A 57215-nucleotide genomic window follows, 5' to 3' on the forward strand; every position below is an offset into this window, starting at 1 on the left:
AGAACCGCGATCTGACCGGTGACCCATGGGGTGCTCGTACTCTGGAGTGGTCAACCTCGTCTCCACCGCCATTCTATAACTTTGCCGTAGTGCCACAGATCCATGACCGTGATGAGTTCTGGGACATGAAAGAAAAAGGCGAAGCGTATAAGAAACCGGCTAAATACGAACCGATTCATATGCCTAAGAACACCGGCGCCGGCGTTATCATCGCCTTCTTCAGCCTGGTATTCGGTTTCGCAATGATTTGGGAAATCTGGTGGATGGCTCTGGCTGGCTTCATCGGTATGATCGTTGTCTGGATCGGCAAGAGCTTCGATCACGATGTTGACTACTATGTGCAGGTTGATGAAATCGAGCGCATTGAGAACCAACACTACGAACAAATCCGTAAAGCAGGCGTGAACCATGTCAACTGAAACTCTGACCAATCATAACGCAGCCCATGCAGAGCATGGGCACCACGACGCAGGAGAGACCAAAGTCTTCGGATTCTGGATCTACCTGATGAGCGACTGTATTTTGTTTGCGAGCTTGTTCGCGACTTATGCAGTCCTGGTGAACGGGACCGCTGGCGGTCCCTCAGGCAAAGACATCTTCGACCTGAAGTTTGTCCTGGTCGAAACTTTCCTGCTGTTGTTCAGCTCCATCACCTACGGCATGGCGATGATCGCCATGAACAAAGGTAAAGTTGGCGGTGTAAACACCTGGTTGTTCCTGACCTTCCTGTTTGGTCTGGGCTTCGTGGCGATGGAAATCTATGAATTCCATCACCTGATCGCCGAAGGCTTCGGTCCGGATCGCAGCGCGTTCCTGTCCAGCTTCTTCGCGCTGGTCGGCACCCACGGTCTGCACGTGACTTCTGGCCTGATTTGGATCATCGTGCTGATGATTCAGGTGAGCAAGTTCGGCCTGACCGCGACCAACAAAACCCGCCTGATGTGCCTGAGCCTGTTCTGGCACTTCCTGGACGTGGTCTGGATCTGCGTATTTACCGTTGTCTACCTGCTGGGGGTTATGTAATGAGCCATTCATCCCATGAAACCTCTCACGGCGGCGCAAGCCACGGCAGCGTGAAGTCATACCTGATCGGCTTTATCCTGTCGATCATCCTGACGGTAATTCCATTTGCGATGGTAATGAACGGCTCCGCCTCTCATTCCACCATCCTGGCGGTTGTTGTCGGTATGGCGGTTATCCAGGTGATTGTTCACCTGGTTTACTTCCTGCACATGAACACCTCATCGGAAGAGCGCTGGAACCTGGTGGCATTGCTGTTCACCGCTATGATCATCGGTATCGTTGTTGTAGGTTCACTCTGGATTATGTACAACCTCAACATCAATATGATGGTCGATTAAGAGCTGAGCTGCACGTGATGATTAAGCAATACCTGCAAGTCACTAAACCAGGAATTATTTTCGGCAATTTAATTTCTGTCGTCGGGGGATTCCTGCTCGCTTCCAAAGGGAGCATCGACTATCCCCTGTTTCTCGCCACCCTGGTGGGTGTCTCGTTGGTGGTCGCGTCGGGCTGTGTGTTTAACAACTACATCGACCGCGACATCGACAAGAAAATGGAGAGAACGAAGAATCGGGTGCTGGTAAAAGGCCTGATCGCGCCGAGTGTCACCCTGGTTTATGCGACCGCTTTGGGTATTGTGGGCTTTGCGTTGCTGTATATCGCAGCCAACCCGCTGGCCATGTGGCTGGCGGTGATGGGCTTCGTGGTTTATGTCGGCGTTTACAGCCTGTACATGAAACGCCACTCGGTCTACGGCACGCTGATCGGCAGCCTGTCGGGCGCCGCGCCGCCGGTTATCGGCTACTGCGCGGTGACCAACGAGTTCGACGCCGGCGCGTTGATCCTGCTGGCTATCTTTAGCCTGTGGCAGATGCCGCATTCTTATGCGATCGCTATCTTCCGCTTTAAAGATTACCAGGCGGCCAACATTCCGGTCCTGCCGGTGGTAAAAGGCATTTCCGTCGCCAAGAACCACATCACGGTCTACATCCTGGCATTTATGATCGCCACGCTGATGCTGACCCTGGTAGGTTATGCCGGCTACAAGTACCTGATCGTCGCTGCGGCGGTGAGCGTATGGTGGCTGGGCATGGCGCTGCGCGGTTACAAGACCGAAAACGACAGCGTCTGGGCGCGTAAACTGTTCGTGTTCTCCATCGTCGCCATCACCTCGCTGAGCGTGATGATGTCGATCGACTTCAGCGCCACGGCGGCGCCTGAAGCGCTGGTGACCTACGTTTGGTAAGCCAAATCATCTGTGAATGGGCCGCTTTTGCGGCCCATTTTATTTGTCACGCCGAAAAGCGGCCAAACTGTAATATCTGTTAAACAACATTCGATTTACCCCCCCTGCCCTGCACACTAAAATGACGCAGCTTTACAGAAATCATGCCATCAGGCGCTGTCGCAACGTCTGATGGCATGGTTTTTACCGAGGTTTGATGTGAACGATAATTCAATGACCCCGCAGGAGCGCCGCGCCACCTGGGGATTGGGCACCGTATTCTCCCTGCGCATGCTCGGCATGTTTATGGTACTGCCGGTGCTGACCACCTACGGCATGGCGCTCAACGGCGCCAGCGAAGCGCTGATCGGCATCGCCATCGGCATTTACGGCCTGGCACAGGCGGTATTTCAGATCCCGTTCGGCCTGGTGTCCGATCGCATAGGCCGCAAGCCGCTGATCGTCGGCGGCCTACTGATCTTTGCCCTCGGCAGCGTGATCGCCGCCGTCACTGACTCTATCTGGGGCGTGATCCTCGGCCGCGCGTTGCAAGGCTCCGGCGCCATCGCCGCCGCGGTAATGGCGCTGCTCTCCGATCTGACCCGCGAGCAGAACCGCACCAAAGCGATGGCGTTCATCGGCGTCAGCTTCGGTATCACCTTCGCCATCGCCATGGTTCTGGGCCCCATCATCACCCATGCCTTGGGCCTGCATGCGTTGTTCTGGATGATCGCCGTGCTGGCGCTGGCCGGCATCGTCATCACTCTGGCAGTAGTACCTTCCGCCGATACCCATCTGCTGAACCGCGAGTCCAGCATCGTGCGCGGCAGCTTCCGCAAAGTGCTGAGCAACTCGCGCCTGCTGAAGCTCAACTTCGGCATCATGTGCCTGCATATCCTGCTGATGTCGAGCTTCGTGGCGCTGCCGCTAGCGATGGAGAAAGCCGGGCTGGCGGCCAGCGAACACTGGATCGTCTACCTGGTGACCATGCTGGTGTCGTTCGCCGCCGTGGTGCCGTTCATCATCTATGCCGAAAAATATCGCCGCATGAAGCAGGTGTTTATGGGCTGCGTGGCGGTGCTGTTTTGCGCCGAAGTGCTGCTGTGGCTCTCCGGCGCTCATCTATGGGGCATCATCGCCGGCGTGCAGCTGTTCTTCATGGCCTTCAACGTGATGGAAGCCATTCTGCCTTCACTGATCAGCAAAGAATCACCGGCCGGCTACAAGGGCACCGCGATGGGGGTCTACTCCACCAGCCAGTTTATCGGCGTGGCGATCGGCGGCAGCCTCGGAGGCTGGCTGTACGGTTTGCAGGGGGCGGGCTTGGTGTTTATCGCCGGCGCCGTGCTGGCCGCAGTCTGGTTCCTGGTCAGCAGCACCATGAAAGAGCCGCCGTATGTCAGCAGCCTGCGCATTACGCTGTCGGAACTGGCGGTGAAGGATTCGGCGCTGGAAAGCCGCCTGAAGGCGCAGCCCGGTGTGGCCGAGGCGATCGTCGTGCCGGAAGAGCGCAGCGCCTACGTCAAGGTGGATACTAAGCAGACCAATCGCGGTCAGCTGGAAGCGCTGGTCAATTCGCTGTAAAGAATCAGGGCCGGCAATGCCGGCCCCGTAGAGATTAATCGCGGAAGTTCTTGAACTGGAACGGCTGCCCCAGATCGCCGCCGCGCACCAGCGCCATCACGCTCTGCAAATCGTCGCGTGACTTGCCGGTCACCCGTACTTCTTCACCCTGGATCTGCGCCTGCACCTTCAGCTTGCTGTCTTTGATCAGCTTGACGATTTTCTTCGCCACAGAGGTTTCAATCCCCTGCTTCAGCTTGGCTTCCACGCTGTAGGTTTTGCCGCTGTGGGTAAACTCTTCCGGGATCTCCAGCGCAGCGCCGTCGATGCTGCGCTTGCTCAGCTTTTCGCGCAGAATGTCGAGCAGCTGTTGCACCTGGAAATCAGACTCGGTGGCAACCTTGATGCTTTGGTCTTTCTCGTTTAGCTCAAAGCTGGCCGGCACGTTGCGAAAATCCCAGCGGGTACCGAGATCGCGGGTAGCGTTCTCAACGGCGTTACGCACTTCCTGCATATCAATTTCGGAAACGATGTCGAAAGATGGCATACTTCTTCCTCCTGAATGAGTGCCTAATAGCTTAGGCGATTTTGATGCCGAGCATGATAACCGCTTTGCCGCCTCAGACAAAATCTGCTGAACGCACGCAGGGATAGCGCTTCGGGCTGCCATAAAGCCTATAGTTAATTCACGGTAATTGAGCGGTATTCCCGTGTTTCCAAGGAGACTGAATGAAAATAACCATTCTTGGTTGCGGCGCGCTCGGACAACTGTGGCTCTCCCGGCTGTATCAGCAGGGCCACGATGTACAGGGATGGCTAAGAGTGCCACAGCCTTTTTGCGCAGTGAACGTGATAGAGCCGGAAGGCGTCTCGTTCAATCGCAATTTGCCCACCAACGATCCGGAGCATCTTGCGCAAAGCGAGCTGCTGCTGGTGACGCTAAAAGCCTGGCAGGTGTCCAGCGCGGTCAGCACGCTGCTGCCGAAGCTGAACCCCCAGTGCGCTATTTTGCTGCTGCACAACGGTATGGGCACCCAGGAAGAGCTGCCGCCGAACGGCCAGCCCATCCTGCAGGGCACCACCACCCACGCTGCGCGCCACGAAGGCAGCACCATTATCCACGTCGCCACCGGCATCACCCACATCGGCCCAACCTCGCCGGCCGCCCAACACCTCAGCCACCTGGCGGAAGTGCTGCATCAGGCACTGCCTGACGTCGCCTGGCACAACAATATCGCCTCGGCCAACTGGCGCAAGCTGGCGGTCAACTGCGTGATCAACCCGCTGACGGCGCTGTACGGCTGCCGCAACGGCGACCTGCAGCGTTACCCGGAACAGATCGAAACGCTGTGCCGTGAAGTCGCCAGCGTGATGGCGATGGAGGGCTACCACACCTCCTGTGAAGGCCTGATGCAATACGTGATGGACGTGATCCACAGCACCGCCGACAACATTTCGTCGATGCTGCAGGACATCCGCAGCCAGCGGCACACCGAGATCGACTACATCACCGGTTACCTGCTGCGCCGCGCGCGCAGCCACGGCCTCACGCTGCCGGAGAATGCGCGGCTGTTTGAATTGATTAAACGAAAGGAAAATGAATATGAGCGTATCGGCGCTGGTCTGCCTGGCACCTGGTAGCGAAGAAACCGAAGCCGTCACCACCATCGACCTGCTGGTGCGGGCGGGCGTAAAAGTCACTACCGCCAGCGTTGCCGGCGACGGCGAGCTGACTATCGTCTGTTCGCGCGGCGTCAAGCTGCTGGCCGACGCGCCGCTGGTGGCGATCGTCGATGAGCCGTTCGACGCCATCGTGCTGCCCGGCGGCCTGAAAGGCGCGGAATGCTTCCGCGACAGCCCGCTGCTGGTGGAGAAGGTGCGGCAAATGCATCTGCAGGGCAACATCGTCGCCGCCATCTGCGCGGCGCCGGCGCTGGTGCTGCAACACCACGATCTGTTCCCGATCGGCAACATGACCGGCTTCCCGGGCCTGAAAGACCAGATACCGGCGGATAAATGGATGGAGCGCCGCGTGGTGTACGATGCCCGCGTCAACCTGCTCACCAGCCAGGGGCCGGGCACCGCGATGGAGTTCGCGCTGAAGCTGATAGACCTGCTGCTTGGTAAAGCCAAGGCGGCGGAGATCGCCGCGCAGCTGGTGCTGATCCCGGGGATGTACGACTTCCGCGACTGAGCGGCTTGCCGATAAAAAAAGGGCTGAACATCGGTTCAGCCCTTCTCGTTGATGCCGCTCCGTGCGTTACGGGCGATAAACCTTCACGTTGTTGAAGCCCTGCTCCAACAGGTACAGCGCCTGCAGGCGGCTCATCACGCCGCGCTCGCAGTACAGCAGGTAGGTTTTGCTCTGGTCCAGATTGCCAAACTGGGTGCTCAGCTTGTAGAACGGCAGCGCTTTCACTTCAACCTGTTCCAGCTGCAGCGGTTTCTCTTCCTGCTCGTCGTTGGAGCGGATATCCAGGATCACCTCGTCGGCGCCAAAGGCCGCGACGGTTTCCACCTCGGTCACCTGTTCCTGCGTCTGTTCGGCGATAGAGCGGATATCAACGTTCTTCGCCTCGCTCACCACCCGGTCAAGAATGCTGAAATCGAAGTGGCTCTCTTCCTCTTCGATCTTGGCCTTGACGGCTTTTACCGTCGGGCTCTTCGAAATCACACCGCAATATTCCGGCATGGTTTTGGCGAAGTCTTCAGTGCCGATTTCGCGCGCCAGCTTGATGATGTGCTCTTTATCGTGCGAGATCAGCGGACGCAGGATCAAGGTATCGGACGCATTGTCGATCAAGCGCAGGTTGGTCAGCGTCTGGCTGGAGACCTGCCCCAGCGCCTCACCGGTCACCAGCGCCTGCACGCCGTAGCGTTCGGCTACTTGCGAAGCGGCGCGCACCATCATGCGCTTGAGGACCACGCCCATCTGGCCGTCGTCGACCTTCTCCAGGATCTCGCCCACCACCGGCTCGAAGTCGATAGCGACGAAGCGCACCTTGTGCGAACTGGCGAAGCGATTCCAGAGATAATGTGCCACCTGCTTCACGCCGATCTCGTGCGCAGCGCCGCCCAGGTTGAAGAAGCAGAAGTGCACGCGGCAACCGCGACGCATCAACATATAGCTGGATACGCCCGAGTCGAAACCGCCGGAAATCAACGACAGCACGTCTTCCTGGGTGCCGACCGGGTAACCACCGATGCCTTCGAGGCGGCGTTTGACCAGCATCAGCTTGTCGTCTTCAATCTCCAGATTTACCGTGACCTGCGGGCGGCTAAGGTTAACGCGCGCGCTCTCGATATGCTGGTTCAGGCCGCCGCCGACGTAGCGCTCCACGTCCTGCGAATTGAACGCCTGCTTGCCGCGGCGCTTGACGCGCACGCAGAAGGTTTTGCCTTCCAACTGGGCGCGGTAGGCTTCCAGCGTCTGCTCGAAGATGTGGTGGATGTCGGTATAAGCGCGGTCTTCCACTTCCAAAATATGGTGGATGCCGGGAATGCGCGTCAAGGCGTCGGCGATGATCGGCCGCTGGTTTTCATCTTTGGCGCGAACTTCGATATGATCCCAGTGACGGACGACCGCCAGCGTTTCATCATACTGCTTCAGGACGTTGCGAATATTGGTCGAGAGAATCTTGATAAAGCGCAAGCGCACAGATTGGCTCTTGATGGTGATTTCCGGGAACAATTTAATGATAAACTTCATGGCGGTCTTTGTTGTCAGATAAGAATTACGGCGCGGAGTATATCACCATATCGCCGTGCTCTGCGCACAAAACCACACATGAGCGCCATGATTTGCTAATCAAGATCCGCTAGGATAGGCTCTGGCGCCACGGTTCACATGATGACGTAAAAAGAAAATTATGCCGAAAAAACCAGCACAATCAGCCAGTACAGAGCAAACTGCCAGCTTTGAAAGCGCCCTCGGCGAGCTGGAAAGCATCGTGACGCGTCTGGAGTCAGGCGAATTGCCGCTGGAAGACGCGCTGAACGAGTTCGAACGTGGCGTACAGCTGGCGCGTCAAGGCCAGCAGAAACTGCAACAGGCGGAACAGCGTGTGCAGATACTCCTTAACGACAGCGCCGACGATGCGGCGCTGACGCCTTTTACACCGGATACCGAGTAACCGACATGTCTGAGATCGCCCCATCGGCCGCTTTTGCCGATCAAATGCAGATTTTCCGCCAGCGTGCCGATCGCGCGCTGTTGGACTTCATCGCCCCGCTGCCGTTCAACGACGGCAACATGGTGGCGGCGATGCGTCACGGCGCCTTGCTGGGCGGCAAGCGCCTGCGGCCATTCCTGGTCTACACCACCGGCCAGATGTTCGGCGCGTCGCTGAGCAACCTGGATGCGCCGGCGGCAGCGGTAGAATGCATTCATGCCTACTCGCTGATCCACGACGATCTGCCGGCGATGGACGACGACGATCTGCGCCGCGGCCAGCCGACCTGCCACATTAAATTCGGCGAAGCCAACGCGATCCTGGCCGGCGATGCGCTGCAAACGCTGGCGTTTTCGATCCTGGCCGATGCCGAAATGCCTGACGTGGCGTTGCGCGATCGGCTGGCGATGGTCTCCGAACTGGCGACCGCCAGCGGCGTAGCCGGCATGTGCGGCGGCCAATCACTGGATCTGGAAGCCGAAGGCAAGCGCGTCGATCTGCAGGCGCTAGAGCAGATCCACCGCCACAAAACCGGCGCGCTGATCCGCGCGGCGGTGCGCTTGGGCGCGCTGAGCGCCGGCGAAGCCGGGCGAGCGGCGCTGCCGCAGCTGGATCGTTACGCCGCCGCGGTCGGCCTGGCGTTCCAGGTTCAGGATGACATTTTGGACGTTGTCGGCGAGACTGAGAAAATCGGCAAGCGCCAGGGAGCGGACCAACAACACGGAAAGAGTACCTACCCGGCGTTACTCGGGCTTGACAGCGCGAAAGCAAAAGCGTGGGATCTCTATCAGGAAGCATTAGCTGCATTGGACACTTTGGCAGCGCAATCTTATAACACAGCGCCATTGCGAGCGTTAGCCAGCTTCATTATTGAACGCGACAATTAACGTGTGACGTTAACTCCTCTGATATGAGTATCGAATGAGTCTTGATATAGCCAAATACCCAACCCTGGCGCTAGCGGAAAACCCCGAGGAACTCCGCTCGCTGCCCAAAGAGAGCTTGCCGAAGCTGTGCGATGAGCTGCGGCAATACCTGCTGAACAGCGTCAGTCGTTCCAGCGGCCACTTTGCCTCCGGGCTGGGTACCGTCGAACTGACGGTGGCGTTGCATTTCGTCTACAACACGCCGTTCGATCATCTGGTGTGGGACGTCGGCCACCAGGCCTACCCGCACAAAATTCTGACCGGCCGTCGCGACCGCATCGCCACCATTCGGCAAAAGAACGGCTTGCACCCCTTCCCGTGGCGCGCCGAAAGCGAATACGACGTGCTGTCGGTCGGCCACTCATCGACCTCGATCAGCGCCGGCCTCGGCATGGCGGTGGCGGCAGAGCGTGAAGGCAAAGGCCGCCGCACGGTGTGCGTGATCGGCGACGGCGCCATCACCGCCGGCATGGCGTTCGAAGCGATGAACCACGCCGGCGACATCAATCCGGACATGCTGGTGGTGCTGAACGACAATGAGATGTCGATCTCGGAAAACGTCGGCGCGCTGAACAATCACCTGGCGCAGCTGCTGTCCGGCAAGCTTTACTCCACCCTGCGCGAAGGCGGCAAGAAAGTGCTGGCCGGCGTGCCGCCGATCAAGGAGCTGGTGAAACGCACCGAAGAGCACCTGAAAGGCATGGTGGTGCCGGGTACGCTGTTCGAAGAGCTGGGCTTCAACTACATCGGCCCGGTAGACGGGCACGACGTACAGGGCCTGGTCGCCACGTTGAAAAACATGCGCGATCTGAAAGGCCCACAGCTGTTGCACATCATGACCAAGAAAGGCCGTGGTTACGCGCCGGCGGAGAAGGATCCGATCAGCTTCCACGCGGTGCCGAAGTTCGATCCCGCCAGCGGCACGCTGCCGAAAAGCGCCGGAGGTCTGCCGACCTATTCGAAAATCTTCGGCGACTGGCTGTGTGAAACCGCCGCCAAAGACAGCTCGCTGATGGCGATCACGCCGGCGATGCGCGAAGGCTCCGGCATGGTGCAGTTCTCTCGCGACTACCCGCAGCAATATTTCGACGTGGCGATCGCCGAGCAGCACGCGGTCACTTTCGCCGCCGGGCTGGCGATCGGCGGCTACAAGCCGGTGGTGGCGATCTATTCCACCTTCCTGCAACGCGCCTACGATCAGCTGATCCATGATGTGGCGATCCAAAACCTGCCGGTGATGTTCGCCATCGATCGCGGCGGCATCGTCGGCGCCGACGGCCAGACCCATCAGGGGGCGTTCGATCTGTCGTTCATGCGCTGCATCCCGACCATGGTGATCATGACGCCAAGCGACGAGAACGAATGCCGGCAGATGCTGTATACCGGCTATCACTATAACGATGGCCCGAGCGCCGTGCGCTATCCGCGCGGCACCGGCACCGGCGCTGCGCTGGAGCCGCTCAGCCTGCTGCCGATCGGCAAAGGCGTGGTGCGCCGTCAGGGGGAAAAGATCGCCATTCTCAACTTCGGCACCCTGCTGCCGGAGGCCGCGCAAGCGGCGGAAGCGCTCAACGCCACGCTGGTCGACATGCGCTTCGTCAAACCGCTGGACGAGCAGTTGGTGCTCGAACTGGCCGCCAGCCATGAAACGCTGGTCACGCTGGAAGAGAACGCGATCATGGGCGGCGCCGGTAGCGGCGTTAACGAACTGCTGATGGCCAAACGCCGCCCGGTGCCGGTGCTGAACCTCGGCCTGCCGGACAGCTTCGTCTCGCAGGGCAGCCAGGAAGAGCTGCGCGCCGATCTGGGGCTGGACGCCGCCGGCATTCAGCGCCAAATCGAAACCTGGCTGGCGCAGTAATCAGCCCCCGCGCCTGAAAAAACGCCTCCGCTCTCGGGGGCGTTTTCGTTTCCGCCCTTCGGGATCCGCGCTACAGTTACTGTCTGAGCTGTGAATGGGAGGCAAGCATGAAGTACCTGAAACTGGGCAACACCGATCTGAACGTCTCGCGCATCTGCCTGGGTTGCATGACCTACGGCGAACCGAACCGCGGCAATCACGCCTGGACGCTGCCTGAAGAGAGTAGCCGTCCGCTGCTGAAACAGGCGCTGGAAGCCGGCATCAACTTTTTCGACACCGCCAACAGCTATTCCGACGGCAGCAGCGAGGAGATCCTCGGCCGGGCACTGCGCGACTATGCGCGCCGCGAGGAGGTGGTGATCGCCACCAAGGTGTATTTCCCGCTGAGCAACCTGGAGCGCGGTTTGTCGCGCGCCAAGATCATGCAATCCATCGACGACAGCCTGCGGCGTCTGGGCACCGACTATGTCGATTTGCTGCAAATCCATCGCTGGGATTACGAAACGCCGCTGGAAGAGACGCTGGAAGCGCTGCACGACGTGGTGAAAGCCGGTAAGGCGCGATACATCGGCGCCTCCTCGATGTACGCCTGGCAGTTCGCCAAGGCGCTGTATACCGCCGATCTGCACGGCTGGACGCGCTTCGTCAGCATGCAGGATCAATACAACCTGATCCAGCGCGAAGAAGAGCGCGAGATGCACCCGCTGTGCGCCGCCGAAGGCATCGCCGTGCTGCCGTGGAGCCCGCTGGCGCGCGGCCGCCTGACCCGCCCCTGGGGCGAAACCACCGCGCGGCTGGTTTCCGACCAGTTCGGCAAGAGCCTGTACGAGGAAACCGAAGGCATTGACGCCATTATCGCCGAGCGCGTCGCCAGCCTCGCCGACGAACGCGGCGTGTCACGCGCGCAGATCGCGCTGGCCTGGCTGCTGAACAAGCCGGCGGTCAGCGCACCGATCGTCGGCGCTTCGCGCAGCGAACAGCTGGACGACGCCATCGCCGCAGTCGATTTGAGTTTGTCGCCGCAAGAGGTGGCGGAACTGGAGACGGCTTACGTGCCGCACCGGGTGACAGGGTTTGAATAAAGAGAAGCGGGCGCGAAACAGCGCGCCCGTCTGTCAGAACAGCCCGATCGGCCAGTGGTGCCCAATCAGGTAGATGATGCCGGCGGACAGCACGCCGGCGATGATATCGTCGACCATAATACCCATGCCGCCATGCACGTTGCGGTCGAACCAGCGGATCGGCCACGGCTTCCACATATCCAGAATGCGGAAGATGACGAAACCGGCGGCGACCCAGCGCCAATCGTTGACCGGCAACGCCATCAGCGTGATCCACATGCCGACGAACTCGTCCCAGACGATGCTGCCGTGATCGTGCACCTTCATGTCTTTTGCCGTGCGATGGCAAATATAGACACCGATGCAAATGCTGAACATCACCGCCAGCGAGTAAAGCTGCCACGGCAGTTGGATCAGCAGCAGCCAGAACGGGATCGCCGCCAGCGATCCCATGGTGCCCGGCATCACCGGCGACAAACCGCTGCCAAAACCGGTGGCCAGCAGGTGCCACGGATTGCTCATCCGCAGCCGGCGCTTGGCTTCATCCATCGGTGCCCGGCTCCGCGTTGAAATGATCGAAGCCGGCCCAGTCCAGCTCTACCGCCTCATCGTCGCGATAATAGCGAATACCTTCAGACAGCGGGCCAATTTGGCCGATACAGGTGTAGTCGGCTCCGAGGTGGCTCAGCGCCACTTCCAGCGCACCGCGGTTGATCTCCGGCACGGTGAAGCACAGCTCATAATCTTCGCCGCCCGCCAGCGCCCAGCGCAGCGCCTGCTCGGCATCGGCGTGGCTGCTCAGCGCCTGCGACATCGGCAGCTCGTCCAGTACGATGCGTGCGCCACAGTCGCTGGCCTTCAGGATATGCTTCAGATCGGAAATCAGGCCATCGGAGATGTCGATCGCCGAGCTGGCCAGATCGCGCAGCGCCTGCCCCTGCAACACCCGCGGCTGCGGCCGCAGATGACGCGCGACCAGATAATCGCGCGCCGCCGCATCCGTCACCGCCAGGCGATCCTGCAGGATCGCCAGACCGGCGGCGCTGTCGCCCAGCGTGCCGGTCACATAGATCCAGTCGCCGATGCGCGCGCCGCTGCGGGTCAGCGCCCGGCCGGCCGGGATCAGCCCCTGAATGGTCAACGTCATGCTCAGCGGGCCGCGCGTGGTATCACCGCCAATCAGCTGCATGCCGTAATAGTTGAGCTGATCGAACAGGCTGTCGCTGAAGGCCTTCAGCCACGGCTCGTTCACCTCCGGCAGGGTCAGGGCCAGCGAGAGCCACGCAGGATCGGCGCCCATCGCCGCCAGATCGCTCAGATTGACCGCCAGCGCCTTGTAACCGAGATCGGCCGGATCGATGTCCGGCAGGAAGTGAATGCCCGCCACCAGTGTATCGGTACTGACGGCCACCAGCTGTTTTTCCGGCACTGCCAGCAGTGCGCAGTCATCTCCAATGCCCAACTGTACATCCCGGCGCACGCGCTTAAACCGGTCAAAATAGCGGGCAATGAGGTCAAATTCGCCGCATGCCATATCGATATTCCACTAGAAGAAATTAAGGCCGGGAATGCCGGCCTTAATGTTTTACTTTTTCTTGCGAAGGGTTGGCGCCACTTTATCCAGCACCCCGTTCACAAACTTGTGGCTGTCTTCCGCGCCGAAGGTTTTCGCCAGCTCGATCGCTTCGTTAATCGCCACCTTATAAGGGACATCCTCGCGCATTTTCAGTTCAAACAGCGCGACGCGCAGCACCGCGCGCTCCACCTGGCCCAGCTCTTCGAGCTGACGCGACAGGTAAGGCGCCATCAGTTCGTCCAGCATACCTGCATTCACTGCCGCGCCGGACAGCAACTCGCGAAAATAGGCGACGTCAACATCTTTGACATCCTGCTCCGTCAGGAACTGGTGTTCAACATCGGCAAGGTCGTTTTTAGACAACTGCCAAGAGTAAAGCGCTTGAACAGCGCACTCACGAGCGCGGCGACGAGCAGCAGGTTTCACGGAATTCCCCTTAACTAAATTCAGGCTTTAATAGCTTTGATAACATTAATCATTTCAAGTGCGGTCAGCGCGGCTTCAGCGCCCTTGTTGCCCGCTTTGGTGCCGGCGCGTTCGATCGCCTGTTCGATGCTTTCGGTGGTCAGCACGCCAAAGGCAACCGGGATTTCGGCATTCATCGCAACGTTGCCGATGCCGGAGCTGGCTTCGCCCGCTACATATTCGAAGTGCGCGGTGCCCCCACGGATAACGGTGCCCAGCGCGATAACCGCGTCGTATTTGCCGGTTTTGGCCAATACGCTCGCCGTCAGCGGCAGCTCGTAAGCGCCCGGGACCCAGACAACGGTGATGTTGTCGTCAGCAACCTGACCAATGCGTTTCAGCGCGTCGATGGCACCTTCCAGCAGGCTGTCGTTGATGAAATTGTTAAAACGTGCAATTGCGATCGCCACACGGGCATTTGGAGTAGCAACAACACCTTCGATAACTTTCATGGGCTTTCCTTAAAAATGGGTTCAATACCCCGCAGGGGGGCGGATTCTATCATATTCTTTCATCGCCTGCGCGGCGCTTTTGTAAAACCGGCGCGCGGGCGCGAGATTCAGTGTTTCGCCCGCAGGCGCAAACGCAGATCGGGGCCAACCTGACGCACGTCACTAAAGACGAATTCCGGCGCGTCGGCCAGCCGTTCCAGGCCCGGCAGATGACACAGGCCACGGCCATTATCGCCCAACAGTTTCGGCGCGATGTACAAAATGAGCTCATCCACCAGGCCAGCCTGCAGCAGCGCGCCGGCCAGCGTTGCGCCCGCCTCTACCCAGATTGAATTCACCTGGCGCTTGGCCAACAGCATCATCATCACCACCAGATCGATGCCGCCGCCGTGCGCCGGGCAGATAAACTGTTCAACCTCTTGCGGCCAGGCCTGTTCATCCGCCTGCAGGCGTGCCAGCCAGGTAGCGCCCGGCTGCTGCACCACGCGGTGCTGCGGGGTAATGCGATTTTGGCTGTCGAGCAGGATGCGCAGCGGCTGGCGCAGATTTTCGCGCGGATAGAGGCGCTGCGTCTCGGCGTCCAGCTCATCCCAACGCACCGTCAGCGACGGATCGTCCGCCAGCACGGTGGCGCTGGTGCTGAGAATGGCGGCGCTCTGCGCGCGCAGGCGCTGCACGTCCTGACGCGCTTCGGGTGAGGTGATCCACTGGCTTTCGCCGGAGGCCATCGCCGTGCGGCCGTCCAGCGACGCGCCCAGCTTCAGCTGCACATAGGGGAAACCGGTGCGCATGCGTTTGAGGAAGCCCAGGTTGACCGCTTCGGCCTCGGCCAGCATCAGGCCATGACGGACTTCGACGCCGGCCTGCTGCAGCTTGTACAGCCCGCGCCCCGCCACCTGCGGATTGGGATCTTGCATCGCCGCGACCACCCGCGTCACGCCGGCGGCCACCAGCGCATCGGCGCAGGGCGGCGTGCGGCCGTGGTGACTGCACGGCTCGAGCGTCACGTAGGCGGTGGCGCCGCGCGCCTTGTCGCCCGCCATGCGCAGCGCGTGCACTTCCGCATGCGGCTCGCCGGCGCGCAGATGATAGCCTTCACCGACAATTTCGCCGTCGCGCACGATAACGCAGCCGACGTTCGGATTGGGCGCGGTGGTGAAACGCCCCAGCCGCGCCAGTTCGAAGGCGCGCGCCATGTAAAATTCGTCGTGATGCATGAAAGATCCTTTAGTCTTGCAGGCGGGCAATCTCTTCACCGAACTCGCGCACGTCTTCGAAGCTGCGGTACACCGACGCGAAGCGAATGTAGGCCACCTTATCCAGCTTTTTCAGCGCGTCCATCACCAGATTGCCGACTAACTTGGTCGGCACTTCGCGTTCGCCGGTGGCGCGCAGTTGGGATTTGATATGATTAAGGGCGTTTTCCACATCGTCCGAGCTGACCGGGCGCTTTTCCAGCGCTTTCAGCATGCCGCGACGCAGTTTGTCTTCGTTGAACGGCTCGCGCACCTCATCGCTTTTAATCACTCGCGGCATCACCAGCTCGGCCACCTCGAAGGTGGTGAAGCGTTCATTGCATACCAGACACTGGCGGCGGCGGCGCACTTGCGAACCGTCCCCCACCAGGCGGGAATCGATGACTTTGGTATCAACGGCGGCGCAGAAAGGGCAATGCATAACACGTCCTGATAAACGTTTTTTATAGATAAATGCAGTTTAACCCGAAGTGCAGCCACAACAAAGGGCGGCGGCCATTTGTTGCGACAGGCGGCGGGAAGGTGGCAGCGATATGACTTTCACCACTATGCGGACTAAGCTTGATAGCAGGAGACTCAGCATAGGAAATCGCCGTCATGACAACCTGTTACCCTAAAATCGCCCTGCTCGCCGCCGCCATTTTGCTGGCGGGCTGCGCGCACAACACCGCCGTGCCTCAGCTGCGCCATCAGGTCGCCGCGCTGAACCAGAAAGTGAGCGTACTGACCGACCAAACCACCGCACTGGAGCGGCAGAATTTGCTCAATCAGCACTCCGACAATGGCGTCTACCTGCTGCCGGCGGCTCGAAGCGCTGCCCGTTTGCAGAGCAGCATCGGCGAACTGAGCGTTTCGCTGAGCCACATCAAGAGCGAAGCCAACGGCACGCAGGCGCAGCTGCATGTGCGCATCCTCTCACAGGCTACGCTGCCGCCGTTCAACGCGGTGGTGGAATGGGGTCAACTGGATGAGGCCACCGGCCGGCCGCTGACCGCCGAAGCACTGTCGCAACCGATCGCCAGCGCCGACTCACTGCTGCCGAAACCCGGTCAGGACTTCGAGCTACGCTTCAGCGGCCTGACGCCGGAACAGCTCGGCTATATCCGTCTGCACAGTCTGGTGGCCACCGCCCAACCGGCGGTGGTGCAGCAACGCTGAAACCCAAAGCAAAAAAAAAGGAGCGCCATTGGCGCTCCTTCTCATTTCGCTGAATACTGCGGCGGTTAAGGCAGAATCGAAGGCTGATCCGCGCCCTCTTTTTCCACTTTTTGCTGCAGCATGTGCTCGCGTTTCATCCCCAGCTTCAACGCCAGCGCGGACGCGACGTAGATGGAGGAAACGGTACCGATCGACACGCCGATCAGCATCGCCAGCGAGAAGCCTTGCAGCATCGCGCCACCGAAGATGTACAGCATCAGCACCACCATCAGGGTAGTACCGGAAGTCATCAGCGTACGGCTCAGCGTCTGGGTCAACGACACGTTCATGATCTCGTAAGGCGTACCGCGGCGGATCTTGCGGAAGTTCTCACGAATACGGTCGGAGACCACGATGCTGTCGTTCAGCGAGTAACCGATAACCGACATCAGGGAAGCGACGATGGTCAGGTCAATCTCGATGTGGAACAGCGACAGCACGCCCAGCGTGATGATCACGTCGTGCGCTAGCGCGATAACCGCCCCCAGCGCCAGGCGCCATTCGAAGCGGAAACCGACGTAGATCAGGATACAGATCAACGCCACCAGCAGCGCCATGCCGCCGGTTTGCGCCAGCTCGCTGCCCACGCTCGGGCCGACGAACTCGATGCGCTTCACGGTGGCGTTTTTATCCACCGAGTCGTTGATCACGCCGATCACCTTGTTGCCCAGTTCCTGGCCTGCGGTGCCGGTCGCCGGTGGCATGCGCACCATCACGTCGCGGCTGCTGCCGAAGTTCTGGATGATCGGATCCTGGAACCCGGCCTTCTCCAGCGTGTCGCGCATCAGGTCAAGGTTAGCCGGCTTCTCCAGGTTGATTTCAATCACCGTACCGCCGGTGAAATCCAGACCCCAGTTAAACCCGCGCACCGACATGGTGACGATCGACGCGACCAACAGCAGCAACGAGATGCCGAAGGCCAAATAGTCCCAGCGCATAAAGTCGTAGACTTTACGGCCGTAGTTGAGTTGCTCAACAGTATAATCCTGTGCCACAACGCACTCCTCAGATAGACAGCTTGTTAATGCGTTTGCCGCCGTAAAGCAGGTTGACGATGGCACGGGTACCGACAATCGCGGTGAACATGGACGTCGCCACACCGATCGCGGTGGTGATCGCAAAGCCTTTGATCGAACCGGTGCCCACTGCGTACAGGATGACCGCGGTGATCAGCGTGGTGATGTTGGCGTCGACGATACTGGAGAACGCGCCTTTATAGCCCTCATGGATTGCCTGCTGAACGGACCGGCCATTCTTCAGCTCTTCCTTGATACGTTCGTTAATCAGTACGTTGGCGTCGACCGCCACCGCCAGCGTCAACACGATCCCGGCAATGCCCGGCATGGTCAGCGTCGCCCCCGGCAACAGGGACATCACGCCGACGATCAGCACCAGGTTGGCGACCAGCGCCGTGGTGGCGATCACGCCGAACTTACGGTACCAGACCACCATGAAGACGATGGACGCCACCAGGCCCCACAGACAGGCTTCCAGACCTTGGGTAATGTTCTGCTGACCCAGGGTTGGACCGATGGTGCGCTCTTCAACGATCTGAATCGGCGCGATCAGCGCACCCGCACGCAACAGCAGCGAAAGCTGACGCGCTTCGTTCGGGTTGCCGATACCGGTGATGCGGAAGCTGTTGCCCAGACGCGACTGAATGTTCGCCACGTTGATCACTTCTTCCTGTTTCACCAGCACCGCACGGCCGTTGGCGTCTTTCTTACCGCTGTCCTTATACTCCACGAACAGGGTCGCCATCGGCTTGCCGATGTTGTCCTTGGTGAAGTTGGACATGGACGTGCCGCCGGCGCTATCCAGCGAGATGTTAACCTGCGGCTGGTTGTATTCGTCGGTGCTCGAGGTGGAGTCGGTGATGTGGTCACCGGTCAGGATCACGCGCTTGTACAGCACGATCGGCTGGCCGTCGCGGGTATATTTCACCTCGGAATCGCCCGGCACGCGGCCATTGGCCGCCGCGGTGGCGTCCGCATTGGTGTTCACCAGACGGAATTCGAGGGTCGCGGTGGCGCCCAGAATTTCTTTGGCACGCGCGGTGTCCTGAATGCCCGGCAGCTCGACCACGATGCGGTCAGCGCCCTGGCGCTGCACCAGCGGTTCGGCGACGCCGAGCTGGTTGACGCGGTTACGCAGGATAGTGATGTTCTGCTGGACGGCGTATTCACGCGCTTCGCTCAGACGGGCGTCCGTCAGGTTCGCTTTCATGGTGTTGGCGCCGTTGGCGGACAGCACCAGATCGCGCTGACGCGGGCCGATGTAGCTGATGGCCTGGTCGCGAGCCGCATCGTCACGGAAGCGAACTTCCACGCCGTTGTTGTCCAGCTTGCGGATAGACGCGTAAGGAATGCCCTTCTCGCGCAGCTCGCTGCGCAGGGTATCCATGGTCTGTTCCTGCAGCTTGCTCAACGCGGTGTCCATGTCCACTTCCATCAGGAAGTGCACGCCGCCGCGCAGGTCCAGGCCGAGTTTCATCGGTTCTGCGCCCAGCATGGCCAGCCAGGTCGGCGTGGCCGGCGCCAGGTTCAGCGCCACGACGAATTTGTCACCCAGCTCGGTCACCAGCGCTTCGCGGGCGCGCAGCTGAACGTCAGGATCTTTAAAGCGAGCCAGGATAGCGCCATTTTCCAGCGCAATCGACTTGCTCGCGATGTTGTCTTTTTCTAATACGGTACGGACCTGGTCCAGCGTAGTTTCACTGGCGGCGACACCGCGCGCGCCAGTGATTTGTACGGCCGGATCCTCACCGTAGATGTTGGGAAGCGCATAAAGCAGACCGACGAGGATCACGACGATCAACATCAGATACTTCCACAAAGGATAACGGTTTAGCACGGCAATTCCCTTCGGGAAAAAAGATTACAGGGCCTTCATGGTACCTTTCGGCAGAACGGCCGCCACGAAGTCACGCTTGATCATCACTTCCGTGGTGTCGTTCAGCGCGATGGCGATGATGCCGGTGTCGGCCACTTTGGTCACACGACCGATCAGGCCGCCGGTGGTCAGCACTTCGTCGCCTTTACCGATGGAGTCCATCAGCTTCTTGTGATCTTTCGCGCGTTTCTGCTGTGGGCGCAGGATCATGAAGTAGAAGATCAGGCCGAACACCACCAGCATAATGATCAGAGAGTACGGGCTTCCCTGAGCCGGAGCCCCTGCGGATGCGACGGCGTCAGAAATGAAAAAGCTCATTGAAATTCCCTCATTAAGTTATCAATTATTAGATCAAGCGTTTAAAGGCGGAATCGGCTTGCCGATCCGACCATAGAAATCCGCAACAAACTGCTCTAATTTACCCTCTTCGATAGCCTGGCGTAAACCCGCCATCAGGCGCTGGTAGTGACGCAGGTTATGAATTGTGTTCAGTCGAGCACCCAATATTTCGTTGCAACGGTCGAGATGGTGCAAGTAGGCGCGGCTGTAATGGCGACACGTGTAGCAATCACAGTCCTTATCCAGCGGAGAAGTATCATCCTTGTGCTTGGCATTACGGATTTTTACCACACCGTCAGTCACGAACAAATGGCCGTTGCGGGCGTTGCGGGTCGGCATGACGCAGTCGAACATGTCGATGCCGCGGCGCACGCCTTCCACCAAATCTTCCGGCTTGCCGACGCCCATCAAATAGCGTGGCTTATCTTCCGGAATTTGCGGGCAAACGTGTTCAAGAATGCGATGCATATCCTCTTTCGGCTCGCCTACAGCCAAGCCGCCCACAGCGTACCCGTCAAAGCCGATATCCACCAGCCCTTTGACGGAAACATCACGTAAATCTTCGTAAACGCCGCCCTGAATGATGCCGAACAGCGCATTTTTATTTTCCAGCTCGTCGAAACGCTGGCGGCTGCGCTGCGCCCAACGCAGCGACATTTCCATCGAACGCTTGGCGTAGTCCCAGTCGGCCGGGTACGGCGTGCATTCGTCGAAGATCATCACGATGTCGGAACCCAGGTCATACTGGATTTCCATCGATTTTTCCGGGCTCAGGAACACCTTGTCGCCGTTGATCGGGTTGCGGAAGTACACGCCTTCCTCTTTGATCTTGCGCATCGCCCCCAGGCTGAACACCTGAAAACCGCCGGAGTCGGTGAGGATCGGGCCCGGCCACTGCATGAAATCGTGCAGATCGCCGTGCAGCTTCATGATCTCCTGGCCAGGGCGCAGCCACAGGTGGAAGGTGTTGCCCAGCAGGATCTGCGCGCCGGTTTCTTTCACTTCTTCCGGCGTCATGCCCTTGACCGTGCCGTAGGTGCCGACCGGCATAAAGGCCGGGGTTTCCACCACGCCACGGTCGAAAATCAGGCGGCCGCGGCGTGCGCGGCCATCGGTAGTTTGTAGTTCGTACTTCACAAAGCCTCCAGCATCAGAGAAACAGTCTGATGTCGTTGAAACGGGGCCGCACCGTGGGCGCAGCCCGGGAAATTAACCGCCGACGGACTCGTTTTCCGCCTGCGGGTTACGGCTGATGAACATCGCATCGCCGTAGCTGAAAAAGCGATACTGCTCGGCCACCGCCTGCTGATAGGCGTTCATGGTATTTTTATAGCCGGCGAAGGCCGATACCAGCATGATCAGGGTCGATTCCGGCAGGTGGAAATTGGTCACCAGCGAGTCGATCACCTGGTAGTGATAACCTGGATAGATAAAGATGCTGGTATCGCCGAAGAACGGCGCAATCAGCGCCTCTTTGCTGGCCGCCGCGGCGCTTTCCAGCGAGCGCACCGAGGTGGTGCCTACCGCCACGACGCGTTTGCCGCGCGCCTTGCAGGCCAGCACGGCATCGACCACGTCCTGCGGCACTTCGGCGTATTCGGCGTGCATCACGTGATCTTCGATGGTTTCCACGCGCACCGGCTGGAAGGTGCCGGCGCCGACGTGCAGCGTCACGAACGCCATTTCCACGCCTTTGGCGCGCAGCGCCGCCAGCAAGGGTTCGTCGAAGTGCAGGCCGGCGGTCGGCGCGGCGACCGCCCCCGGTTTCTCGCTGTAGACCGTCTGATACAGCTCGCGGTCGGCGTCTTCATCCGGGCGAGCGATATAAGGCGGCAGCGGCATGTGGCCGGCCGCGTTGAGAAGGGTGAATACATCGCGTTCGTCGTTGAAGCGCAGCTCGAACAGCGTCTCGTGGCGCGCCACCATGGTAGCGGCGATGCTCTCATCATCCCCCAACAGCAGCTCGGCGCCCGGCTTGGGCGCTTTCGACGCGCGCACGTGCGCCAGCACGCGATGGTCGTCCAGCACGCGCTCCACCAGCACTTCTATCTTGCCACCGCTGACCTTGCGGCCGAACATGCGCGCCGGGATCACGCGGGTATTGTTGAACACCAGCAGGTCGCCGGCTTCCAGCTTATCCAGCAGATCGGTGAATACGCCGTGCGTCAGCGCCCCGCTCGGCCCGTCCAGCTGCAGCAGGCGGCATGCGCTGCGTTCGGCCTGGGGATAGTGGGCAATCAGGGATTCGGGAAGTTCAAACGAAAAATCAGCGACGCGCATGGGTATTCACTTCTTCAATTTATGGCTGGTTGGTAAAAAACAGGCGGCCTAGTCTAAAGCCGGGGGCGGTCAGCGGCAAGAAATAAGGAGGATTTGCCTGACTTCGGGTATAGTTGAGGGATGAATTTTCTCGCTCATCTTCACCTGGCCATGCTGGCGGACAGCTCGCTGCTGGGCAACCTGCTGGCCGATTTCGTGCGTGGCAACCCTGCCGCCGACTACCAGCCCGACGTGGTGGCCGGCATCATGATGCACCGCCGCGTCGACGTGCTGACCGACAGCCTGCCGCAGGTGAAAGCCTGCCGCGACTATTTCAGCGCCCCCTACCGCCGCGTGGCGCCAATTACCCTCGACGTGGTGTGGGACCATTTTCTGGCGCGCCACTGGCAGCAGTTGGAGCCCTCACGCGACCTGCACCAGTTTACCCAGGAAGCCCGCAGCCAGATCGAACCTTACCTGCCGCTCACGCCGCCGCGTTTTCAGAACCTGAACGGCTATCTGTGGCCGGAACGCTGGCTGGAACGCTACGCCGAATTGCCGTTCATCGCCCGGGTATTGCAGGGCATGGCCAGCCGCCGTCCGCGCCTCGATGCCCTGGCAGGCTCGTTCGCCGACGTCGAGCGACACTATCATCAGCTTGAAACACAATTCTGGCAGTTTTATCCGCAAATGATGCAGCAGGCGAAGGAAAAAACGCTCTGAGGTCAAGCTCAAGCGTTTGAAATTGCCGCGCCTTGCAAGAATTTACGCTTTGCCGCTTGCCCTTTTGTGGGAAAAGGTTATTTTTAAAGCCTGTCAAATTTAATTAATGAATTTAATAGGTAAAAGCTATCTCATCGATTGGTCTTTTGCCCTTTATTCGCCAAGTCGTGGCCCCTATACTGGCCCTTGTTTTTACATCCACCCTTTAACACCTATTACAGGAGTAATTATGGTCCTGGTAACTCGTCAAGCCCCTGACTTCACTGCAGCTGCCGTACTGGGTAGCGGCGAAATCGTTGAAAACTTCAACCTGAAGAAGCACCTGAACGGTAAACCAGCCGTGCTGTTCTTCTGGCCAATGGACTTCACCTTCGTATGCCCTTCCGAGCTGATCGCTTTCGATCACCGCTATGAAGAGTTCCAGAAGCGTGGCGTTGAAGTGGTTGGCGTTTCCTTCGACTCAGAATTCGTCCACAACGCATGGCGTAAAACCCCTGTCGACAAAGGCGGCATCGGTGAAGTGAAATACGCAATGGTTGCTGACGTTAAGCGTGAAATCCAGAAAGCTTACGGCATCGAACACCCGGAAGCTGGCGTTGCGCTGCGCGGCTCCTTCCTGATCGACAAAGACGGCATCGTGCGTGCTCAGGTTGTTAACGACCTGCCAATCGGCCGTAACATCGACGAAATGATCCGTACCGTTGACGCGCTGCAATTCCACGAAGAGCACGGTGAAGTGTGCCCGGCTCAGTGGGAAAAAGGCAAAGCAGGTATGGGCGCTTCCCCAGACGGCGTGGCAAAATACCTGTCTGAAAACGCTGCCAAGCTGTAATTTCAGCCTGATAGTGAATCAACCGGCCCACGCGGCCGGTTTTTTTATGCCCCTTTTTGGGGCAGACCGCCCGCCTTCAGTGCTTTATTTCCCTGTTTCCGCTCACATTTCCCGCCCAGTTCGCCGCGTGAATGCCCATCTGCGGCTACTATCAATAACGCTGGCTCGCGCTTTGCAAGCGAACAGCGGCAAGCAAACACAACACAATAAAAAACTGACAGGGTAGGAATAACTATGTTTTTACAGAAATGGAGCAAACCCCTGACCATGGCGGCGCTGCTGGTCAGCGGCAGCCTGTATGCGGCATCCAACCCAGCGGTGGAAGCCAAAAACGGCATGGTGGTCACCTCGCAGCATCTGGCTTCGCAGGTCGGGGTGGATATCCTGAAGATGGGCGGCAACGCCATCGACGCCGCCGTGGCGGTCGGCTATGCGCAAGCGGTGGTGAACCCCTGCTGCGGCAACATCGGCGGCGGCGGCTTTATGACCGTCCACCTGGCGGACGGTACCGATACCTTCATCAACTTCCGCGAAACTGCACCGGCGGCGGCCAGCGCCAACATGTATCTGGATGCCGACGGCAAGGTGAAGAAAGACGCCAGCCTGTACGGCTATTTGGCGGCGGGCGTGCCGGGCACCGTGCTGGGGATGGAAACCGCGCGTGAGAAGTACGGCAAACTGAGCCGAGAACAGGTGCTGGCGCCGGCGATCAGGCTGGCGCGCGAAGGCTTTGTGCTGACCCGCGCCGACACCGATATTCTCGACACCACCGTCGCACGCTTCAAACAGGATCCCGAGTCGGCCAAAATCTTCCTGCGCCCGGACGGCAGCCCGCTGCAGCCGGGGGACAAACTGGTGCAAACCGATCTGGCCAATACGCTGGAAGCCATCGCCAAAGGGGGAACCGACGCCTTCTACAAAGGCAAGATCCCACAGGCGGTGGAGGCGGCGGCCAAACAGGGCGGCGGCATTTTGACCGCCGCCGACTTCGCCGACTACAAGGTCACCGAAACGCCGCCGATCACCTGCAGCTATCGCGGCTACAAGTTCGTGTCGGCGCCGCCTCCCAGCTCAGGTGGCGTCACGCTGTGCGAAATCCTCAACGTGGTGGAAGGCTATGACCTGAAAAGCATGGGCTTCAACTCGGCGGCGGCCATTCACACCATGACCGAAGCGATGCGCCATGCCTACATGGATCGCAACACCTACCTCGGCGACCCGGAATTCATCAAGAACCCGATCGACCGGCTGGTGAGCAAGAGCTACGCCGAGCAGATCCGCAAGAAAATCGTCGCGGACAAGGCCACGCCGTCGGAAAACGTACAGCCCGGCATGGAACCGCATGAGAAGCCGGAAACCACCCATTATTCGATCGTCGACCACGACGGCAACGCGGTCTCCACCACCTATACCGTCAACGGCCGCTTCGGCGCCGTGGTGATCGCACCGGGCACCGGCTTCTTCCTCAACGACGAGATGGACGACTTCACGGTGAAAGTGGGCGAGAAAAACCTGTACGGGCTGGTGCAAGGCACCGCCAACAGCATTGCCCCCGGTAAGCGCCCACTATCGTCGATGAGCCCGACGCTGGTGACCAAGGACAACAAGATCTTTATGGTGCTGGGCTCGCCGGGCGGCTCACGCATCATCACCATTACCCTGCAGACCGCGTTGAACGTGATCGACCACGGTATGGCGCCGCAGGAAGCGGTGGACGCACCGCGCATCCATCACCAATGGTTGCCGGATGAGGTGTACTACGAACAGCGCGGCGTTTCCGCCGATACGCTGAAGCTGCTGAGCGGCATGGGCTATAAGATGGTCGAGCAAACGCCATGGGGCGCCGCCGAACTGATTCTGGTCGGTTTGCCGGGCGCGGCGGGCGTCAGCCCGGCCAACTCCGGCAACGATTCGGCGGTTTCCGGCAAAGTGCGCGAAGGTTACCTGTACGGCGCCAACGACGTGCGTCGCCCGGCAGGCTCCGCGGTCGGTTACTGATGCAAACGCCCACTCACCTTAATCGCGGGGGCCCTTCGGCCCCCCCAGTTCCCTTAGCCTTCACAGCGCCACACGGTGGCCGATTCTTCCGCCAGCTGCAGGCGCAGCCCGCCGGCCGTTTCGCTCAACTCTCCCCGCCCTTCCACACGCCGCCACGGGCCGCGGGCCAACAGCGGGTTGTGCGGCAGCTGCGCCTGGCCGCTGCCGTCGCGCTGCAGCGCCACCAACACCTGCTCCTGCTGATACAGACGCACGAACACCAGCGTTTCTCCGCTGGCGTACAGCACCTGACAGCCGCCGCGACGCAGCGCCAGGCTCTGTTTACGCAGCGCCGCCATGCGCTGGAACAGCGCCAGCAGCGGCCGATCCCAGTCACCGACGTCCCACGGGAACGGCTTGCGGCAGAACGGATCGTTGCCGCCGTCCAGGCCAATCTCATCGCCGTAATAGAGACAAGGCACGCCGATCCAGCTCAGCAACCACACCGCCGCCATCTGCATGCGCGCCGCGTTCCCCTGCAACAGCGTGAGGAAACGCGCGGTATCGTGGCTGTCCAGCTGATTGAACTGGATCAGCTGGCGGCCGTGCGGCAGCCCCGCGCGGTAGCCGTCCATCCACTGCGCGCACCCGGCGGCGTCCAGCCGCACCGGGTGATAGGCCACGTCCAGCCCCGCCAAGAACGCCCGCACTGGCAGCGCAAAGCCCATGTAGTTCATCGCCGCATCCTCCACGCCGGCGTGCAGCCAGCGGCGCGCGTCGCCGAAGTGTTCGCCCAATACGTAGGCCTGCGGATTCTCCTGCTTCACCGCCTGATAGATGCCAGCCAGGTGGTGCAGGTTGCCGGTGGCACCGCCGTTCTCCCCCAGCATGTGCACCACGTCCAGCCGCCAACCGTCGATGCTGTACGGCGGGCGCAGCCAGTGGCGCACCACGCTTCCTTCCCCGCGATAGATCGCTTCCGCCACCTGCGGCTCGGCGAAGTTGAGCTTCGGCAGGCTGGCGTTGCCCTTCCAGTCGAGCGCGCGGCCGTCCGGGTAAAAGTTGAACCAGCCGCGATACGGCGAATCGGGATGGTGACAGGCGCCGTTTCCGCCCTGGCGATGGCGGTCGAACCACGGATGCGAGTCACCGGTGTGGTTGAAGACCCCGTCCAGCACCAGTTTCATGCCCACCTTGTGAGTGCTCACTCGCAAACGCTGCAGCGCCGCGTTGCCGCCGAAGTGCGGATCGACCTGGTAATAGTCCTCGGTATCGTACTTATGTACGCTCGGCGCGGTAAAAATCGGGTTCAGATACAGCGCCGTCACGCCCAGCTGCTGCAAATACGGCAGTTTGGCGCAGATGCCGTCCAGATCGCCGCCGTAAAAGGTCGAGGCGGCGTGACGATCCTCCAGCGGATGCTGCCAGTCGCGCCGAATCACCTCGGCACCGGCCGCGTGATGGCGGTAGCTGCCGCTTTGGATGCCGTGCTCGCCGCCGCTGCTGGCGAAGCGATCGGGGAAAATCTGGTAGAACAGCTGATCCGCCACCCACTCGGGGCCATGGTCGGGCTCGTCGACGGCGAACTGCGCCAGCTGGCCCGGCGGCGTTGGCGACCAGCCCTGCGGGCCGAACCACTGCTGGCGATCGGCCCACAGCAGCTTGAAGCAGTAACGCCGCGTCGGCTCGCCCTCATTCAGCGTCAGGCTGGCCTGGTAGCGCCGCATCCCCTCGTAGCGCTGCGCTTTCATCACCAGCAGCCACTCTTCGTTGTCCGGTTCGGCGCGCAAAAACACCCGTTCCGGCAGTTCATCCCCCTGTAACCACAGCGTGATATCCAAACGTTGCCCTTGCTTCACCACAAAAGGCGGGACCGGTTGATGCCAGGCGTTAAGCATACTGTTTCTCCTGCTGTACCAAACGAAATCGACGGCGTTCTTCAAGAAGCGAACAATGCCACGTTAAGTGCAACTCCCCCTCCTCTCTGGCCGCAAAACCCAGGGATGAGCCGGGGGGCGGAGACCGAAAAATAACGCTAACTCGATGTAAAAAAAGGTAAACAGGCACAAATCCTTCACGTTACCCCTTAGGCTAACGCGTTTTGAGCTTACAGGATATTTTTTGCGCATTTTTTAAGGAGCGGTAATGCAACAACAGATAACGCGCTGGCTGGAACAGTTTGGTTTGGAATTCGGCGGAGTGATGTCGCTGTTGATGGTATTGGGGTTGATTGTCCTGATCTCGGTGGTGATCCACCTGGTGCTGCACCGGGTGGTGTTGGCCGCCCTTCAGCGCCGCGGCCAGCAATCGCAGCGCGTCTGGCAGCAGGCCATCACCCAATACAAACTGTTCCAGCGCGTGGCGCTGCTGCTGCAAGGGGTGATCATCAGCATCCAGGCGACGCTGTGGCTGCAGAGCGGCAGCCAGACCCAGGCGGTGATCGTTACCGCCGCGCAGGTGTGGATCCTCGCCTTCACCCTGCTGTCGCTGTTCTCGTTGCTGGATACGCTGCTGGCGCTGCTGCGCCAAAGCCCGATCGCCAATCAGCTGCCGCTGCGCGGCATTTTCCAGGGCCTGAAACTGGTGGCGGCGATCCTGATCGGCATCATGATCGTCTCGCTGCTGATGGGCAAATCGCCGCTGCTGCTGCTCAGCGGCCTGGGTGCCATGACCGCGGTCTTGATGTTGGTGTTCAAGGATCCGATCCTCGGGCTGGTGGCCGGCATTCAGCTCTCCGCCAACGACATGCTGAAGATCGGCGACTGGCTGGAAATGCCGAAATACGGCGCCGACGGCGCGGTCACCGACATCGGCCTGACCACGGTCAAAGTGCGTAACTGGGACAACACCGTCACCACCATTCCCACCTACGCGCTGATCTCCGACTCGTTCAAAAACTGGCGGTCGATGTCGGAATCCGGCGGGCGCCGCATCAAGCGCAGCCTGAATATCGACACCGGCAGCGTGCACTTCCTGTCGGAAGAGGAACAGCGCAGCCTGCAGCGCAACCCGCTGCTGCACAGCTACCTGAACGTCAAGACCCAGGAGCTGAGCCAGCACAACCAGGAGATCGCCGTCGATCTGGCCTCGCCGCTCAACGGCCGCCGCCTGACCAACCTCGGCACGCTGCGCGCCTATCTGGAAGCCTATCTGCGCGCTCACCCGCGCATTCACCAGAATATGACGCTGATGGTGCGCCAGCTGGCGCCGACGCCGGAGGGCCTGCCGCTGGAAATCTACGCCTTCACCAACACCACGGTCTGGGCGGAGTACGAAAGCATTCAGGCGGATATTTTCGACCATCTCCTGGCGGTGATCGACGAGTTCGGCCTGCGCGTGCATCAAACGCCAACCGGCAACGACCTGCGCGGCATGCTGCGACAAAGCGCGAACGCTTCCTGACGTCGGCTGACGTAACTGTGTCTGCTGGTAATTATTCTCTTTCAATTGCCAGCAGATATCTCCATCCCCTTCTTTTCCCCGGCGAAAACGGCGTTAATGCGCCATCACCTTCACTACCGAGAGGGAAAGCCCTTGCTGAAACGGTTACGTCACCGGCTGTTTACCCTGCTGGCCACCCTGCTGTTTATCGGCTGCCTGCACAGCGCGTCGCTGGATGAAAGCCGCATGCCCCGCAATCTGCAACCTTCGCTGAGTGCGCTCAGCAGCAACCTGCAGGACATTCGCGAAGTGCTGGCGCGCTGCGCCGGCGAGGAGGAGGAAGAACGCCTTAACGGCGGCGACATGCGTATCGAAGCGCGCGCCGCCGGGGAGGATGAAGTGGAAGACCAACGCTAAAAAAACACCGGCCTTAGCCGGTGTTTTTCCATTTAGTCTTGCTGCGTCGCCAACGGCGCGCGTTTTTTCTGATGGTTGACCTTGAACCAGTATCCCGCCAGCAGCAATACCACCCAGACCAGGCCGGCGTACAGCGAGACGCGCGTGGTCGGGAAGTAGCCGATCAGGCCGATGATGAACACCAGGAACACGATCGCCACCACCGAGGTGAATACCCCACCGCGCAGTGGGAACGCCAGCTGTTTCACCTGCTCTTTGCTCAGGCTGCGGCGGAAGGCAATTTGCGAGAACAGGATCATGATCCACACCCACACGGTGGCGAAGGTCGCCAGGGAGGCGATCACCAGGAACACGCTCTCCGGCATGATGTAGTTGAGGTATACCGCCAGCAGCAGCGCCAACATCATCACCACTACCGTCACCCAAGGAATGCCGCGCTTCGACACCTTGCTGAACATCTTCGGCGCGTGGCCCTGTTCGGCCATGCCGTGCAGCATGCGGCCGACGCCGAACACGTCGCTGTTAATCGCCGACAGCGACGCGGTAATCACCACGAAGTTGAGGATGCCTGCCGCCACGGTGATGCCCATATGCTGGAAAGTCAGCACGAACGGGCTGCCGTTGGTACCCACCTGGTTCCACGGGTAGATAGACATAATGACGAACAGCGTGCCGACGTAGAACACCAGAATGCGCCACGGCACCGAGTTGATGGCTTTGGGTATCGATTTTTTCGGATCTTTGGCTTCGCCGGCGGTAATACCGATGATTTCAATGCCGCCGTAAGCGAACATCACCAGCTGCAGCGACAGGATCATGCCGATAAAGCCGTTGCTGAAGAAGCCGCCGTTCGACCACAGGTTATGAATACCGGTCGGTTGCCCGCCGTTGCCGATACCCCAGATGATGATGCCGATACCGGCCGCGATCATGATGATGATGGTGGCGACCTTGAAGAACGAGAACCAGAATTCCAGTTCGCCGAATACCTTGACGCTCATCAGGTTGATGGCGCCAATGATCAGCACCACGCTCAGCACCCAGATCCAGTGCGGCACTTCCGGGAACCAGACCCCCATATAGATGCCGAAGGCGGTCACGTCGGCGATGGCGACAATCAGGATTTCAAAGCAGTAAGTCCAGCCGGTGATGTAACCCGCCATCGGGCCGAGGTAGTCCTGCGCGTAGCGGGAAAATGAGCTGGCCTGCGGGTTGTTGACCGACATCTCCCCCAATGCGCGCATGATGATGAAGGCCACGATGCCGCCGATCAGGTAAGCCAGCAGCACGCTCGGGCCGGCCATTTTGATGGCGTCCGCCGAGCCGTAGAACAACCCGGTGCCGATGGCTGACCCCAACGCCATAAAGCGGATATGACGCGTGCTGAGGCCGCGTTTCAGCTTATTGTCGGGGACAGTGGTGGGTGACTGTTGTTGCATGAAAATGACCCATAGTTTTAAACGTAAAAAAGCCACGGACATGTCCGTGGCCCTAGATTAAGCCGGGGGATTATCAGTGCGCGGTCACTTGGGAACGCGTACACACCCGATCATAAATCGCGACCAGCGCCAGCATCAGCAGCGAAGGCGGCAACCATGCCAACCCCTGCTCCGCCAGCGGCAGGTGAGTGGTCCAGGCCGGCAGCAGCTGCTGGAAGCTGGACGCTTTCACCGCGTCAAGGATACCAAACAACAGGCTGACAAGCATCACCGGCGCGATGATGCGCGGCGCGCTGTGCCACCAACGCAGGGTGAAGCTCAGCACCACCAGCACGATGCACGGCGGGTAAATCGCGGTCAGCACCGGAATGGAGATCTGGATCAGGTGGCTCAGGCCGAGGTTGGACACCACCATCGAGAACAGGCCCAGGATAAACACCAGCGTCTTGTACGAGAACGGCAGATATTGCGCGAAGAACTCGGCGCAGGCGCAGGTCAGGCCTACCGCGGTCACCATGCAGGCGATGAAGATCAGCGCCGCCAGGAAGAAGCTGCCCAAACCGCCGAAGGTGTTCTGAACGTAAGCGTGCAGGATCACCGCGCCGTTGGTGGCGTCAGGCACCAGCGCGCCGCTGCCGGAGCCCAGCTTGAACAGGCTCAGGTAAACCAGCGTCAGGCCCACGCCGGCGATCAAACCGGCCAGAATGGTGTAACGAGTCAACAGACCGGCGTCTTTCACGCCGCGTGAACGCGCCGCGTTGACGATAACGATACCGAATACCAGCGCCCCCAGCGTATCCATGGTCAGATAGCCGTTAACGAAGCCAGAGGAGAAAGGCACGCTCTGGTAAGCCGCCGTCGCCGGGATCGGCGCGCCGGCAGGCCACAGCAGCGCGGCGATGCCCAGTACGGCCAGCGCCACGATCTTCAGCGGCGCCAGCACGTGGCCGACGGTATCGAGCAGACGGCCCGGATACAGGGAGATGCCGATCACTAGCGCGAAGTACACCAGGCTATAGATGAACAGCGGCATGGTGCCGTCGCCGGTCAGCGGGGCAATGCCCACTTCAAAGGATACGGTGGCGGTGCGCGGCGTGGCGAACAGCGGGCCGACGGCCAGGTAGCAGACGGTCGCCAGCAGCAGGCCGGCGCCGCGGCCGATCGGCGAACTGAGGGCGTCGATGCCGCCGCCGACGCGCGCCAACGCGATGACGGTGATGACCGGCAGACCCACGGCGGTGATCAGGAAGCCCAGCGCTGCGGTCCAGACGTGTTCACCGGACTGCAAGCCGACCATCGGCGGGAAGATGATGTTCCCGGCCCCAACGAATAAGGCAAAGGTCATGAAACCCAGTGCCAGGATATCTTTTGACGTTAAACGATGACTCATACGATGTCGTGTTGCCTGTTCAAATGAAAAAAAGGGTCCGATAGCGTGGTGGCGTAACGCCCCACCCGGTTGCCGGCATGCCCTAACGTTGCAGCGCCAAATAAGCACCCTAAACGCAGTCGATCCGGCGTTTATGTCCCTATTCGAAAGTGGCCGCTCATGAAGATGGGCGAAATTTTAGGAGTTATAAAAATGGAGGTTTAATCCGACAACGAGGGCTAAGGTAAACGTTTATAGCGCTTCAAGGCAAGACGCACGGCGAAAAGCAGAGCTATCGACCATATAAACTTTAGCCACCAGTCGATCATATTGGCTATCAATAAATATACACTACATGATTTGTATCATTTTTGAACAGCAGATTCACGAAACGTGAAGCATATATCACTTTACCGCGCGAAAACGCCAATATAAGCCCGATTTTCGCGTGGCACGAGCTTCGTTTGGCCGTGAAAAAAGGCGAAAATTACGTCGCATTTTGTCGGTTATTTCATCACGGCCGGCGCGAGCGGTGGCAACCCAAGCGCCTGACGGGTCTTCTGCAGGGCGCCCGGCGGCAGCGGCAGATAGCCGTCGTGATTGACCAGGCTCTGCCCGGCAGTCGACAGCACGCGGTCGAGGAACGCGGCGGTCAGCGGCTCCAGCGGTTGATTAGGGGCTTTGTTGATGTAGATATACAGATAGCGCGACAGCGGGTAGCGATCGTTGCGCACGTTGGCGGCGGTAGGCGCAACATAGTCCTCTCCCGACTCCGCCAACGGCAGCAGCCGCACGCCGCTGGCGCGAAAACCGATGCTGGCGTAGCCGATGCCGTTGAGCGAACCGGCCACCGCCTGCACCACCGAGGCTGAACCGGGCAGCTCATTGACGCGCGGCATAAAATCGCCGCCGCACAGCGCACGCAGTTTGAAATAGCCGTAGGTGCCGGACGCCGAGTTGCGGCCGAAACGCTGCAGCGAACGCGTCGCCCAGTCGCCACTCAGCCCCAGCTCGCCCCAGCGCGTCAGCGGTTTGCTTTCGCCGCAGCGCCGGGTGGCGGAGAAAATGCGATCGAGCTGCTGCAGATTGAGGCCGCGCAGCGGGTTGTCCTGATGCACCAACACCACCAGCGCATCCACCGCTACCGGCACCGCCAGCGGCGCATAGCCGTAACGGTGTTCGAACGCCGAAACCTCGGCGGCCTTCATCGGCCGGCTCATCGGGCCCAGCTGCGCGGCGCCCGCCGCCAACGCGGTCGGCGCGGTCGACGATCCGGCGGCCTGGATCTGCAGGTTAACGTTGGGATAATGCTGGCTGAAATCCTGCGCCCATAGCGCCATCAGATTCGCCAGGGTGTCGGAACCGACGCTGGACAGGTTGCCCGCCAGCATGCCGTCGGGCTGCGCCAGCGCGCCGCGCCCGGCCAGCAGCGCCAGGCAAAGCAACAGCCCTCGGGTTATTCGGGTCATACCGGTGTCTCGCGTTAATTTTTCACCGCATTCTCTGATAAAGCGGCGGGAACAATCAACCGATTGGGTAAGGTAAAGATAAAGCGGGTGCCGATCCCCGGTTCGCTGAGGATCTCCAGCCGCGCATCGTGATGGCTGAGCGCGTGTTTGACGATCGCCAGCCCCAGCCCGCTGCCGCCGGTCTGGCGCGAACGGGCCTTGTCGACGCGGTAAAAACGCTCGGTCAGGCGCGGCAGGTGCTCGGCGGCGATGCCCGGCCCGTTGTCGCTGACCTGGAACTGCGCGCCGTGCGCCGTCTGCTGCCAGCTCACTTCGATGTGGGTACCCTTCGGCGTGTGGTTGACCGCGTTGTACACCAGGTTAGACACCGCGCTGCGCAACTGATCTTCATTACCGAACACGTTGAGCTGCTCGTTAACCCGGAAGGTGATCTCGTGATTGCCGCCGCTCAGCGACTGCGCCTCGCGCTGCAACACCCGCAGCATCAGCGGGATATCCACGCGCTCGTTCATGTCGACATTGGGCGCCGCCTCGATGCGCGACAGTGTCAGCAACTGCTTGACCAGCCCGTCCATCCGGCGGGTCTGCTCTTGCATGGTGCCGAGCGCCTTGCTGCGCAGCGAACCATCCTGCTCTTCGTCACCCATCATCTCCAGGTAGCCCTGCAGCACCGTCAGCGGCGTGCGCAGCTCATGGCTGACGTTGGCGAAGAAGTTGCGCCGCGCGCCCTCCAGCTGGCGCATCTGGGTGACGTCGCGCGCCACCATCAGCAGTTGCCCTTCGGAATACGGCATCACGCGGAATTCGACGTAGTGTTCGTTGTTCAGCTGCAGTGTCAGCGGGCGTGAAAACTCCTGCTGTTGCAGATAGTGGCTGAATTCCGGATAGCGCAGCAGGTTGAGGATGTGCTGGCCGTTGTCTTCAGGCCAGCGGAAGCCGAGCAGATGCTGCGCCAGCCCGTTGCACCAGAAGATATTGCCCTCGACGGTGGTCATCACCACCGCGTCAGGCAACGATTCGGCCCCGCTGCGAAAACGCTTGATAAGCAGCGCCAGCTCGCGCCGGCGGCGGCGATTGCGCTGCTGCATCTGATACAGGCCATAGAACAGCGGTTCCCAGCTCCAGCGGCCGGGCGGCGGCGTCATGCTGCGGTCAATCCACAGCCAATGGGAGAGTTTGAGCTGGTTGTAGAAATTCCACACCAGCGCAGCCAGCGCGGAGGCCAGCAGGAACCAGGGCAGATAACCGAAAATCAGCCCCAGCAGTAAGGCGGGCAAACAAAAAAGAGCCAGCTCCAGAGCCAGCCTCTTCCACGACAGACGTTCTAACACGGCATATTCTCCAGCGCAGCGCGATCAGTAGCGCGTTGAGAACCGGTAGCCGGTGCCCCGAACGGTTTGAACCATTTTATCATGCCCACTGGTTTCTAACGCTTTGCGGAGCCGACGGATATGCACGTCAACGGTACGGTCTTCCACATAAACGTTAGTGCCCCAGACGTGATTAAGCAACTGCTCACGGCTATAAACCCGCTCCGGGTGGGTCATAAAGAAGTGCAGCAGCTTGAACTCGGTCGGCCCCATGTCCAACGCCTGATCGTTCGCCATCACGCGGTGGGAGGACGGGTCCAGGCTCAGGCCTTGCATTTCAATCACTTCTTCCACCGCCATCGGTGAAATGCGGCGCATGACCGCCTTGATGCGCGCCACCAGCTCCTTGGGCGAGAACGGCTTGGTAATGTAATCATCCGCCCCCACTTCCAGGCCGCGCACGCGGTCTTCCTCTTCCCCGCGCGCGGTCAGCATCATGACCGGAATATCGCGGGTCAGCGCTTCGCGCTTCATATGTTTGATAAACTGAATGCCGGAACCGCCGGGCAACATCCAGTCAAGCAACACCAAATCAGGGAACGGCTCAGACAGACGCGTCACGGCGCTGTCATAATCCTCGGCTTCCAACGGTTGGTAACCATTTTGTTCCAACACAAAGCACACCATCTCACGGATCGGCGCTTCGTCTTCCACCACCAGTATGCGTCTTGCCATCGTCAATCCTGCCAATGTGTTAGCGACTTTTCGGGCGCCATTATGCGTCAGTTTTGTGACACTTTTATGAAAAAAACCGGCTGTTATAGGCAGTAAGCATAGCGATTATTTCCCGCAGTAAAGAAAAATCATCCGGTTGTCATCATCATTGCGCCGGGACAGCCGCCGCCGCGGCCTTTATAATCATCGCCATTATCTTTGCATCCGGGAGTGTCATGCGCCTGATCCACACCTCTGACTGGCACCTTGGCCAGTACTTTTTCACCAAAAGCCGCGCCGCCGAGCACCAGGCTTTTCTGAACTGGCTGATCGAACAGATCGAACAGCAACAGGTGGATGCGCTGATCGTCGCCGGGGATCTGTTCGATACCGGCTCACCACCCAGCTATGCCCGCGAGCTGTACAACCGCTTCGTGGTGGAACTACAGCGCACCGGCTGCCAGTTGGTCGTGTTGGGCGGCAACCACGATTCGGTGGCGACGCTGAACGAATCGCGGGAACTGCTCTCCTGCCTGAACACCACGGTGATCGCGAGCGCGCAAGGCGCGGCCGAACAGCAGATCGTGGTGCTTAACCAGCGCGACGGCCAGCCGGGCGCGGTGCTGTGCGCCATCCCGTTCCTACGGCCGCGCGATCTGCTTACCAGCCGCGCCGGCGAATCCGGCGCGCAGAAACAGCAGGCGCTGCAGGAAGCCATCGCCGAACATTATCAGACGCTGTATCAGGCGGCCTGCGAGCGCCGCGACCAGCTGGGCTTGCCGCTGCCGATCGTCGCCACCGGCCACCTGACCACCGTCGGCGTCACCACCTCCGACTCGGTGCGCGACATCTATATCGGCACTCTGGACGCCTTCCCGGCGCAGGCCTTCCCGCCCGCCGATTACATCGCGCTCGGCCACATTCACCGCGCGCAGAACGTCGCCAAGTCAGAGCATATTCGCTATAGCGGCTCACCGATCCCGCTCAGCTTCGATGAGCTGGGCAAAGCCAAAAGCGTCTTCCTGGTCGATTTCGCCGACGGAGCCCTCCAGCAGGTAGATGCGTTAACGATCCCGCAGTTCCAGCCCATGCAGCTGATCAAAGGGGATCTGGCCGAGATCGAACGGCAGCTGCAGCAATTTGCCGACTATGCCGGCGAGCTGCCGGTGTGGCTGGATATCGAAGTGGCGACGCAGGACTACCTCAGCGATATTCAGCGCCGCATCCAACTGATGGCGGATGAGCTGCCGGTGGAAGTGGTGCTGTTGCGGCGCAGCAAAGAGCAGCGCCGCCAGGCAATCGCGCAGCAGGATAAGGAAACGCTGAACGAACTGAGCGTCAACGAGGTGTTCGAACGGCGCCTGGCGCAGGAGGCCGACATGCCCGAAGCACGCCAACGGCGGATGCACCAACTGTTCCGCCAGGTGGTCGATGCGGTGCAGCACAATCCTGAGGAGACCAACCCATGAAGATCCTCAGCCTGCGGTTAAAAAACCTCAACTCGCTGCAGGGCGAATGGAAAATTGACTTCACCGCCGAGCCGTTCGCCAGCAACGGCCTGTTCGCCATTACCGGCCCGACCGGTGCGGGCAAAACCACCCTGCTGGACGCCATTTGCCTGGCGCTGTACCACCAGACGCCGCGCCTCAACGTCACGCCGAGCCAGAATGAACTGATGACCCGCCACACCGCCGAATCGCTGGCGGAGGTCGAATTCGAGGTCAAGGGCGTCGGCTATCGCGCCTTCTGGAGCCAGCGCCGCGCCAAGAATGCGCCGGACGGCAATCTGCAGGCGCCGAAGGTCGAATTGGCGCGCCGCGAGGACGGCAAGATCCTGGCGGACAAGGTGCGCGACAAGCTGGAGCTTACCGCAACCATCACCGGGCTGGACTTTGGCCGCTTCACCAAATCGATGATGCTGTCTCAGGGGCAGTTCGCCGCCTTCCTCAATGCCGATGCCAACGATCGCGCCGAACTGCTGGAAGAGCTGACCGGCACCGAAATCTATGGGCGACTGTCCGAACAGGTGTTCGAGTCGCACAAGCAGGCCAAAACCGACCTGGATGGGTTACACCAACGCGCCAGCGGCATCGAACTGCTGAACGACGAGCAGCGCCAGTCTCTGACCGAACAGCTGACGGCGCTGAGCGCGCAGGAAATCGCCCTCGGCGAGCAAACCCAGCGACAGCAACAGGCGCTGAGCTGGCTGCAGCAATGGCAACGCCTCCGGCAACAGCAAGGCGAGGGTCAACGGCGGCTGGAAACCGCCCAGCGCGAGCAGGCGGAGGCCGCCCCGCAGCTGCAGCAGCTGGCGCTCAGCGAACCGGCCGAGAAATTGCGGCCGCTGCGCGGCGAACGCGATCGCTGCCGCGCCGAACTGCAGACGATACAACAGCAGGCAGCCCAGCTGACGCAGCAACAGGAACAGCACTCGGCGCAGCTGGCGCCGCTGCAGCAGGCGGTGGAAAAAGCCCGCCTGGCGCAGCAAACCCATGCCGAGTATATGCAGCAGCAGCAACAGCTGATCGATGAGCAAGTCGCTCCGCTCGACCACCAAATAGCCCAACTGCAGTCGACACAGGCCGAGCGACGACAGGCCGCCGATGCCGCCGCGCAGCAGTGTGCCCAGCAGCAAACTACGCTGGAGCAGCTCACCGTTCAGCGCAGCCAGCTGACGGCACAGAGCGCACAGCATCAGCAGCAGTTGAACGCGCTGAACGAAGCGCTGGCCGTTCAACAGCAACAGCAGCAGGCGCTGGAGGCGAAAACGCCGCTGGCCCCGCTGCGCCAGCGCCTGAGCGCCCTGGCGGATCTGCGCCCGACGCGCCAGCAGCTGTTTACTCTATCCTCTTTGTCGCAGCAAATCGTTAAACGGCTGGAACAACAGCGGCAAGAGCTAAACATCGGTCAACATGAACTGACCCAGTTGGAGCCACAGCTAGAACTCATCCGTCAGCAATTTAAGCAGCAGAAAGCACACCAGGCCGATGTTGAAAAAACCTATGCGCTGGAACAACGGATCGTGGGTCTGGAGGCCGAGCGCGCCCGTTTGCAACCCGGCGCCCCCTGCCCGCTGTGCGGCTCATGCGAGCACCCGGCGGTAGAACAATATCAAGAGGTAAAACTGTCAGAAACTGCGCAACGTCTGGAGCAAATGAAAGTCCAGACCGAAGCATTGCAAAAACAAGGCGTCGAGCTGCGAGCCCGTTACGACAACCTGCAACAGCAGTTGCAGCGCCAACAGCAAACCATCGCGCAGGATGAACAGCAGTTGGCTGCCCAACAGCAGCAGTGGCAGCAGCTCAGCGCACCGCTGGCGTTCGACTTTACGCTGGCGGAGAGCGAGCGACTCAGCGCCTGGCTGAGCGGTTGCGACGATGAAGAGCGGCGCGGGCAGCACGCGCTGCAGCAGCATGAACAGGCGGCGCAGGCAGTACAACAGGCAAAAGACGCGCTCGCCGCTCTGCAAACGCAGCAGCAGCAGGCGCAGCAACAGCTGGCGCTGCTCGAAGAGCGCTTTACGCTGCTGCAGAAAACCTATGCCGACAGCCTGCAACAGCAGCAAGACCTGCAACAACGCTGGCAGGAAGGCGAGAAAACTCTCGCAGAGCGGCGCGCGCAGCGGCTGGCGCTGTTCGGCGAACAGCGGGTCGCCGAGGTACGGGAACAGCTGCGCGCCAAACAAACCGCCTGTGAACAGGCCAGCTTACAGGCCGCCGAGCAGTGGCAAAAGGCGCAGGAACTGCGCGAGCGCCTGACCGGCCAGCAGGCCGGGTTACAACAACAGCACACCCAGATGCAGGAGCGGCTGCAGCAGGCGCAGCAGCAGTGGCAGCAGGCGCTGGCCGACAGCGAATTCGCTGATGAAACCGCCTTCACCGCCGCGCTGCTGGACGACACACTGCGCCGCGAATTGCAGCAGCGTAGAGAGCAACTGCAACAGCGGCAGGTAGAGGCCGCGGCCCTGCTGACGCAGGCGACGCAAACGCTGGAGCAGCATCGGCTGAACCGCCCTGAGGGGGTGGATGAAGCCAACACGGATCTCGACGCGCTCACCCAATCGCTGGCCGAGTTGGCACAGCAGTTGAAAACGTTGCAGCTGCGCCAGGGTGAACTGCGCAACCAGTTGGAAAGCGACGCCGCCCGTCGCCTTAATCAGCAGGCGCTGTTCGAGCAGATCGCCCGCAGTCAGCAAGACTACGACGACTGGAGCTACCTCAACCAGCTGATCGGCTCGAAAGAAGGCGACAAGTTCCGCCGCTTCGCTCAGGGGTTAACGCTCGATCATCTGGTCTATCTGGCTAACCAGCAACTCGGCCGGCTGCATGGGCGCTACCTGCTTCAGCGCAAAACCAGCGATGCGCTGGAGCTGCAGGTGGTGGACACCTGGCAGGCGGACGCGCTGCGCGATACCCGCACCCTGTCCGGCGGTGAGAGCTTCCTGGTCAGCCTGGCGCTGGCGCTGGCGTTGTCCGATCTGGTCAGCCACAAAACCAGCATCGACTCGCTGTTCCTCGACGAAGGCTTCGGCACGCTAGACGCCGAAACCCTCGATACCGCGCTGGATGCGCTGGACAGCCTGAATGCCTCCGGCAAAACCATCGGCGTGATCAGCCACGTCGAGGCGATGAAAGAACGTATTCCGGTGCAGATCAAGGTGAAAAAGGTCAACGGGCTCGGCGTCAGCCGGCTGGAGGCGCATTTCAGGCTGGAATGATCCCGCGGCGCGCGGCGCAGAAGTGTGACCGCGGCGGCACTCCGCAGTGAAAAGCGTTGAGCCGCGGCGGGCACGGGTTATTATGCCAACATAATAGGATTGTTACTGTATCCCCTCCGCCGCTCAGGGCCGCAGGGAAGAAACATAAAATACAGGCAAAACCTGACACCCGGGATCGCTTCCGGGCGTCAGGTTTTTTCGTTTTCAGGATGCTGAAACACCGGGAAAAACCATGAAAATCGCTAAAATACTCAATAATAACGTGGTGATTACGCTGGACGACCGTCAGGAAGAGACGGTGGTGATGGGAAAAGGAATCGGCTTTAAAAAGAAGCCCGGCGATACGCTGGACGAAAGCCTGATCGAAAAGGTATTCACCCATAACGGCGGAGAAACCGCCGAGCGCTATAAAGAGCTGCTCGCCGAGATCCCATTAGCCTGCGTCACCACCGCCGACAAGATCATTACTCTCGCCCGCGAACGCCTGCCGGGCAAGTTGCATAACATCGTCTACATCACGCTGACCGATCACATCCACTTCGCCCTGCAGCGCCATGCGCAAGGGCTGGATATCAAAAATGCGTTGCTGTGGGAGATTAAAAAGCTCTATCCGGCCGAGTTCGCCGTCGGGCTGGAGGCGCTGGCCCTGATCGCCCAACGGCTGGACACCGCGTTGCCGGAGGACGAAGCCGGATTTATCGCCCTACACCTGGTCAACGCCCAGCTTAACGACGAGATGCACAACACGCTGCATATTACCCGCGTGATGCAAGAGATCCTCAACCTGGTCAAATACCATTTCCGCTTTGATTACAACGAGGAATCCCTGAGCTACCACCGTTTCGTCACCCATTTGAAATTCTTCGCCCAGCGCCTGCTGGGGAAAAACTACGTCGACAGCGACGACGACTCGCTCTATCAGGTGGTGAAAGAGAAGTACCGCGAGTCATTCGCCTGCGCCGGTAAGATCAACCGCCACATCGAAAAGCACTATCAGCATCAGCTCACCACGGAAGAGATGATGTTTCTGACCATTCATATCGAACGGGTGCGCAGCGAAAGCGAGGAAAAGCCGGCTTAACGGCGAGCGTCGGCTACCCGCACGCCGTACTGCGGAAACACCGCGTCGGCGGAGACCAGCGTCAGCCCTTCGGCCTGCGCCTGTGCGATCAGCATGCGATCGAAAGGATCCTGATGATAGGGCGGCAACTGCCCGGCCTGTTGGCAGTGAAAGGCGTCCATCGGCAGCGACAGAAATTCCTCGGCCTCGATGATCGCAAAGATATCTTCCGGCAGCGCCAGTTTGCCCAGCGCCTGCTTGATCGAGATCTCCCAAATGCTGGCCGCGCTGACGTACACCGCATTGCCCGGATCGGCGATCTGCCTTTTGGCGTTCGCGCCCAAGCAGGCGTCATCGATCAGCCACCACAGCAACGCGTGGGTATCCAGCAACAGGCGCTTCATGCATCGCCCTCAAACAACGCCGCAATGGCCGCATCCTCGGCGTTGAAATCCGCCGGCACGGTGAACTTGCCCTTGGCGGCGCCAGGGCGGCGCGCTTCCCCCTTGATGGCGACCAGCTGTACGTACGGCTTCCCTGCTTTTGCAATAATCACGGTTTCTCCCTCCGCGGCTCTGTCCGCCAACTGGCTCAGATTGGATTTGGCTTCGTGCATATTGGCCTGAATCGGCATACGCGTCCTCCTTAGCTAAGTTAGCTAAATCATAAAACGCCGTCCAGTTTTTGTACAGGGAAGGGCTTAAAGCGCGAGCAGCCTCGCGCTTTGCTGCAACGTTTAGCGCTGCTGTTGCGGCCACAGCCAGGCCGCACCGCGTACGCCGCTGGAGTCGCCGTGAACCGCCTTGCGGATCGGCGTTTCACACTCGCCGCCAAATACCCAACTTTTCACCCGCTGCGGCACCGTGCGGTACAGGCGATCCACGTTGCTCATGCCGCCGCCGAGCACCACCACGTCCGGATCCAGCATGTTGATCACGTGCGCCAGCGATTTCGCCAACCGCATTTCGTAGCGAACGATCGCCTGCTCCGCCAGCGCATCGCCCCGCTCGCTCAGCGCCATGATCTCATGCCCTTGCAGCGCGTTGCCGCTCAGGCGCGCATAGTCGGTAGCGAAACCGGTGCCGGAAATAAAGGTTTCGATGCAGCCCGGCTTGCCGCAGTAACACGGCACGTCGCGAGCGTAACGCAGCTCATCGTCATCCTGCCACGGCAGCGGGTTGTGGCCCCACTCGCCGGCGATGCCATTGCCGCCAGAATGCGCCTGGCCGCTCAGCGCCACGCCGGCGCCGCAGCCGGTGCCGATAATGACCGCGAACACCGTTTTCGCGCCAGCGCCTGCGCCGTCGGTAGCTTCCGACACCGCCAGGCAGTTGGCGTCGTTGGCGATACGCACCTCGCGCGCCAGCAGCGCCGACAGATCCTTGTCCAGCGGTTGGCCGTTGAGCCATACCGAGTTGGCGTTCTTCACCCGCCCGGTAAACGGCGACAGCGTGCCGGGAATGCCGATCCCGACCGATCCCAATTCGCCGGTATGATCTTCCGCCAGCTTCACCAGCCCGGCGATCGCCGCCAGGGTTTGCCCATAGTCATGGCGCGGCGTGGCGATGCGATGGCGAAACAGCTCCCGCCCGTCGTCCGCCAACGCAATCACTTCAATTTTCGTCCCACCCAAGTCGATGCCAATGCGCACGTATTTTTCTCCTCGATGCCACGTAGCGTTGCCACAGCCTAATGTAAGCGCGCAGATGAATCACCTGTTTCCCACCCTCCACCCCGCCCTTTCTCGGTGCGTAAAGCAACGCAATTCGGAGAGAATGGGGCGATTTTTCAGCGTCAATTCGTTATCATGCCGCCCTGCTTTTGACGAATCAGCGTGCCGAGCGCACGCCCAGCCAGGGATAACATTATGCTGTGGTTTAAGAATTTGATGGTTTACCGTTTGAGCCGCGAAGTGGCGTTAAACGCGGATGAAATGGAAAAACAACTCAGCGCGTTCGCCTTCACGCCGTGCGGCAGCCAGGACATGGCGAAGACCGGCTGGGTCTCCCCGATGGGCTCGCACAGCGATGCGCTGACGCACGCGGTCAACGGCCAGATCGTCATCTGCGCGCGCAAGGAAGAGAAAATCCTGCCGTCGCCGGTCATCAAGCAAGAGCTGCAGGCCAAGATTGAGCGCCTGGAGGCGGAACAACACCGCAAACTGAAGAAAACCGAGAAAGACGCACTGAAGGACGAAGTGCTGCACAGCCTGCTGCCGCGCGCGTTCAGCCGCTTCAACCAGACCTTCATGTGGATCGACACCGTCAACGATCTGATCATGGTCGATGCCGCCAGTGCCAAACGCGCCGAAGATACGCTGGCGCTGCTGCGCAAGAGCCTCGGCTCGCTGCCGGTGGTGCCGCTGACGATGGAAAGCCCGATCGAACTGACGCTGACCGAATGGGTGCGTTCCGGCGAGATGCCGGCCGGCTTCGCCATTCAGGATGAAGCGGAATTGAAAGCGATTCTGGAAGAAGGCGGCGTGATCCGCTGCAAGAAACAGAATCTGATCAGTGACGAAATCGCGGTGCATATCGAAGCCGGCAAGCTGGTGACCAAGCTGGCGGTGGATTGGCAGGAGCGCATTCAGCTGATGCTGTCGGACGACGGCTCGCTCAAGCGCCTGAAGTTCGCCGACACGCTGCGCGAGCAGAACGACGACATCGATCGCGACGACTTCGCCCAGCGCTTTGACGCCGACTTTATCCTGATGACCAGCGAGCTGGCGGCGTTGATCAAAAACACCATCGAAGCGCTCGGCGGCGAAGCCCAGCGTTAATCCCGCCGCAGAAACGACCAGGGCCCAGCCTTCGCTGAGCCCTGCGTTCCCCTAACGAGCAACGTTTATTTGCTCAGATAGCGGCACAGATAGGCGGTCGCGTCGGCCACCTGCAGGTTGAACTCGCTGTGCCCCGGCACGAAGAACTTCTCACCCGGCGTAAACACCTGCCAGTCCGGCGCCCCTGGCAGCAGCACTTTCAGCGCCCCGGTGATCACCGTCATTTCTTCCGGTTGCGCGGTGGAGAAGGTGTATTCGCCCTCTTCCATCACGCCCACGCTGGTAAGACCGATGCTGCTACTGTCAAAACCGATAGACTTCACTTTTCCGGCAAAATACTCATTCACTTTCAGCATAGACTGGCACCCGCGTAATCATCTTGATGGAAAATCCATATTGGGGGATTGCGGTTGATCTGTCACTGGTTTTTCGCGCGAAATGCGATCGCGGCGCAGAGTAAAACGCTGCCGGGCTTCTCACCGGCAGTCAGGGCTGCTGAAGCCCAGGGAGATCCACGGGCGCAAAGCGCCTGAGACCGCGTCGAGCGGTAACTTTTCACTATTTGAATCAGTCGACTAACTCTGCAGCCAGCTTGGCGACCAGTACGTTCGACAACAACACTGGCACCGACAGACGCGCCTGCAAAAAGGCGCGGTGACGCTGGTGATAACCGATGCAGTCTAGCACCACCACCTCCGCCCCCTGCCGCAGCAGTGCGCAAGCCGCCTGCTCCAGCGCGGCATCATCTGCCAGATAGGGGCTGGCGACGGCATAGCTCGGCGGCGTCGCCAGCTGCCGCCATTTACGCGCCTGCTGCTCAACCTGTTCCGCCATCGGCACCACGATGCCGACGCGGTGTGCGCCGACGATCGCGGAGATCAACGGCGGAATAATGCGATCCGGCTCCAGCAACAGCGCCTGTTCCGCCTGCAATTCGCCGAATTCGCCGGTGCACAGCAGCAGGATCACCTGGCACCCCGCCGCCTCCAACTCGCGGATCTTCTGCTGCAACCCGCTTTCAACGCGAGCGGCACAGAGCGTCACCTGCGTGCCGTCCAACAGGCGCGACACCAGCAGCTTATCGCCCTGTTGCGGCGCATAACGCTCGGCGATCTGCCCGGCATCCAGGCCGTCCAGCAAACCGACGTGCCTCACCCGCTCCGCCGGCAGATAAGCAGACAGCAGCGGCATGATATCGCTGCGCGGCGCCTGACCGAGGGTCAGCGTGGCGAATGAAGCCGTCATGGGTCTATCTCCTTTTTTGCAGGTGGCTCAGACTGCCGTACAGCGCCAGCAGCTGGCCGAATTCGGCAGCATCGTAGAACCGGCAAGTACCGCGGCCAAATTCTTTGGCGACCTCCACCGCGAATTTGACCACCAGCGCGATGTCCGTTTCGTGGCTGGCGCCGGTGCCGCAGCCCGGCACCACCGATTCGCTGCAAATCGCCACGCCGACCACCGGCGCCGCAGTAGCGGTCGAGGGCTGCAGGATGCTGTTGAGGTGATGCACGCCGTTGCCATAAGGGGTGATATCCTGCGTGGTGATCGGGAAGGTCACCGCCGGGCGGCCGCTGGTCATCTCCATGATGCGCAGCAGATCTTCCGCCACCCGCAGGATGTAGCCCTCTTTCACCGTCGGCGACAGCGCATAGCCTTTGTGGTTGATGATGCGATTGCCCTTGGTGGTATCGATCGACAGGATGGCGTCAGCCTCCGGCACCACTTCATTATCGTTCATCGTCACGTCATCGATCGGCGAATCCATAAAATCGACCGGATCGTGCGGCCGGGTCGGCGCGTTCGGGCAAATATGAGTGGTGACGATCACATCGCCCGGCAGCGTGTCGCCCTTACGCTGCATCTCTGCCAGCTTCAGCGCGGCGGCAATGGCGGCGATCGCGCCGTCGCCGTCAGATACCAGCCCGATACGCGTCGGCCGCGCGCCGATGCCGCCCAGGCGGCCGATAATGCCCAGCGTCGGCGCCGCACCGCCAGCGAATTGGCCTGCGCTACCGGGGATCTCGATGCGCACGAAATCGGTACCGCCCTTCGGCCCGTCGGCGCGCAAGGTGCTGGCCCGGATCGCCGGGTAAGGCGCAAACAGATCGACGACGTCCTGGCCGCTGACGAATGCGCTATCAATCAATTCAAAAACCTGCAGCGTTTGTTGCAAACTCATGGTCGTTTTACCTCACCAATGTCATCGGCAGGGGCTATTTGCCCTTGCTGGAAAAAATCGAGCTGAAGAAGTTGTAGAGCGCGTCGCCGGCGATAAACCCGGCCGCCATGATCTCCATCGGCGTGCGGCCTCGATCGCCCCAACGGCGCAGGATCGCCACGCGCAGCGCGATACCCACCAGCACCGCCCACCCGGCCAAGGCGTTATTGATCAGCAGACCGGTTGCCAGCAACACGCCGAGCTGGCGCTTAGGGCCGCCGATCAGCTGTACCACGGCGCCGGGGATCGCCCAGATCAAAAGGCTCCAGGCGATACCCGGCTGCGCACCGGCCTCGATGGTCTTCGCGTAAACGCGCGCGACCGGCGGGATCAGGTCCTGCAGGAAATAGCTGTGATAAGAGAGGTAAACCACCGGAATGGCGATGAGGAAGGCAATCAGCGCCGCAAACAGCTGAATGCGGCGCCCCAGCAGCTCCTGTCGCAGATCCTCGCCATAGCCACGCAGGATGAAGCCGGCTTTCAAATCAAAGCCCATGTCGGCGAAGGCCGGCCCGGTGGCGGCGGTAAAACCGGTCAGGATGCACAGCGCCAGCGGTGGGAAACCGATCAGGATACCGACGATCAGGGTGATCAACGCCACCGCGAACGCAGGAAACCAGCCGGAGTGCATGGCGGCGATACCGACGATCAGCTCATGAACGAAAGCGGCGAACGCCGCGTATATCACGAACAGCGCCAACATCGGCAGCGACATCTCGCTGAACAGCCCGCCGATCAGAGCCAAAAACGCGGCGATGGCGATGTAGCCGACCGCGCCCAGGCCGAGCGCTTTGCTTACCGCACTGTCCGGTTGGGTATAACCGGCGCTATCGGCGCGGCGGCTGCGGATCACCTGCGCAACCTGGATCAGCGCCACCAGGCCGGCGCCGACCATCACGCCGTGCGGAATAAAATGGGCATTGATATCGAAACCGGCCACCGGATCGGCGTAAGCCCGCAACAATAACCCGACGCCAAACATGCTCAGCGCCCAGATATTGCCGATAAAGGCGGTGCCGAAGGCCGCCATGGGGATCTTGAGCATTGATCCGGCGATACCTACCCCTACGCCCACCACCAAAAGCCAGGCCTGCTTGCCGCCGCGATCGCCGGCTTTAATCGCTTCCGCGGCGGCGACGCCGGGCGGCCAGGCATTGGCGGCGGGGAACACTTTGGTATCGAACAGGCGATAAAGCAGATAGGCGTCAAGCAACATCGCCGCCGCCACGCCGCAGAACATCGGTAAAATAAGCTGCGGTTGCCCCATCACGTAAGGCACCGCAATCGGCATCAGCAGACAATTGGCCGCGCCGAAGGTGGCAGAGGAGATCACCGTCTGCGCCAGGTTCTGAGTGTGCACCGAGCGGTAGCGTTGGAACATTTTCAGCGGAATGCGTGCCAACAGCATGGCAATCAGCGCACCGATGATCGAGGTGTTGGGCGTCACGCCCAGCGTGGTGATCAGCTGAACGCCGATGATCGCCCCCACCACCGAAAGTAACGCCATGACCAACAGCGTGCCGGCCTCTTTTAGCGGATTATTTGATTTCATGCTTGGTTTCCCTGAATATTTCCTGCTGCGTGGCGGAAATAACGCCAAACGATAGCTCGCCGCGGCAGTTCCATTATTTGGAACTGCCGGCGTCACAACGTGATTATTTTCTTATTCAGCCTGTCTATTTCTTACCAATAAAATACGGTGAAATATAATTAATGAGTTCCCTGGTGTCGGCGCTCGTTAATTATGATGCAACACGATAGCTCAGGCGCGTTATTTGATCTGCTGCCAATAATCATCGCCATATTTTTCCGCCAGTTGGCGGCTGACTGCGGTTAATTCGGCCAAGACTTCCGGTACAAACGGCTGCTCCTCGCCCTGCGAGGGGAAGGACAGGCACAACCCCACCGTCTCGCTGCCGTGCTTGTTCACCAGCGCGGTCGCCAGCGAACTGATGCTGTTCAAGGTTTCATTGCGCGCCAGCGACCATCCCTGACGCCTCACCTGCTGCAACGTCTGCAACAGCGCATCCAACGTTTGCGGCGCATTGGGCGAAGTCGCCCGGTAACCGCCGGCGTAACGCGCCCGAACCTGCTCGTCGCTTTCACGCGCCAGTATCGCCCGGCCGACCGAGGTTTCCGCCGCTGGCGAACGGTAACCCGCCGGGGTGACCACCTGCAAAAAGTGGCGGCCGGGAAACATGCGCATCACCATGATCTCCTGCCCTTCCAATATAGAAAGGTAGCCGGTACAGGCCGTCTGGCGGCACAGCTGCGCCATACTGGCCGCCAGGTTGTCCACCAGCGGCATCGACAGATAGTGGCTGGATGCCGCCAGCAACAGCGCGCCGATGTGATAACGCCGGCTATCGGGATCGCGCTCCAGCATGCCCTGATTTTCCATGGTCTGCAGCAGGCGCGATACCGTGCTTTTCGGCAGCGCCAATTGCTCAACCACGTCGCTGAATGCAATACCCGGTTGGCCATGCATCACACGTTGTTGAGAAAAGAGTTTTAATACCGCAGCGGCATTTTCCAGCGTTGTCATGATCCGCCTTGTTCCACTATATGGAACTCAGTTCCTGTTTTATAATTAAAAACTAAAACCCGAACTCCGCAGCGTCAAGCTGTTTATTTTTTGTCAGCCGCAAAATAAAAGGCATTCGTGCTTTTCAAATAAAAATATTGCGTAGAACGCCGACTTATCCGCGCCGAATAAAATAACGATACGCTCTGAAAATAATGAATAGCAGGACAAGCTGCTGAAAAATGATTTTCTCAGGAGGAGATATTGCCGCGGCTCAGAAACCCGCGCCGCGCAAACTGAAATCGATCGGCAACGTCAATTCCACCGTGCCGTTGACGTAGGCGTCCGCCGGCGGCGTGGGCAGCGGCGAAGCGCGTTTGACCAGCGCCTGGATTTCGCGATCCAGCGACGGCAACCCGGCGCTGCTGACCAGCGTCACCGCCAGCACATGGCCCTGCCTGTCCAACGTGAAACGCACCTGCCCGACGCCCTGGCGCTTTAGCCGCAATGCGTCTTTGGGGTAACGTTTAAAACGATTCAGGCGGCCGCTGATGCGGCTGCGCCAGTTGTCCACCCCCGCCTGAGCATAGGGCGTCAGGCGAGTTTGCGGCGCGGCCGTTTTATCCGCCCGGCCCGGCGGTGGCGCACCGACGCTTTGCTCCTGAACCTTCGGCGGCGCGATCGTTTTCTCCTGCGGCGGTGTGCGCGGCAGGGGGGGAGTCTTCACCGGCTTGGGCGGTTTTTTCTGCTTCGGCGGTACGGCGATGTTCGGCCGCACGGCTTCAGGCACCTTCACCGTCGGCAAGGGTTCCGGCGGCGACGGCGGTTCAACCTGAGGCGGCGGCGTCCTTTGCCCCGGCGGTTGTTTTACCTCGGCCGGGGCCTGCGGTGCGGCGGCCATCACCACCATGACCGCCGGCGGCGGCACCCACGCCGGCGCGGCCTTGTCTCGCCAGGGCCAGAACAGCGCCACAACCAGCAGGTGCAGTGCCAGCACCAGCACCAGGCAACGGCGCCAGGGCATGACGGCACCGGGTGCGGCGAAAGGCAGCGGCGAAACCGACATGCTCACTCTTCCGTCAGCGCCAGATGAAGGCGGTCGGTCAGCGGTTTGAACAGGTAGTTCATCATCGAACGCTCGCCGGTGCGGATGAAGCCTTCGACCGGCATCCCCGGGCGGATCTCCAACCCGTTCAGGCGTTGCAGCCCCGCTTCGCTGACCTTGGCGCGCACGCTGTAATAGGGCGCGCCGCTTTTCTCGTCGGTCAGGCGATCGGCCCCGACCAGCGTCACCTCGCCCTCGACGCGCGGCGTGGTGCTTTGGTTGAACGCCGAGAACAACAGTTCGACCGGCAGCCCTACCTGCACCTTGTCGATCAGTTCGACCGGGATACGCGCCTCCACCTGCAGCCCCCGCTCGCTGGGCACGATCTCCATCAGTTGCTGACCGGCGCCGATCACGCCACCTTCGGTGAACACGCTCAGCCCCACCACGGTGCCCGCCACCGGCGCTTTCACCTGCGTATGACCCAGATCGGCCTCCGCCTTGGCCAGGCGGTTATCCAGTTCGTCCAGCTTCATCCGCACCTCGGCCAGCTGGCTACTGACCTCTTTCTGATACTCTTCCCGCCGCTGGATCGCCCGCAGCTTCAGCTCCAGTATTTGGCGGCCCAGGCGGCCGATATTGCCGGTGTCCTCGGACGCCTGGCCGTCGATCTGCGCATACTGCCCTTCCAGATCCAGCAGCCGATTGCGCGCCACATACCCCTGCGCAGCCAGCTTGCGCATACCGCTCAGCTGCTCCTGCAACATGGCCTTTTGCCGTTGCTTGCTGGCGTAAGACTGACGGATCCCTTCCAGCATCGCCTGCGATCCGGCAATGCTCTCCGCGATCGCCGCCAGCTCACTCTGCAGCGCCGCTCGGCGGCTGGTGAACAGCTGCTGCTGCAGCAGCATCAACGACATCACCTCTGGCTCCTCCCGCCGCGCCTGCAGCAATGCCGGGAAAGCGATCGCCTGCAGGCCGTCGCGTTCGGCCTGCAGCCGCGCCCGCTGCGCGGCGTTGCTCAACTGCTGGCTGCGCAGCGCATCGCGCTGGGTGCGGCTGTCGACGGTATCCATCAGCAACAGCACCTGCCCGGCGCGAACCCGGTCGCCTTCATGCACTTGAATTTGCGACACTACGCCGCCGCTCGGGTGCTGCACCGCCTTACGGTTGCCGGCCACCACCACGCTGCCGGAAATCGGCACGCCTTTGTCCAGCGGCGCCAACAGCCCCCACAGCAGGAAGCCGCCAAACCCCAACAGCACCAGCCAGCCGCCGAGCCGCAGATGGCGCCCTTCGTCGAACTGTCGGGAAAGGGCGTCGATATCGCCGGGGATCACACTCTGATTGCTCATACTTTTCGTTCACCGCTGGCCGTTTTGGCAAAGTTGGCGTAGTTGACGTTGAAGCCGCCGCTGCTGCGGCCGACGTTGGCCGGTACGGCTGCAGGCGCAAAACCAGGCAGTTTCTTCAGGATGGCGTCGCTGGGGCCGAAGTGCTGCACCTGGCCGGCGGCCAGCACCAGCAATTTGTCGGTGGTCGCCAGGATCGCCGGTTTGTGGGTCACCAACACGATGGTGGTGCCGCGCGTCTTCAGCGCTTCGATCGCCCGCTGCAGCGCCTCTTCCCCTTCACGATCGAGGTTGGCATTCGGTTCGTCCAACACCACCAACGCCGGAGAGCCATACAGCGCGCGCGCCAGCGCCACCCGCTGACGCTGGCCGCCGGACAGGCCGCTGCCGCCCTCGCCCAGCTCGGTTTCATACCCTTTGGGCAAATGCAGGATCAATTGGTGCACGCCGGCCAGCGCGGCGGCGGCCACCACCTTCTCGGCGTCAACCTGGCCAAAGCGGGCGATGTTTTCCGTCAGGGTACCGGCGAACAGCTGGATATCCTGCGGCAAATAGCCGATATGCGGCCCCAGCTGCTGTTTATCCCACTGCCGGATATCCGCGCCGTCCAGCCGCACGTCGCCGCTGAGCGGCGTCAGCGCGCCGACCAGTTGGCGCATCAGCAACGTTTTGCCGGAGCCGGATGCGCCAATGACGCCCAGCACCTCGCCGGCCTCCAGACGAAAACTGACGCCGTGCAATACCGGTGCGCTCCCGCCGGGCGCGCTGGCGGCCAGCTGATTCACGGTCAATGTCCCGTTGGGCGCCGGCAGCGGCAGGCTCGCCGCCCGCGGCGGATTAGCGGCCAACATCACCTCCAGCCGTTGCAGGGACTGGCGCGCCGACGACCACTGCTTCCAGGCGCCGATCAGCTGATCGATCGGCCCCAGCACCCTGCCGATCAGGATCGATCCGGCGATCATCATGCCCGGCGTAATGTCGCCGTTGACCGCCAGCAGCGCGCCGCAGCCCAACATCAGCGACTGCAGCGCCAGCCGCACGGTTTTCGACCAGGCGGTGACGGCGGCGATTTTCTCGCTGGCGCGGTTCTGCAACAGCAGGAACTGCTGATGCTGCCGCAACCAACGCAGGCGCAAGTCGGTCAGCATCCCCATGGCGGCAATGGCTTCGGCGTTGCGCAGGTTGCCGTTGGCCTGCTGCGTGGCGCTCAGCGCGACCCGGCCAGCCTCCGCGAGCGGCGCTTGCGACACTCGCTGGTTGAGCCAGGCCAGCAGCACCAGCACGATTACCCCGGCGCTGGCCAACGCGCCAAGCCAGGGGTGGAGCAGAAACACCACCAGCAGATAAACCGGGAACCAGGGGGCATCGAAAAAGGCGAACAGCGCATTGCCGGTGGCAAATTGGCGCAGGTTGGTCAGATCGTTCAGCGCCTGCCCTGCCAGCGGGTTGCCGGTTTTCAGATTGGTTTCGAAGGCGGCGTCGTAGACTCGCTGATTGAGGCGCATATCCATCTGGGCGCCGAGGCGGATCACCACCTGGCTGCGCACCCACTCCAGCAGCCCCATAAACAGGTAAAGGCCGACCACCATCAGGGTCAGCATCGCCAGCGTCATGCGGTTGCCCGACGGCAACACGCGATCGTAGACCTGCAGCATGTACAGCGCCGGTGCCAGCATCAACAGGTTGATCACCGCGGTAAACAGCGCGATGCCCCAAAATCCGCGCCGGTATGCGGCCAGCACGCTCATCACTTCTCCGCGCCTGACGGCGTTTTTCATGGCGTTTTCCATCGGCTAAAAACGAGAAAATGCCCGCCGGGGCGCACGGCGCCGGCGGGCAAACAGCCGCAATCAGGCCGCCAGCAGTTCCGGGCTGTCGGCGTGCTGCACGCCCACCGCCGTCGCCGCCGCCACCTGATCGAAGGTGGAATTGACGCTCAGGCCGTAGTCGTCGAGGATGCCGTTCAGCGCGGTTTCCAGCGCGCCGGTATCGCCGGACATCAGGCCGTACACTACCTGGTGCACCACGCCATCGTGGCCCTGCGCCTGCAGGCTGCTGAGGTTCAGGCCGCCGAAGCTGACGTCAGGCACCTGGATGTTGTACGGCGTGGAGCCGCCGCCGTTCAGGCCGTCGCCGAACGACAGCGAATCCAGCTGGCCGTACAGGGTGTGCGCCGGGGCATTGAACAAGGTGTAGGTCAGGTTGCCGCCCGCCACGAACGAGGTAACGTTGTTGGCGGTGCTGGTCACGGCGTATTGGCTGCCGGACAGGCTGCCGCCATAGAAGCCGCCGCTGTTGGAGTCGGTGACGTTACCGTTGGTGTGGTTGATATCGCCAAATGACGACGCCCACTCGTTCAGATAGTTATGGATGCTGTAGCTGCCGAAGCTGCTGTCATAGTTGACTGAAAATGCCATTTCTCTATCTCCATTGATGAATGGCGCCCCTTGCGAGGCCGCCCTTGTGCTCAAGAATGAGCAGCGCCCTTTTACTGCTTAAAAACGATATTCCACCCCGCCCTGCACGGTGCGGCCGCGCCCCAGCGTGTTGGCCAGCGTCTCGCCGTAGCTGACGACGTAGGCGCGGTTGGTCAGGTTCTCCACCGAGCCGCGCAGCGTCAGGCTGTCGGTCAGCTTGTAGCTGGCATACAGATCGAACAGGGTGTACTTCGGCCAGTCGGCCAGGTACGGGTAGTTGGACGGCACCGAACTGTCCTGATAGCCCGGCGCGAAGCGCACGGTCACCCCGGCGTCCAGCTTGCGATCGAAAGCGCGGCCGCCCAGCGTGACCGAGCCGCGATCGCCCGGCAGATAGGCTGCCGTGCCGAACTGCGAACCCCCGTCGCACGTGACGGCATCATTGGACGCGGCATCCGGTTCAACATAGAAGTTGCCGCGGCGCGATCCGTCGCCGTAGCGCAGACGCCCTCCCAACCAGGCCTTGTTCGAGCAGAACTCGTTTTTGCCGATCATGTGGGTATAGGTCAGGTCGGCGTAGAACACCCCGGCGTCATAGTTGAGCTGGTACTCCAGCCCGCGGAAGCGGGTTTTCGACAGGTTGTTGACGTAAGCAGCATTGCCGATGCTCGGCTGCACCAGCCCCGGTTTATTGCGGTCTATCGCCAGGTTGATGTAGTTATCCACTTTGGTATCGAAGTAGGCCACCTTCGCCACCAACCGATCGCCCTCAAACCACAGATCCGGCTGCTGCACATTGAACCCGACTTCCCAGGCGCGCGAGCGCTCGGGCTGCAGGAACGGGTTGGGGTATTGCGTGGATGAACTGTGCGCGCTGCCATTGGTCAGCGTTTCGGTGATCGCCGGCGGCCGCCAGGATTTGCCGTAGGTGGTATACAGCTCCAGCCACTCCACGCCGGGGCGTACCGCCACCGCCAGCGTTGGCGACAGCTTGCCCTGATCGCGATCCACGTCCCAATCTTCGCGGGTCGTGGTTGAACAGCCGGTCAGACGCAACGCTTTGCAAGGATTGTCAATCGTGTAGCGTTGCCCATCCTTGGCCAAATCCGGATAGCTCAGGCCGGTCTGGCCGCGCAGGCGATAGCGGTCGTAACGCAGCCCGCCCTCCAACGTCAGCCAGCCGTCGTAGTCGTAGGTCAGGTTGGCGAACAGGCTGGCGACCGAACGGTTGCCGGCCGGCGTCACCCCTTCCATGCCTTGGCGGGAAGAGTCGCTGGTTGCCTTGTCGTAATAAAACTCCAGCCCGTAGTTGGCGCGGAAGTCATGCCCCGGCGCCAGGCTGAAGCGCGAGGTATTTTGCGCCTGCGCGCCGTAGGTACGCAGGCGGGTACGCGTCGCGTAGCCGTTGTCCAGCAGCGAGCTGGTGCTGTAGGTGTCGCTGTCATCCTGAGTATCGACGTAATACAGCTTGGCCTGAAAATCGAGCCAGTCGACGTCTTCCGGCGCCAGGCTGTAATCAAACGCCGCGTTGCGCGCCATCACGTCACTGTAACCGGTGCGCTTCCAGCCCAGTTCATAGGGCGGGCGGGTGCCCAGGTTGGTCAACGTGCCGGCGATCGGCGACGCGGTCTGGGTCTGCAAATAGCTCAGCTGCAGGCGTTGGTTGGCGGGCAGATTCCAGCCCACCTTGGCCAGCCGCGAGTGCATACGGTAATTTGTGTCGGGGATTTTGTTGTTCTTGATGCTCTCGGCGTAGCGATCGTAATTGCCGGTGTCGTTATTGATGCGAATGTTACCGATATCGCCCTTGTTGCCGGGCCAATAATCGCCGAGGTGGCGTTCGCTGGCAGCCAGCAGGATATCGCCGGTTTCGTTGCCCAATGCCAGTACGCCGCTGCCGATGAAGTGGGTGCCGTTATCGCCGGTGCTGGCGTGCAGCTTGCCGCCCAGCTCTTTGCCCGGCGCCAGGAAATCGCTCGCGCTGACGGTATTGAAGGTGGCAATGCCGCCGAGCGTGCCGGCGCTGCCCATGCCGCCGGTGGTGCCCTTGTCGATAGTCACGCCGGACAGCAGTTCGGAATCGATGTACATGGTGCCATTACGCTGACCATGGCCGCTCTTTTGAAAATTCTGCCGCATGCCGTCGATATTCATGTTCACCCGGCCATAGTCTTGTATGCCGCGGATGTTGACCGACAGCGCAGGATCTTGCTGGCTGACGCTGGAATAGGCTCCCGTAGTCTGCTCCAGAATATCGGCCGCGTGTCGCGCCGGGCGGTTGTCCATCTGTTCGCGGCTGATGACGCTGACCGAGCGCGGTTCGTCGTAAACCCAATCGTTGGCATTGATGCCGCTGGCACCCAGCACCGTCAGGCTATCCAACGCCAGCGCGCCACCGTCGCCGTTCGCCGTCGGCAGCCGGCTCAATACGATTTGCCCCTGCGGCTGCAGGCGGAAAGCCACCGGATTGCCGCCGATCAAGCGCCGCAGGCCCTGTTCAACGCTCATGCTGCCGTTCAGCGCCGCCGCCTGCATGCCGTCGAGTTTCACCTCGTCAAAAAACACCTGCATGCCGGCCTGCTCGGCGAAGCGCAACATGGCGCTCTGCAGCGGCTGCGCCGCAATGTTGAAATTCTTTTGCTGTGCGGCCTGCGCGCCGTTCGCCTCAGCCTGGACGGCAAGCGCCACCGCCGGCTGAGTCAACATCATCGCCGCCAGCGCGGCGCGTACCGCCGTGGCCAATCGGCCGGCCGGCGTGGTTCCCTTGTGAATAAGCATGCGTGTGTGTTCCACCCGAAAGAATGCCAAACCAAGTGATAATGGAAATCAATCTCGTTTAAACATAAGGACGTTCCGGGAGGCAAAAACCCGTAAAGATTTTTTACAGAAAGTGAAAATAACGGCGAAGCGGGCATCCCGGCCCGCCTTGGCCGCTCAGTAAAGCAGCGTGATGCCGGGGAGATTCAGCTGGCGGGCGGAGAGTTCCTGACGAATGGCACCGACGCCGTCGTCGAGTTTATTGAGCGCGAACACACCGCTCACGGTGCGCGTTCTTAGCGCGGGATTGACCGCCACGATGCGGGTCCCGCGATAGCGGTTGAGCTGCGCGAGCGCCTGCGTCAGCGGTTGGCGGTCGATCACCAGCCAGCCGCGTCGCCAAGCGTCATCACCGGCCGTTTGCCGCGTCAGCTGCAGCTGCCCGTTG

At 60.8% G+C, this 57215-nt stretch carries 54 protein-coding genes (2 of these 54 running past the window's edge); 21 read left to right on the forward strand and 33 right to left on the reverse strand.

What is annotated here, in order from left to right:
• The 5 genes from cyoB to ACJ8HA_RS12570 all read left to right on the forward strand — a co-directional run.
• Positions 1 to 419, forward strand: the final stretch of a protein-coding gene (cyoB, locus tag ACJ8HA_RS12550) for a cytochrome o ubiquinol oxidase subunit I (protein WP_025301762.1). 1573 nt of this gene lie to the left of the window's left edge; 419 of the gene's 1992 nt are visible here — the last part of the coding sequence; its start codon lies beyond the left edge, outside the window; the stop codon is at positions 417 to 419.
• Positions 409 to 1023: a cytochrome o ubiquinol oxidase subunit III gene (locus ACJ8HA_RS12555; protein ID WP_004940367.1), complete on the forward strand. Its 615-nt coding sequence runs from the start codon at positions 409 to 411 to the stop codon at positions 1021 to 1023. The genes cyoB and ACJ8HA_RS12555 overlap by 11 nt, the downstream gene beginning before the upstream one ends.
• Entirely contained in the window at positions 1023 to 1361 is a 339-nt protein-coding gene (locus ACJ8HA_RS12560; protein WP_016928864.1) for a cytochrome o ubiquinol oxidase subunit IV, read from the forward strand. The genes ACJ8HA_RS12555 and ACJ8HA_RS12560 overlap by 1 nt, the downstream gene beginning before the upstream one ends.
• A gap of 17 nt (positions 1362 to 1378) precedes the next feature.
• Complete coding sequence (cyoE, locus tag ACJ8HA_RS12565; protein ID WP_025301761.1) at positions 1379 to 2269, forward strand: heme o synthase; 891 nt, start codon at positions 1379 to 1381, stop codon at positions 2267 to 2269.
• A 198-nt stretch (positions 2270 to 2467) separates the two neighbouring features.
• Positions 2468 to 3832 (forward strand): MFS transporter, encoded by a 1365-nt coding sequence (locus ACJ8HA_RS12570; RefSeq protein WP_025301760.1) that lies wholly within the window; start codon positions 2468 to 2470, stop codon positions 3830 to 3832.
• A 34-nt stretch (positions 3833 to 3866) separates the two neighbouring features.
• Here the strand turns inward: ACJ8HA_RS12570 and ACJ8HA_RS12575 are convergent, their stop codons facing one another.
• Positions 3867 to 4358 (reverse strand): YajQ family cyclic di-GMP-binding protein, encoded by a 492-nt coding sequence (locus ACJ8HA_RS12575; protein WP_025301759.1) that lies wholly within the window; start codon positions 4356 to 4358, stop codon positions 3867 to 3869.
• Between the two features lie 182 nt (positions 4359 to 4540).
• Between ACJ8HA_RS12575 and panE the strand changes: the two genes are divergently transcribed.
• Both panE and yajL read left to right on the forward strand, forming a co-directional pair.
• Positions 4541 to 5452 carry a 2-dehydropantoate 2-reductase gene (panE, locus tag ACJ8HA_RS12580; protein WP_025301758.1) on the forward strand — a complete coding sequence of 304 codons (912 nt, stop codon included), beginning with the start codon at positions 4541 to 4543 and terminating at the stop codon, positions 5450 to 5452.
• Entirely contained in the window at positions 5415 to 6005 is a 591-nt protein-coding gene (yajL, locus tag ACJ8HA_RS12585; RefSeq protein ID WP_043135643.1) for a protein deglycase YajL, read from the forward strand. The genes panE and yajL overlap by 38 nt, the downstream gene beginning before the upstream one ends.
• Positions 6006 to 6071: 66 nt before the next feature.
• On the opposite strand, the gene thiI is transcribed toward yajL, so the two are convergent.
• Complete coding sequence (gene thiI, locus ACJ8HA_RS12590) at positions 6072 to 7520, reverse strand: tRNA uracil 4-sulfurtransferase ThiI (RefSeq protein WP_043135640.1); 1449 nt, start codon at positions 7518 to 7520, stop codon at positions 6072 to 6074.
• Positions 7521 to 7680: 160 nt separating this feature from the next.
• Here thiI and xseB point away from each other — a divergent pair, with 160 nt between their 5' ends.
• From xseB to ACJ8HA_RS12610, 4 genes are all read left to right on the forward strand, one after another.
• Positions 7681 to 7944 carry an exodeoxyribonuclease VII small subunit gene (xseB, locus tag ACJ8HA_RS12595; RefSeq protein ID WP_025301755.1) on the forward strand — a complete coding sequence of 88 codons (264 nt, stop codon included), beginning with the start codon at positions 7681 to 7683 and terminating at the stop codon, positions 7942 to 7944.
• Between the two features lie 5 nt (positions 7945 to 7949).
• Entirely contained in the window at positions 7950 to 8870 is a 921-nt protein-coding gene (ispA, locus tag ACJ8HA_RS12600; RefSeq protein WP_442515356.1) for a (2E,6E)-farnesyl diphosphate synthase, read from the forward strand.
• Positions 8871 to 8904: 34 nt separating this feature from the next.
• Positions 8905 to 10770 carry a 1-deoxy-D-xylulose-5-phosphate synthase gene (gene dxs, locus ACJ8HA_RS12605; protein WP_025301753.1) on the forward strand — a complete coding sequence of 622 codons (1866 nt, stop codon included), beginning with the start codon at positions 8905 to 8907 and terminating at the stop codon, positions 10768 to 10770.
• A gap of 107 nt (positions 10771 to 10877) precedes the next feature.
• Entirely contained in the window at positions 10878 to 11852 is a 975-nt protein-coding gene (locus tag ACJ8HA_RS12610; protein ID WP_049206201.1) for an aldo/keto reductase, read from the forward strand.
• Positions 11853 to 11885: 33 nt separating this feature from the next.
• On the opposite strand, the gene pgpA is transcribed toward ACJ8HA_RS12610, so the two are convergent.
• The 6 genes from pgpA to nrdR form a co-directional block, all read right to left on the reverse strand.
• Positions 11886 to 12380, reverse strand: a complete 495-nt coding sequence (pgpA, locus tag ACJ8HA_RS12615) for a phosphatidylglycerophosphatase A (protein WP_004940382.1) — start codon at positions 12378 to 12380, stop codon at positions 11886 to 11888.
• Positions 12373 to 13365 carry a thiamine-phosphate kinase gene (gene thiL, locus ACJ8HA_RS12620; RefSeq protein WP_043135634.1) on the reverse strand — a complete coding sequence of 331 codons (993 nt, stop codon included), beginning with the start codon at positions 13363 to 13365 and terminating at the stop codon, positions 12373 to 12375. The genes pgpA and thiL overlap by 8 nt, the downstream gene beginning before the upstream one ends.
• 51 nt (positions 13366 to 13416) lie before the next feature.
• Positions 13417 to 13833, reverse strand: a complete 417-nt coding sequence (gene nusB / locus ACJ8HA_RS12625; protein WP_004940384.1) for a transcription antitermination factor NusB — start codon at positions 13831 to 13833, stop codon at positions 13417 to 13419.
• 20 nt (positions 13834 to 13853) lie between these two features.
• Positions 13854 to 14324, reverse strand: coding sequence for a 6,7-dimethyl-8-ribityllumazine synthase (gene ribH / locus ACJ8HA_RS12630; RefSeq protein WP_004940385.1), 471 nt, complete (start codon positions 14322 to 14324; stop codon positions 13854 to 13856).
• Positions 14325 to 14431: 107 nt separating this feature from the next.
• Positions 14432 to 15541 carry a bifunctional diaminohydroxyphosphoribosylaminopyrimidine deaminase/5-amino-6-(5-phosphoribosylamino)uracil reductase RibD gene (gene ribD / locus ACJ8HA_RS12635; RefSeq protein WP_025301750.1) on the reverse strand — a complete coding sequence of 370 codons (1110 nt, stop codon included), beginning with the start codon at positions 15539 to 15541 and terminating at the stop codon, positions 14432 to 14434.
• A 10-nt stretch (positions 15542 to 15551) separates the two neighbouring features.
• Positions 15552 to 16001: a transcriptional regulator NrdR gene (gene nrdR, locus ACJ8HA_RS12640; RefSeq protein WP_004940387.1), complete on the reverse strand. Its 450-nt coding sequence runs from the start codon at positions 15999 to 16001 to the stop codon at positions 15552 to 15554.
• A gap of 176 nt (positions 16002 to 16177) precedes the next feature.
• Between nrdR and ACJ8HA_RS12645 the strand changes: the two genes are divergently transcribed.
• On the forward strand, positions 16178 to 16738 hold the full coding sequence (locus ACJ8HA_RS12645) for a DUF3251 domain-containing protein (RefSeq protein ID WP_025301749.1): 561 nt from the start codon (positions 16178 to 16180) through the stop codon (positions 16736 to 16738).
• 65 nt (positions 16739 to 16803) lie between these two features.
• Here ACJ8HA_RS12645 and secF read toward each other — a convergent pair whose 3' ends face one another.
• From secF to queA, 5 genes are all read right to left on the reverse strand, one after another.
• Entirely contained in the window at positions 16804 to 17772 is a 969-nt protein-coding gene (gene secF / locus ACJ8HA_RS12650; RefSeq protein ID WP_004940389.1) for a protein translocase subunit SecF, read from the reverse strand.
• A gap of 10 nt (positions 17773 to 17782) precedes the next feature.
• Complete coding sequence (gene secD, locus ACJ8HA_RS12655) at positions 17783 to 19630, reverse strand: protein translocase subunit SecD (RefSeq protein WP_004940390.1); 1848 nt, start codon at positions 19628 to 19630, stop codon at positions 17783 to 17785.
• Positions 19631 to 19654: 24 nt separating this feature from the next.
• Positions 19655 to 19987: a preprotein translocase subunit YajC gene (gene yajC, locus ACJ8HA_RS12660; protein WP_004940391.1), complete on the reverse strand. Its 333-nt coding sequence runs from the start codon at positions 19985 to 19987 to the stop codon at positions 19655 to 19657.
• A gap of 33 nt (positions 19988 to 20020) precedes the next feature.
• Positions 20021 to 21145: a tRNA guanosine(34) transglycosylase Tgt gene (gene tgt / locus ACJ8HA_RS12665; protein WP_016928877.1), complete on the reverse strand. Its 1125-nt coding sequence runs from the start codon at positions 21143 to 21145 to the stop codon at positions 20021 to 20023.
• 72 nt (positions 21146 to 21217) lie between these two features.
• Entirely contained in the window at positions 21218 to 22288 is a 1071-nt protein-coding gene (gene queA / locus ACJ8HA_RS12670; protein WP_442515357.1) for a tRNA preQ1(34) S-adenosylmethionine ribosyltransferase-isomerase QueA, read from the reverse strand.
• A gap of 120 nt (positions 22289 to 22408) precedes the next feature.
• On the opposite strand from queA, the gene ACJ8HA_RS12675 reads away from it, so the two are divergent.
• The 3 genes from ACJ8HA_RS12675 (at position 22409) to ggt (ending at position 25820) form a co-directional block, all read left to right on the forward strand.
• Entirely contained in the window at positions 22409 to 22990 is a 582-nt protein-coding gene (locus tag ACJ8HA_RS12675) for an ACP phosphodiesterase (protein WP_025301748.1), read from the forward strand.
• Positions 22991 to 23219: 229 nt separating this feature from the next.
• On the forward strand, positions 23220 to 23822 hold the full coding sequence (locus tag ACJ8HA_RS12680) for a peroxiredoxin C (RefSeq protein ID WP_004940403.1): 603 nt from the start codon (positions 23220 to 23222) through the stop codon (positions 23820 to 23822).
• A gap of 234 nt (positions 23823 to 24056) precedes the next feature.
• A complete protein-coding gene (gene ggt, locus ACJ8HA_RS12685) occupies positions 24057 to 25820 on the forward strand; it encodes a gamma-glutamyltransferase (protein ID WP_049206203.1) in 1764 nt (587 codons plus the stop codon).
• A 53-nt stretch (positions 25821 to 25873) separates the two neighbouring features.
• On the opposite strand, the gene malZ is transcribed toward ggt, so the two are convergent.
• Positions 25874 to 27697, reverse strand: coding sequence for a maltodextrin glucosidase (gene malZ / locus ACJ8HA_RS12690; RefSeq protein ID WP_346421290.1), 1824 nt, complete (start codon positions 27695 to 27697; stop codon positions 25874 to 25876).
• Between the two features lie 247 nt (positions 27698 to 27944).
• Here malZ and ACJ8HA_RS12695 point away from each other — a divergent pair, with 247 nt between their 5' ends.
• Together ACJ8HA_RS12695 and ACJ8HA_RS12700 are read left to right on the forward strand one after the other, a co-directional pair.
• Positions 27945 to 29201 (forward strand): mechanosensitive ion channel family protein, encoded by a 1257-nt coding sequence (locus tag ACJ8HA_RS12695; protein WP_442515358.1) that lies wholly within the window; start codon positions 27945 to 27947, stop codon positions 29199 to 29201.
• 132 nt (positions 29202 to 29333) lie between these two features.
• Positions 29334 to 29597 carry a hypothetical protein gene (locus ACJ8HA_RS12700; RefSeq protein WP_049206206.1) on the forward strand — a complete coding sequence of 88 codons (264 nt, stop codon included), beginning with the start codon at positions 29334 to 29336 and terminating at the stop codon, positions 29595 to 29597.
• A 32-nt stretch (positions 29598 to 29629) separates the two neighbouring features.
• On the opposite strand, the gene proY is transcribed toward ACJ8HA_RS12700, so the two are convergent.
• From proY to phoB, 5 genes are all read right to left on the reverse strand, one after another.
• A complete protein-coding gene (proY, locus tag ACJ8HA_RS12705; protein WP_025301743.1) occupies positions 29630 to 31036 on the reverse strand; it encodes a proline-specific permease ProY in 1407 nt (468 codons plus the stop codon).
• Positions 31037 to 31109: 73 nt separating this feature from the next.
• The gene (gene brnQ / locus ACJ8HA_RS12710) at positions 31110 to 32426 is read right to left on the reverse strand and encodes a branched-chain amino acid transport system II carrier protein (protein WP_025301742.1); all 1317 of its coding nucleotides are present in this window, start codon (positions 32424 to 32426) and stop codon (positions 31110 to 31112) included.
• Between the two features lie 485 nt (positions 32427 to 32911).
• Entirely contained in the window at positions 32912 to 33874 is a 963-nt protein-coding gene (locus ACJ8HA_RS12715; RefSeq protein WP_049206207.1) for a PstS family phosphate ABC transporter substrate-binding protein, read from the reverse strand.
• A 14-nt stretch (positions 33875 to 33888) separates the two neighbouring features.
• Positions 33889 to 35205: a phosphate regulon sensor histidine kinase PhoR gene (gene phoR, locus ACJ8HA_RS12720; protein ID WP_025301740.1), complete on the reverse strand. Its 1317-nt coding sequence runs from the start codon at positions 35203 to 35205 to the stop codon at positions 33889 to 33891.
• A 24-nt stretch (positions 35206 to 35229) separates the two neighbouring features.
• Entirely contained in the window at positions 35230 to 35919 is a 690-nt protein-coding gene (gene phoB, locus ACJ8HA_RS12725; RefSeq protein ID WP_004940438.1) for a phosphate response regulator transcription factor PhoB, read from the reverse strand.
• Positions 35920 to 36134: 215 nt separating this feature from the next.
• Here phoB and sbcD point away from each other — a divergent pair, with 215 nt between their 5' ends.
• From sbcD to licT, 3 genes are all read left to right on the forward strand, one after another.
• The gene (gene sbcD / locus ACJ8HA_RS12730) at positions 36135 to 37367 is read left to right on the forward strand and encodes an exonuclease subunit SbcD (protein WP_025301739.1); all 1233 of its coding nucleotides are present in this window, start codon (positions 36135 to 36137) and stop codon (positions 37365 to 37367) included.
• Positions 37364 to 40615: an exonuclease subunit SbcC gene (gene sbcC / locus ACJ8HA_RS12735; protein ID WP_197827855.1), complete on the forward strand. Its 3252-nt coding sequence runs from the start codon at positions 37364 to 37366 to the stop codon at positions 40613 to 40615. The genes sbcD and sbcC overlap by 4 nt, the downstream gene beginning before the upstream one ends.
• 232 nt (positions 40616 to 40847) lie before the next feature.
• Positions 40848 to 41696 (forward strand): BglG family transcription antiterminator LicT, encoded by an 849-nt coding sequence (gene licT, locus ACJ8HA_RS12740; protein WP_043135622.1) that lies wholly within the window; start codon positions 40848 to 40850, stop codon positions 41694 to 41696.
• Here the strand turns inward: licT and ACJ8HA_RS12745 are convergent.
• The 3 genes from ACJ8HA_RS12745 to mak form a co-directional block, all read right to left on the reverse strand.
• Complete coding sequence (locus tag ACJ8HA_RS12745; RefSeq protein ID WP_025301736.1) at positions 41693 to 42079, reverse strand: type II toxin-antitoxin system VapC family toxin; 387 nt, start codon at positions 42077 to 42079, stop codon at positions 41693 to 41695. The two genes, licT and ACJ8HA_RS12745, sit on opposite strands and share 4 nt — an antisense overlap.
• On the reverse strand, positions 42076 to 42309 hold the full coding sequence (locus ACJ8HA_RS12750) for a type II toxin-antitoxin system Phd/YefM family antitoxin (protein ID WP_025301735.1): 234 nt from the start codon (positions 42307 to 42309) through the stop codon (positions 42076 to 42078). The genes ACJ8HA_RS12745 and ACJ8HA_RS12750 overlap by 4 nt, the downstream gene beginning before the upstream one ends.
• A gap of 102 nt (positions 42310 to 42411) precedes the next feature.
• The gene (gene mak / locus ACJ8HA_RS12755) at positions 42412 to 43326 is read right to left on the reverse strand and encodes a fructokinase (RefSeq protein ID WP_025301734.1); all 915 of its coding nucleotides are present in this window, start codon (positions 43324 to 43326) and stop codon (positions 42412 to 42414) included.
• Positions 43327 to 43542: 216 nt separating this feature from the next.
• Between mak and rdgC the strand changes: the two genes are divergently transcribed.
• Positions 43543 to 44454 carry a recombination-associated protein RdgC gene (gene rdgC / locus ACJ8HA_RS12760; RefSeq protein WP_004940461.1) on the forward strand — a complete coding sequence of 304 codons (912 nt, stop codon included), beginning with the start codon at positions 43543 to 43545 and terminating at the stop codon, positions 44452 to 44454.
• A gap of 65 nt (positions 44455 to 44519) precedes the next feature.
• On the opposite strand, the gene ppnP is transcribed toward rdgC, so the two are convergent.
• The 11 genes from ppnP to ACJ8HA_RS12815 form a co-directional block, all read right to left on the reverse strand.
• Positions 44520 to 44810 carry a pyrimidine/purine nucleoside phosphorylase gene (gene ppnP / locus ACJ8HA_RS12765; protein WP_004940463.1) on the reverse strand — a complete coding sequence of 97 codons (291 nt, stop codon included), beginning with the start codon at positions 44808 to 44810 and terminating at the stop codon, positions 44520 to 44522.
• Between the two features lie 211 nt (positions 44811 to 45021).
• Positions 45022 to 45699: an AroM family protein gene (locus ACJ8HA_RS12770; RefSeq protein WP_049206213.1), complete on the reverse strand. Its 678-nt coding sequence runs from the start codon at positions 45697 to 45699 to the stop codon at positions 45022 to 45024.
• Positions 45700 to 45703: 4 nt separating this feature from the next.
• Positions 45704 to 46633: a DUF1177 domain-containing protein gene (locus tag ACJ8HA_RS12775; protein ID WP_025301732.1), complete on the reverse strand. Its 930-nt coding sequence runs from the start codon at positions 46631 to 46633 to the stop codon at positions 45704 to 45706.
• Positions 46634 to 46667: 34 nt separating this feature from the next.
• Positions 46668 to 48224 carry an OPT/YSL family transporter gene (locus ACJ8HA_RS12780; protein ID WP_049209291.1) on the reverse strand — a complete coding sequence of 519 codons (1557 nt, stop codon included), beginning with the start codon at positions 48222 to 48224 and terminating at the stop codon, positions 46668 to 46670.
• A gap of 219 nt (positions 48225 to 48443) precedes the next feature.
• Positions 48444 to 49217 (reverse strand): IclR family transcriptional regulator, encoded by a 774-nt coding sequence (locus ACJ8HA_RS12785; protein WP_025301730.1) that lies wholly within the window; start codon positions 49215 to 49217, stop codon positions 48444 to 48446.
• Between the two features lie 253 nt (positions 49218 to 49470).
• A complete protein-coding gene (locus ACJ8HA_RS12790) occupies positions 49471 to 50262 on the reverse strand; it encodes an energy transducer TonB (protein WP_025301729.1) in 792 nt (263 codons plus the stop codon).
• Between the two features lie 2 nt (positions 50263 to 50264).
• Positions 50265 to 51596 carry an HlyD family type I secretion periplasmic adaptor subunit gene (locus tag ACJ8HA_RS12795; protein ID WP_089195579.1) on the reverse strand — a complete coding sequence of 444 codons (1332 nt, stop codon included), beginning with the start codon at positions 51594 to 51596 and terminating at the stop codon, positions 50265 to 50267.
• Positions 51593 to 53371: a type I secretion system permease/ATPase gene (locus ACJ8HA_RS12800; RefSeq protein WP_142590763.1), complete on the reverse strand. Its 1779-nt coding sequence runs from the start codon at positions 53369 to 53371 to the stop codon at positions 51593 to 51595. Before ACJ8HA_RS12800 ends, ACJ8HA_RS12795 begins: the two co-directional genes overlap by 4 nt.
• Positions 53372 to 53443: 72 nt before the next feature.
• On the reverse strand, positions 53444 to 54010 hold the full coding sequence (locus tag ACJ8HA_RS12805) for a heme acquisition protein HasA (RefSeq protein ID WP_033642038.1): 567 nt from the start codon (positions 54008 to 54010) through the stop codon (positions 53444 to 53446).
• A 78-nt stretch (positions 54011 to 54088) separates the two neighbouring features.
• A complete protein-coding gene (locus ACJ8HA_RS12810; RefSeq protein ID WP_049209289.1) occupies positions 54089 to 56788 on the reverse strand; it encodes a TonB-dependent receptor in 2700 nt (899 codons plus the stop codon).
• Between the two features lie 156 nt (positions 56789 to 56944).
• A protein-coding gene (locus ACJ8HA_RS12815; RefSeq protein WP_173889180.1) for a FecR family protein crosses the window boundary here: on the reverse strand, positions 56945 to 57215 show its 3' portion. It continues 683 nt past the right edge of the window; only the last 271 of its 954 coding nucleotides appear in the window; its start codon lies off the right edge, out of view; the stop codon is at positions 56945 to 56947.

It is taken from the genome of Serratia sp. CY33802 (genome assembly GCF_052169095.1).
Taxonomy (GTDB): domain Bacteria; phylum Pseudomonadota; class Gammaproteobacteria; order Enterobacterales; family Enterobacteriaceae; genus Serratia; species Serratia bockelmannii.

Coding starts and splice junctions, on each gene's coding strand:
- panE (WP_025301758.1), top strand. CDS start 4,541: ATGAAAATAACCATTCTTGGTTGCGGCGCGCTCGGACAACTGTGGCTC.
- ACJ8HA_RS12560 (WP_016928864.1), top strand. CDS start 1,023: ATGAGCCATTCATCCCATGAAACCTCTCACGGCGGCGCAAGCCACGGC.
- thiL (WP_043135634.1), bottom strand. CDS start 13,365: ATGGCATGCGGCGAATTTGACCTCATTGCCCGCTATTTTGACCGGTTT.
- ACJ8HA_RS12810 (WP_049209289.1), bottom strand. CDS start 56,788: ATGCTTATTCACAAGGGAACCACGCCGGCCGGCCGATTGGCCACGGCG.
- ACJ8HA_RS12770 (WP_049206213.1), bottom strand. CDS start 45,699: ATGACGGCTTCATTCGCCACGCTGACCCTCGGTCAGGCGCCGCGCAGC.
- cyoE (WP_025301761.1), top strand. CDS start 1,379: ATGATTAAGCAATACCTGCAAGTCACTAAACCAGGAATTATTTTCGGC.
- yajL (WP_043135643.1), top strand. CDS start 5,415: ATGAGCGTATCGGCGCTGGTCTGCCTGGCACCTGGTAGCGAAGAAACC.
- ACJ8HA_RS12750 (WP_025301735.1), bottom strand. CDS start 42,309: ATGCCGATTCAGGCCAATATGCACGAAGCCAAATCCAATCTGAGCCAG.
- yajC (WP_004940391.1), bottom strand. CDS start 19,987: ATGAGCTTTTTCATTTCTGACGCCGTCGCATCCGCAGGGGCTCCGGCT.
- ribH (WP_004940385.1), bottom strand. CDS start 14,324: ATGAAAGTTATCGAAGGTGTTGTTGCTACTCCAAATGCCCGTGTGGCG.
- sbcC (WP_197827855.1), top strand. CDS start 37,364: ATGAAGATCCTCAGCCTGCGGTTAAAAAACCTCAACTCGCTGCAGGGC.
- ACJ8HA_RS12675 (WP_025301748.1), top strand. CDS start 22,409: ATGAATTTTCTCGCTCATCTTCACCTGGCCATGCTGGCGGACAGCTCG.
- queA (WP_442515357.1), bottom strand. CDS start 22,288: ATGCGCGTCGCTGATTTTTCGTTTGAACTTCCCGAATCCCTGATTGCC.
- ACJ8HA_RS12795 (WP_089195579.1), bottom strand. CDS start 51,596: ATGAGCAATCAGAGTGTGATCCCCGGCGATATCGACGCCCTTTCCCGA.
- ACJ8HA_RS12645 (WP_025301749.1), top strand. CDS start 16,178: ATGACAACCTGTTACCCTAAAATCGCCCTGCTCGCCGCCGCCATTTTG.
- ACJ8HA_RS12555 (WP_004940367.1), top strand. CDS start 409: ATGTCAACTGAAACTCTGACCAATCATAACGCAGCCCATGCAGAGCAT.
- ACJ8HA_RS12790 (WP_025301729.1), bottom strand. CDS start 50,262: ATGTCGGTTTCGCCGCTGCCTTTCGCCGCACCCGGTGCCGTCATGCCC.
- brnQ (WP_025301742.1), bottom strand. CDS start 32,426: ATGAGTCATCGTTTAACGTCAAAAGATATCCTGGCACTGGGTTTCATG.
- sbcD (WP_025301739.1), top strand. CDS start 36,135: ATGCGCCTGATCCACACCTCTGACTGGCACCTTGGCCAGTACTTTTTC.
- dxs (WP_025301753.1), top strand. CDS start 8,905: ATGAGTCTTGATATAGCCAAATACCCAACCCTGGCGCTAGCGGAAAAC.
- ACJ8HA_RS12785 (WP_025301730.1), bottom strand. CDS start 49,217: ATGACAACGCTGGAAAATGCCGCTGCGGTATTAAAACTCTTTTCTCAA.
- ACJ8HA_RS12695 (WP_442515358.1), top strand. CDS start 27,945: ATGCAACAACAGATAACGCGCTGGCTGGAACAGTTTGGTTTGGAATTC.
- ACJ8HA_RS12745 (WP_025301736.1), bottom strand. CDS start 42,079: ATGAAGCGCCTGTTGCTGGATACCCACGCGTTGCTGTGGTGGCTGATC.
- pgpA (WP_004940382.1), bottom strand. CDS start 12,380: ATGGATGAAGCCAAGCGCCGGCTGCGGATGAGCAATCCGTGGCACCTG.
- ACJ8HA_RS12680 (WP_004940403.1), top strand. CDS start 23,220: ATGGTCCTGGTAACTCGTCAAGCCCCTGACTTCACTGCAGCTGCCGTA.
- proY (WP_025301743.1), bottom strand. CDS start 31,036: ATGCAACAACAGTCACCCACCACTGTCCCCGACAATAAGCTGAAACGC.
- ggt (WP_049206203.1), top strand. CDS start 24,057: ATGTTTTTACAGAAATGGAGCAAACCCCTGACCATGGCGGCGCTGCTG.
- licT (WP_043135622.1), top strand. CDS start 40,848: ATGAAAATCGCTAAAATACTCAATAATAACGTGGTGATTACGCTGGAC.
- ribD (WP_025301750.1), bottom strand. CDS start 15,541: ATGCATCACGACGAATTTTACATGGCGCGCGCCTTCGAACTGGCGCGG.
- ACJ8HA_RS12575 (WP_025301759.1), bottom strand. CDS start 4,358: ATGCCATCTTTCGACATCGTTTCCGAAATTGATATGCAGGAAGTGCGT.
- phoB (WP_004940438.1), bottom strand. CDS start 35,919: ATGGCAAGACGCATACTGGTGGTGGAAGACGAAGCGCCGATCCGTGAG.
- ACJ8HA_RS12775 (WP_025301732.1), bottom strand. CDS start 46,633: ATGAGTTTGCAACAAACGCTGCAGGTTTTTGAATTGATTGATAGCGCA.
- ppnP (WP_004940463.1), bottom strand. CDS start 44,810: ATGCTGAAAGTGAATGAGTATTTTGCCGGAAAAGTGAAGTCTATCGGT.
- rdgC (WP_004940461.1), top strand. CDS start 43,543: ATGCTGTGGTTTAAGAATTTGATGGTTTACCGTTTGAGCCGCGAAGTG.
- ACJ8HA_RS12610 (WP_049206201.1), top strand. CDS start 10,878: ATGAAGTACCTGAAACTGGGCAACACCGATCTGAACGTCTCGCGCATC.
- ispA (WP_442515356.1), top strand. CDS start 7,950: ATGTCTGAGATCGCCCCATCGGCCGCTTTTGCCGATCAAATGCAGATT.
- ACJ8HA_RS12780 (WP_049209291.1), bottom strand. CDS start 48,224: ATGAAATCAAATAATCCGCTAAAAGAGGCCGGCACGCTGTTGGTCATG.
- nrdR (WP_004940387.1), bottom strand. CDS start 16,001: ATGCATTGCCCTTTCTGCGCCGCCGTTGATACCAAAGTCATCGATTCC.
- ACJ8HA_RS12805 (WP_033642038.1), bottom strand. CDS start 54,010: ATGGCATTTTCAGTCAACTATGACAGCAGCTTCGGCAGCTACAGCATC.
- xseB (WP_025301755.1), top strand. CDS start 7,681: ATGCCGAAAAAACCAGCACAATCAGCCAGTACAGAGCAAACTGCCAGC.
- malZ (WP_346421290.1), bottom strand. CDS start 27,697: ATGCTTAACGCCTGGCATCAACCGGTCCCGCCTTTTGTGGTGAAGCAA.
- thiI (WP_043135640.1), bottom strand. CDS start 7,520: ATGAAGTTTATCATTAAATTGTTCCCGGAAATCACCATCAAGAGCCAA.
- ACJ8HA_RS12715 (WP_049206207.1), bottom strand. CDS start 33,874: ATGACCCGAATAACCCGAGGGCTGTTGCTTTGCCTGGCGCTGCTGGCC.
- ACJ8HA_RS12800 (WP_142590763.1), bottom strand. CDS start 53,371: ATGAAAAACGCCGTCAGGCGCGGAGAAGTGATGAGCGTGCTGGCCGCA.